This window comes from Fluviicoccus sp. (assembly GCF_030646115.1).
In the GTDB taxonomy this organism is placed as follows: domain Bacteria; phylum Pseudomonadota; class Gammaproteobacteria; order Pseudomonadales; family Moraxellaceae; genus Fluviicoccus.
Genome location: NZ_JAUSMX010000009.1, coordinates 287,365 through 345,035, shown reverse-complemented (window position 1 = coordinate 345,035; position 57,671 = coordinate 287,365). Strand labels below are relative to the sequence as shown.

The window sequence follows — 57,671 nt, the reverse complement described above, 5'->3', positions numbered from 1 at the left end:
TGCCGGGGGCTGCTGATGGTCAGGTTACAAACCGACAATACTGTCATGTTGTAATTCGCCTACCCTGCCCCTACTTTAATCTTCGTGGCATCTTATCTTTCAGGAGTTGACCTACCATGTTTCGCATCATGCTGTTCCTGCTGACCAACCTGGCGATTGTTGTCGTTGCGGGTATTGTCCTGAGTGTCCTGGGTGTGGGCGCCACGCACGGACCCGGCAACACGCTGAACCTGCAAAGCCTGCTGATTGTATGTTTTGTGTTTGGCATGACCGGTTCCTTCATTTCCCTGCTGCTGTCGAAATGGATGGCCAAGCGCACCACCGGCACCGAACTGATCACCAACCCCCGCTCCGCAGAAGAACGCTGGCTGATCGACACCGTGGCTGAACTGTCACAGAAAGCCGGCATCAAGATGCCGGAAGTCGGTGTGTTCCCCAGCTATCAGTCCAATGCCTTCGCCACCGGCTGGAACAAGAATTCCGCGCTGGTGGCCGTGTCCAGCGGCCTGCTGGACCGCATGAGCCGTGATGAAGTGAAGGCGGTGCTGGGCCACGAAATCGGCCACGTCGCCAACGGCGACATGGTGACGCTGAGCCTGATCCAGGGTGTGGTGAACACCTTCGTGATGTTCTTCTCGCGCATCATCGGCAACTTTGTGGATCGCGTGGTGTTCAAGAATGAAAGCGACGGCCCCGGCATCGCTTATTTCGTCACCAGCATCATTGCCGATATCCTGCTGGGCATCCTGGCCTCGACCATCGTCATGTGGTTCTCGCGCCGCCGTGAGTTCCGCGCTGATGAAGCCGGCGCCCGTCTGGCCGGCAAGCAGTCGATGATCAATGCTTTGCTGCGCTTGAAGGCGGAACATGACCTGCCGGATACCATGCCTGCTGAAATGACCGCCCTGGCCATTACCGAAGGCAAGAAGCAGGGTTTCAGTCTGGCGGCGCTGTTTGCCTCGCACCCCAGCATTGATGACCGGGTTGAGGCTTTGCAGAAGCTGCAACTGGCCAATGATGCCGGACAGTCCGGTGCTCCGTTGTGGAATAACATGCGCTAATACCGCGCAATATGAAAAAGGCGACCTTGCAGGTCGCCTTTTTCTTGGGCGCGATTTAACGGGATGGCGCTGTCGGACTAGACCAGCCAGTACAACTGCCGCTGGTCATATCCGGTCACCACCTCGATCAGCCCCTGCCATTCGCTGTCCAGACTTTCGTCCCCGGTATCCAGCCGCAACGGCCGTCCCTCCAGTGTTTGCAATTTATGGGGGGTCGTCAGTACAACCAGTGAGCTCCGTCCCAACTTGCGCAACAGGGCGGGTGTCAGTTGCTGATTACCCCGGCCCAACAGCATGCCCTGCCCGCCGGTCGCGGTCAGCAGTATTTTCACCGGATACAATTCCGCCAGTATGGCAATACGATCACTGTTCAGGTCACTTTCCAGCAAGGAGCCATCCAGGATGGCATCAATGCCCAGCAGAGTGTGGTGATACCCCAGTTGCGCCATGACCGCCGAGGTCGTGGTTCCCGGACAGAACAGGTACAGCACCCCCGGCTCCATGCCCTCCACCACCCCGGCGGCGATTTCGCCTTGCACCATGGCATCGCTTTCCGGCGAGGCGCATTTCATTTGTTGCAGCAGGCGGTTGTCGAACGGCGCCTGCAACTCGCCGTAAAATCGCGGCCGTACCTGGCCCAGACGCAGGGCGTCTTCATCCAGGTCACGCACCTCCACCGTTTCCACCGACACACCGCGCGCATCCAGCAACTTCAGCACCAGTTCGGCGGCGCTTTGCGGGTTGATGGCAAACACCCCGGAATGCATTTTCACACCGGCCGGAACCCCCAGCACCGGTACGGACGGTGAGGACTCGCAAATATTACGGGCCGTGCCGTCACCGCCAGCAAAGACCAGCAGGTCGATACCGGCCTGCTCCAGTCGGCGCACCGCCTCGCAGGTATCTGTTGCCGAGGATGGCACTGCGGGGCTCCACACGTATTCCCCAGACAAGCCCGCCTCTGCCAACGCCTGCTCCCCCATCAAGCCGGTGACCGATTTAAAGAGGATGCGGTCCTGAGCCGCTGAAATGTGTTGCAACATCTGCAGCATGCGTTGGTGCGCATGCGACGCATCTGCCAACAAAGCGGCCGGCGACAAGTCGTCACTTCCCTTGTGCCCCAAGGGTCCGCCCAATCCCGCAATCGGATTTACCAACACTCCGACCCTCAGCAAAGGCAAGCAAGAACGATTCTCAGGTTTCATAGATGGTTACAGATTACGTGTGGTTTAGGCTTACACCCGGCCGATGCTTTCTTATACTGAAAATATAGAAACGCATACAGACGCCTTCAACAGGCAAGTGAGGAATCCCATGCAAGCCCTTCAAACCTCGGTTATTACAAACAACGTGTTCGACATGAGCGCGGTGCATGCTGCCGCCTTGGTTGACGAAAACGGCCGCGAGATTCCCATCACAGAAGAGATGATTCTCTCGGCCTGTGATGAGCTGATGAAGCTGTGGCATTTCCCCACCGCCGCCTGATCACAGACTGCTGAAGTATAGCTTAACTGCTGTTATAGAAACCCCGCTCATGCGGGGTTTTTGCTTTCTGGTCGGACGGATATCGTTTCACGCTTGGCTGCACCTGCGAAAATGATACACTTGTACATTATTTGCCTGCGGACCTGAGACCCATGCTTGCCAAATTCGTTGCCCACGGTTACCTGCGCCTCTCTGGCTGGACCTTCAAGAACCAGCTGCCCCCGGAAATCCGCCAATGCGTATTGATTGCCGCTCCCCACACCAGCAACTGGGATGCACTCTACACCAAGCTGGGCTTCATGGTCATGGGCATCCCCGCCAAGCTCACCATCAAGGACAGCTACATGCGCTTTCCCTATGGTCCGCTGATTCGCGCCATGGGCGGCATTGGCATCAACCGCCGGGAAAAGAAAGAAGGCGAGCACCGTCCCAGCATGGTGCAATCGATGGCCGACCTGTTCAAGCAGCACAAGGAACTGATCATGCTGGTGACCCCGGAAGGCACCCGCTCCAAACGCACGGAATGGAAAACCGGTTTTTATCATGTGGCGCGACTGGCCGGGGTGCCCATTGTGCTGGCCTATGTCGATTATCCCAAAAAGGAAATCGGTGTCACCAAGGTGGTCTACCCCAGCGACAACATGGAAAATGACATGAAGGAAATCATGAATTTCTATCGCGAAATTCAGGGCAAACATCCGGAAAAGTTCAGCGTTGACCTGAAATATCTGGATCAATAAGTTTTCCGGCAAAGCTACGGTGCAGACCGTCGGTTTTAACGCTATAACCTTGAGACTGATAAATACACGAATCCACCATTAAGAAAGCATCCACTTGCTTTCTTAATGGTGCCGGGCTATGTTCCTCACTCTATGATTTGCTGGAGAACGCCGGAATGAGCCTGCCCCCCTACGACATCATCATCAAGAACGGCCTGCATCTGGACGGAACCGGCGCTCCGGGCAAAATCCGCCATTTGGGTATCCGCAACCACCGGCTGGTGACGGTCTCCGGATCCCCCCTGCCGGAACAGGGTTGTTCGCAAGTCATCGATGCCACCGGACAGTGGGTGATGCCCGGCTTTCTCGACACCCATACCCATTATGATGCCGAACTGGTGGCCGCCCCGGCCTTGCGTGAATCGGTGCGCCATGGAGTGACAACCGTCACCGTCGGTTCCTGTTCCATCAGCATGATTCTCTCGGACGCCGAGGACTGTTCGGACTTGTTTACGCGGGTGGAGTCGGTGCCGCGCGAGCAGGTTCTGCCGTTGCTTCAGGACAAGAAGAGCTGGAACACGCCACAGGGTTATGTGAACTTCCTGCGCCGTCATCCGCTGGGACCGAATGTCTGTTCCTTCATCGGGCACTCCGACTTGCGCGCCGCCGTCCTGGGTCTGGGACGCTCGGTGGATGGCGATGTGCGACCCACCGAGACGGAACTCAAGACCATGGAGTCCTGGCTCAACGAGGCGCTGGACGCCGGTTTGCTGGGCCTGTCCACCATGACCACTAAATGGGACAAGCTGGACGGCGACCGCTTCCGCTCCAAATCCCTGCCCTCGACCTACGCCGGCTGGAAGGAATTCGGCCGTTTGAACCGGGTGCTGCGGCAGCGGCGCGCCATTCATCAGGGCGCCCCCAATATCGTCACCAAACTGAACATGTTCCAGTTTCTGGCGGAAAGTGCGGGCGGCGTGTTTCGTCCGTCACTGAAAACCACGTTGATCACGCTGATGGACATCAAGGCCAACCCCTTGCTGCACCGGGTGGTGGGGCCGTTCACCAACCTGTGGAACCGGGTCACCGGAGCGGATTTCCGTTGGCAGGCGCTGCCGGTGCCGTTTGAAGTGTATGCCGATGGCATTGATCTGGTGATCTTTGAAGAGTTCGGGGCCGGTGAAGCCGCCCTGCATCTCACCGAAGAGGCCGAACGCCAACAACTGTTCCAGCAAAGCGGTTACCGCCGCTGGTTCCGCAAGAATTATGAAAACAAGTGGGGACCGAGGGTATGGCATCGCAATTTTCATGATGCTTCCATTGTAGGCTGCCCTGATACCTCACTGGTCGGCAAGAGCTTTGGTGAAATTGCCGACGCCGCCGGTGTGCATCCGGTGGATGTGTTTCTGGATCTGGTGAGCCGCCATGGCAAAGCCCTGCGCTGGCATACCGTGATAGCCAATCACCGGCCGGAAGCGGTCAAACGCATTCTCCAGGAACCGGCCACCATCGTCACCTTCTCCGATGCCGGGGCGCACATCCGCAACATGGCCTTCTACAATTTCCCGTTACGCATGCTGAAGCTGGTTCGGGATGCCGAGCGCGAAGGCAAACCGTTCATGTCGCTGGAGAAAGCAGTGTGGCGGCTGACCGGTGAACTGGGCGACTGGTTTGGTATTGATGCCGGACACTTGCGCGAAGGTGATCGCGCCGATGTGGTGATTATCAATCCGGAAGCGCTGGACAGCCGGCTGGAGGCCTATCACGAGTCTGGCATGGAAGGTCTGGACGATTTGCAGCGCATGGTCAACCGCAGTGACGGAACCGTTAGTGCCGTCTTTATCAATGGACGCACGGCTTTCAGAGATGGTAAGTTTGCTGCCGATCTGGGACAGGAACGACGTTACGGTGATTTTCTCCCGGCACTGAACACCCGGGGTCGAGATGCTTTGGAGGCCTGAATCATGAATACCTTAACCACCCCGCTGGTGCGCCGCACCCAGGCTGAACGTTCGGCGACTACCATTGAAAACCTGATGCACGCGGCGGTGAACAGCCTGGTCGAGGTCGGCTACGCCCGCACCAGCACCCAGGATATCTGTCGGCGCGCCGGAGTTTCTCAGGGGGCGCTGTTCCGGCACTTCCCGACCCGGCTGGCGTTCATGATTGTGGTGGCGGACTATGTGGGATTGCAGATGGTGGAACAGTTCACCAGCCGCTTCCTTCGCGTGGAGCAACAACAACCGACCGATTTGATCGGCCTGGCCTTGAATTTGGCACGGGAGAATACCCGCTCTCCCCTGCAGCATGCCTGGATGGAGCTGGTGGTGGCCGCCCGCACCGATCGAGACCTGCAAGCCGCCATCCAGCCGATTTGGGCCAAAAGCCAGCAGAAAATCCGCGATCAGGCGCGCAACCTGTTGCCGGGTCTGGTGGACCACATCCCTGACTTTGATACGGCAGTGGAAGTGGTGACGATGTTTTATGAAGGTGAAGCCATGAACCATGTGCTGAATCCGCTGACCGATGGCGATGACCGGCGGGCTGCCTGGGTGGGCAACTTCTTGCGGAAGATGGTGGCTTCAGCGCCTTAACATCCTCCCCGCCCACCGCTTGGCATCATCCAGATAGGTAAAAACCACAGGCACCACAATCAGTGTCAGCAAGGTTGACGTCAGGATACCACCGATAATGGCGTGCGCCATCGGCGCCCGCTGTTCTGCGCCGTCGCCCAGCCCCAGGGCCAGCGGCACCATACCCATCACCATCGCCATCGTCGTCATCAGGATCGGCCGCAAGCGGGTGCGCCCCGCCTGCCGCACCGCCTCCGACCGTTCCAGACCTTCGTCGACCTTCACCTTGATGAAATCAATCAGCAGGATGGCATTCTTCGTCACCAGCCCCATCAGCATGATCACGCCAATAATGGAGAAGATGTTGAGGGTGGAACGGAACAGGAACAACGCCAGGAATACCCCGATCAGCGACAATGGCAGCGATGTCATGATCGCTACAGGAAACAGGAAGCTGTTGAACTGCGACCCCAGCACCATGTAGATGAAAATCACCGCCAGCAATAACGCCGTCGCGGCATAACCCACCGATTCCTCCATGTCCTTGTTCTGGCCTTCGGTTTCGAAACGGTAGCCGGGCGGCAGCTTCATGCCCGCCTGCAACTTTTTCAAATCAGCCCCGATGTCCCCGGCCGGACGACCATCCGTATTGGCTTCAATCAGCACCTCCCGGAACAAGTTGCGCCGGTTGATCTTGGCAGCGCCATCGGTCATTTCAAAACGGGCCACCTGTCCCAGTGGAATCATTTCCGGTAAACCGGCGGCATCGTTGCGGCTGCTCGCAAAATACAAGCCCGCCAGATCCTGCACACCCCGGCGCTCGCTGTCCGGCAGGCGCACCCGCACGGCGTAGTTTTCGCCTTGGTCATCCTGCCAGGTGGTGATCTCGTCCCCGGCCAGCAACGGCCGCAGCGCCTGCCCCACCTGCCCCACGCTCAATCCGGCATCACTGGCGGCATCGCGGTCCAGTTCAACGGCCACGGTCGGTTTGGTGGCCTTGAGCGAGGTTTCCACATCCACCAGTCCCGGTATTTTCTGCATCCCGGCCAGCAGTTGGTCGGAAATGCGCTGCAACTCCTTGAGGTCCGCGCCCTGCACACTGAGCATGATCGGCTTCAAGCCGCCGGACACCGCCTCCTTCGACGCCGCCACCGACGTGACGGTAATGCCCGCCACCATGGCCAGCCGCTGCCGGAAGACCCGCGTCAGCGCCTTCTGGCTGAGGGTGCGCTGCTGCTTAGGTTTCAGGGCGACGCGGATAAACGCGGCATTTCGCCCTTGCCCGTGACCATTGATGGTGGCATAGGTAGTGATGACTTCCGGGTAGGAACGAATCAGCTTTTCCACCTGCTGCGCCTTGGCGGTGGTGTATTCCAGTGAAGCATCCACGGCCGTTTCAAACTCGACGCCGATTTCGCTCAGATCGGGCTCCGGTACGAATTCCTTGCCGATCATTCCGGCCAGGCTGAACGCGCCAAACAATGAAGCCACGGCGATGGCCAACGTGATCCGCCGATGGAGCAGCGACCAACCCAGCACCCGCTCATAAACACTGCCCAGACGCTCCAGTTGCCGTCCGAAGGCGTCCAACAGCCCACCGAAGCCCCGCCGGACTTTTCCTGGCTGGTGCTTGTCCGGCCACACTGAAGACAACATCGGGTCCAGCGTGAAACTGACGAACATCGACAACAGCACCGCCGAACTGACCGTGACCCCGAACTGGAAGAAAAACCGGCCGATGATGCCGCCCATGAAGGCCACCGGCACAAACACCGCGACAATGCTCAGCGTCGTCGCCAGCACTGCCAGACCGATTTCCTCGGTGCCTTCCAGCGCCGCCTGCTTGTGGCCCTTGCCCATCGCGGCATGACGCACAATATTTTCCCGCACCACAATCGCGTCATCCACCAGCAAGCCGATGCACAGCGACAGCGCCATCAAGGTCATCAGGTTGACTGTGAAACCGAAAAAATAAATGGCGAAAATGGTGCCCAACAGTGAAATCGGCAGCGTCAGCCCGGTAATCACCGTGCTGCGCCACGAGCCCAGGAACAACAGCACAATCATCACCGCCAGCAGCGCCCCTTCCAGCAGGGTTTTCTGCACATCGGCCAACGACGCACGAATCGATTTCGAACTGTCGGCCACTTCGGTCATCACCACCCCGGCGGGCAGCTCGCGACGCATCTCCGCCAGCACCTTATGGACCTTGTTGACCACCTCGATGGTGTTGGCGCCGGAACTCTTGATCACATCCAGCGACACAGCGGGCAAACCGTTGATCAGCGCCGCCGACTCCCGGTCCGCTTCCCCGTCCACCACCTCCGCCACTTGCTCCAGATACACCGGCACGCCCTGGCGGCGGGCCACAATCAGGCGGCGGAACATCTCCGGTTTCGCCAGCCGCCCCTTGATCTGCACCACCTGCTCGACATTGCCGTTACGCAGGGTGCCGGCAGGGAGTTCAGCGTTTTCCAACTGCAGCACGCGCAGCACTTCATCCACACCAATGCGGTATTCCTGCAACGCCGTCGGTTTCAGGTAAACCCGCACCTCACGCTTGACGCTGCCCAGAATCTCGACCTTGCCCACCCCCGGCACGGTCTGCAGCCGCTTGCTGAACTTCTGTTCCACCCAGGTGCTGAGTTCACGCATTGGCAGGGTGTTAGAGGTAAACGCCAGCGACACCACCGGAATGGAACCGGGGTTATATTTCTCCACCACCGGGTCCTTGATTTCGTCACGGAACTGCGGCTTCAGCACGGCAATCTTGTCGCGCACATCCTGCACGGCGGTGGCCAGCGGAACATTGAGGTAGAACTCGATGGCGACAAAGGCGCGTCCTTCGTAGGACGTGGACATCACTTTCTTGACGCCGGAAATGGTGTTGACCGCATCTTCAATCTTGCGCGTCACATCCGATTCCACCACTTCCGGTGAAGCCCCCGGATACGCGGTGGTGACAATGACAAAGGGAAACTCAACGTTGGGAAATTCCTCGACGCCCACATCCTTGTAGGCGAACAGGCCCACCACCATCAATGCCAGCATCATCATGGCGGCAAAGACGGGGTTGTTGATGCTGATCCGGGTAAGCCACATGGTTTGTTACTCCGTGATCCGCACCGGTAAATCCAGCGCCTGCGGCCCCAGCATCACCGTCACCACCTGTTCCCCGGCCTTCACCCCGGACACGACCGCCTGTTCCTGACCGTCATCCCGAGCCAATACCGTGACCGGCCGCTTTTCCAGTTCCGGACCGGAAACCACCAGCACGAACACAGGCTGGCCCGGCGGCATCCGCAACGCCGCCACCGGAATCACCGTGCCCGCCACGGCGGCAGAGGTCAGCAGCCTGCCCTGTACAAACAGCCCGGCGCGCAGCACCTGGCCGGGGTTGGGCACACGGGCATAGAAGCTGATGGCGCGGGAACCGGATTCCGCCACCGGGTTGATGCGGGTCACCGTTCCTTGAAATTCCTGCGGGTAGCCTGAAACATGGAAGCTGACGCCCTGCCCGGCCTGCAACAGTGCCACCCGGTCAGCGGGAATGGTCGCTTTCAGCTCGAGTTCGCGCAAATCCACGATGTCCAGCAACGGGGCATTTACCCCCACCGATTGCCCCGGCTCCACCCGCCGCCGCGATACCACGCCGTTCATCGGCGAGAGGATGCGGGAATCATCCAGGGCTTTGCGGGCCATGGTCAGCAGTGCGGCCTGGGCCTTGACGTTTTCAGCAGCGGCCTGGGCTTCGGCTATGCCGCGCTTCTGGTCGAGATCGGACAGGTACTGCTGCTGGCGCAGCAGCTCGTTACGCTCACGCACTGACTCCGCCAGCACTGACTGCGCCCTCGCCGAAGCCAGCCCCGCTTCCGCCTGCTTTAACCGGGCGTCCAGGTCTTTAGCCGAAAGCACGACCAGCAATTGCCCGGCCTTCACCGGCTCCCCCTCGCGCACCAGCACCTTGTCCACCGCCGCCGCTACTTCGGACTGCAGGGTGGTGCGCTGCAGCGCATCTATCTGACCGGTTAAGGCGATACCGGGTTGCACGCTGCCGTTCTGCGCCCGGGCGACATCGCGCGCGCCCAACTCCAGAGCCGGTGGAGGCGCGGCCTTCACGGCAACGGCTTTATCACTGCCGGAGTTACCACAGCCCGTCAGGCTCAGCAACAACACAGGCCATGCAGCCGCTCGGATCCGGGAGAAATTCTTCATGAAACCGGCGCTCCGGCTGAGAGGATTGAAGGGGCGATGCCTCGCCAGATGATGGGGATCAGGTCGCGGGCCATGCGATCGACATCGGCGTCGGGATTGGCCATGGCGGCAAAAAACACCCCGTCAAACATGGCGCACCAGAGCATGGCCAGGGTTTCCGGGGCAATATCGGCACGGGTCAGGCCGCCCTCCTGCATCACCCGCACAAACCCGGCGGATACTTGCCAGACATGACGGTACATGGATTGCAGTCGTGCGGCGATTTCAGGGTCGCCAGACTGGCTCATTACCTCCATGTACAGGCGCGGCCACTCGCGATCGGCCGCGCAACGCCCCCATGCCTGGGCAAACAGTTCGGTGACGGCCTCTTCCGGACGGCCTTCGGCCGCTCGCGCCACCGCTTCCCGGATTTCCGCATCCACCGGCGAGATGTCACGTTGCAAACGGGCATCCACCAAGGCAAAAAACAGGTCATTCTTGTTGCGGAAGTGCCAGTAAATGGCCCCTTTGGTCAATCCGGCGGCGGCGGCAATTTCGTCCAGCGTGGTTTTCTGCCAGCCTTTCTGGGCAAAAACCTGCATGGCGGCGCTCAGGATGCGCTCCCGGGTTTCGCCGGGCTGCTCCCAGGCCAGCAGCGCCGGATAGTTCTCCGGATCACCCAGCGTCTGCCTGACCTCTGCCACGCTGACGTCGGCCACCACCGCCAATTGCTCTGGCGAGATGGCAGTCAAGGGATGCTGTTGCACCATTTGCCGCAGGACGGCGATGAGCTTCTCACGCATAAGTCACATACCAGACAGTATGCAACATACCCTAGAGTAGGGCCGGCGCTTTGTCCAGCCGGAAGTCCGGCTTTGCGCTACCGGGCCTCATGGCTTTTCCCAATATTGCTCCAGCACTGAGGAAAGCACCCGCAACCGGATGGGTTTGGCGAGGTAATCGTCCATGCCGCCCTCCAGACATTTCTGCTGGTATTCGGGCAGCACATGGGCGGTCAACGCCACAATCGGCAACGGCTTCAAGCGGCGCTCGGCCTCAAAATGCCTGATATGCCGGGTGGAAGCAAAGCCGTCCATCAACGGCATCTCGCAGTCCATGAGAATCAAATCAATGGCGGCATGATGCTGATACACATATTGCGCGGCCTTTTCGCCATCAGCCGTCTGCACCACCTTGACGCCCAGCTTTTTCAGCATCGCGGTAATGACCGTCAGATTGACTTCATTGTCATCAGCCACCAGCACGGTCTTCCCGGCAAAACCGTCCGCAGCCCCGTGCAGCCTGAACTTGCCATGATCCTGCGCAGCTTGGGACGGTTGCGCCTCAAGCAGCGGATCGGCCGGGTGGTAAGCAATTCGGAACCAGAACTCCGCCCCTTTTCCCGGTTCGCTGACCAGCCCGATATCACCGCCCAGCAACGCACTCAACCGCTTGCTGATGGCCAGCCCCAGACCCGTGCCGCCAAAGCGCCGCGTCGTCGAATGGTCGGCCTGTGCAAAGGACTCGAAGAGACGGTCCTGCTGTTCCGGGGCAATGCCGATACCGGTATCGGTGACGGTAAAGCGGATAAAATCCTGATCGCGATCCTTTTGCATCGACACCTGCAGCACCACCCGCCCGGTGTCGGTAAATTTAAAGGCGTTGCCCAGCAGGTTCAGCAGAATCTGGCGGATGCGCGTCGGGTCGCTGTGAATGAAGACCGGCACATCCTGATCCCGATCAACCCGCAGTTCGATGTGCTTCTTGCCGGCGGTAAAGGTAAAAACGGACTCGCACTCCATGCACAGCTGCTGCAGATCAAAATCCAGGGTTTCAATCTGCATCTTGCCGGCAGTGATCTTGGAATAATCCAGAATATCGTTGATGACCGACAGCAGCGTCTGCCCGGATTGCGCGATGACATCGGTATATGTCCGTTGCTGCGCCTGCAGCTCGGAGCCCTGCAGCAACTCGACCATGCCGAGAATTCCGTTCAGCGGCGTGCGGATTTCATGGCTCATCGTTGCCAGGAAGCGGGTCTTGGCCCGGCTCTCCGCTTCGGCCGCCACCATCTTTTCCCGCGCCAGCATTTCCTGGGCATGGGAACGCTGTAACTCCTCACGAAGCGCCCTCTCCTGTATCAGCATCTGCTCCTGCGCCGCCAGCTTGGATTTGCGTTCCAGACTGATGCGGTCTCCCAGGGCGAATGAAAACAGTGTCGCCTCGATCACGCTGCCCAACTGGATGGCGTATTCCGTAAAGAAATTGACCGGCAGCAGGCCCTGTTTGTTCAGGGACAGAATGGCGATGGTGGGCATCAGGAAGGACCAGCCCAGCGCGTAATACCGGGCATGGGAAACCCCGCGCAGCCATAAATAGAACCCGGCCCAGATGGCGTAAACCGCCATAACCCCGCAAGCCACAACGGCCAGCCGCACCGCCAGTGCGTAAGTGGTCAGCAGCGAGACCGCCATGATCGTCGCGCCGATGGCGGCCGTCACCCTGAAGGTGAGGTCAATACGGGGATGCGCCTTGGCCACGTTCAGGAACCGCAGCGAAAATACCGCCCCGGCAAACAGGCAGCCGGACATGCTGAACGGGATGATGAAACTGTTGACCCACGGCCAGGAGGGCCAGATGAACTGGAAGCCGAAACCCTCAAGGCTGACCTGGAACACCAGGATGGCGAACACGAACAGGCTGTACCAGGAATAACTGCTGTCACGCAGGATCAGGAAGATGAAAAAATTATAAATGACCATGATCATCAGGATGCCGAAGTACACCCCTTCAACCAGCAGGGTGCGCTGCTCACGGTCATAAAAATGCTGGCGGTCAAACCAGCTGACCGGCAATTGCAGGGAGCCGTCCGTCTCAACACGAATCAGGAATATGCGGGATTCACCCGGAACCAAGCGCACCGGTGTCAGGAAATAGCGGTTGGGAAGCAACTGTGAAGTTTCCGGCTGCATATCGCCGAATTGCTGCCGACTGAGCAACTGCTGCTGCCGGTTCAGGGCATAGACCTGAACATCGTCCAGTACCGGATAGGTGATGGCCAGCAATCCGTCCAGGGCGTCAGCGCTTCGAACATCCAGCCGGAACCAATAGGCATCGGAGGTGAAACCCAGATTGGGTACGCCATGGGCAAGCTTCCAGCGCTCCGGAGCCAGCGCCAGTACGTCTGCCGGACGCCAGCCTGGCTCGGCGCGGACATAGGCCAGATACGGAGTGACATCCTGCTTGCCGGTCGCGGCGGACAAGGGCAGCGGCGGCAAGGCACGGGCAAACCCTGCGGACACAGTCCACAGCAGCAACATCATGCGGATTATAATTATTGTGGCCGCCTGGCGCATTTTCCGGATTCTGGTGATCGGCTTATAAAGCGACTATACCTCACCGGAAGACCGAAAAATAACGGTTGAGTCGGCTAGACAGGCTGTCCTGTCGGGTTGTCAGCCGTTACCGGCAGCTTCCAGACGGCGTAAACCGCTTGCTGCACCGCCCCAACGCCCTGTGCATCCCGAATTTCGATGTGGACCGGCAGCTTGCCGCGACCGCGCTCGGCAAAAACCTGCCGGAAACGCGCCAGCGCTTCAGCATCCGGCAACGTGGCGACTGCCGTAAAGTCGCCCAGCAGCGGCCGGGTGTACTGGATGTCGGCGCTGGCAATGGCGGAATGACAGGGCCCCCAGGGATCAGAACTCAGCATCATCAGCCCCCAGCCTGCCAACGAGGCCAGTCCGCCTATGCTGCCAGCAAAGGCAGAGCCCTTGTCATTATGGTTGGCGGCCAGCGGAGCGGACAGATGCAGGCTGCCGCCGTCATAGAGTTCCACCTGCACGCCCATGGCGCGGCTCAGCGGCACATGCCGGTACAGATACTCGGCAAACTCGGCAGCGGTTTTCATGCCTGCGGCCAGGATTGCACAAAATCCTCCACCGCCAGCGACGACGGAATCCGCGAAATACCGGACTCTGTTCCGGCATACACAAACCCGGCGATACGCTCTCCCGGCTGCAAGCCGAGCGCCGACAGCACCCGCGCATGCTCCGCCATCCAGCCTGTGCGCCACATGGACGCAAACCCCTGCGCATGCAGCGCCAGCAACAGGTTCTGCACAGCGGCTCCCGCGCTGAGAATTTGTTCGTACTCCGGAACCTTGTCATCCACTTTCAACGACATGACGGCAACGATGATCAACGGTGCGCGCAGCGGCATGGCCAGCAAACGGTTTCGCTCGGTCTCACCCAGTTCGGGATTTTCCTCCACCCCCGCCGCCAGAAAGGCCTCTCCCAGCCGCACCCGGCCTTCCCCGCGAATCACCAGATAACGCCAGGGACGCAACAGGCGATGGTCCGGCGCCCGCAAGGCGGCCTGAAAAGCCCGCTGCAATATGGCGTCTTCCGGAGCGGGATCGGTCAGGCCACCGATGGAGCGGCGTGAAACCAGGGCTTCAAGGGCCTCCATGTTCAGCTCTCCCGGCTGGCGGCGTGTTTCAACGCCAGCCGCATATAATGTTCGGCGGAATACTTGAACCAGGCCAACTCACTCTCGGTGAGCAGCCGTACCTGCTTTACCGGATTGCCGACATACAACCAGCCGCTTTCCAGACGCTTGCCCGGCGGCACCAGACTGCCCGCTCCCACCATCACCCTCGGCTCAATCACCACCCGGTCCATGACAATGCTGCCGATGCCAACCAGTACTTCGTCACCAATGGTGCAACCGTGCAAGTTGACATGGTGGGCAATGGTGACATGGCGGCCGATCACCAGCGGCGCACCCTCAGGATCGGCCGGGCGCTTGTGGGTGACGTGCAGCATGGCAAAATCCTGGATGTTGCTGCCTTCGCCGATGCGCATGTTATTGACATCGCCGCGAATGACCGCATAGGGCCACACCGAGACATTCTTCTCCAGCACTACATCGCCAATCACCACCGCCGTTTCATCAATGTAGCAGCCGTCCGCCACCACCGGGCGAATACCATCGTAGGTCCGGATGCCCATTCAGGACACCTTCGCCTTGGATGACGGCTCGTCCACCAGACGGGGAAACGACTTGGAACGCAGTTGCAGCCAATCCTTGCTGATGTTCCAGGTAGTATGCACTGCCTTGCTGCCGGTAAACACACCTGCATGTCCGCCGGGCACAATGTGGAAGGCCTTGTCGGCGGAACTGACCACGGACAGGATGGCGCGGGCCCCGGCGATGCTGACAATCTTGTCGTTATCACCGGCAAAAGCCAGCAGGTTGCAGTTTACTGCCGACAGATCGGCGACATGGTTGGCGCCAATCCGGAATTTGCCTTTAGCGAAGCGATTATAGAGACCCATCTTGCGCGTCATTTCCTGCACCGTCGCCCCCGGATAGTCCGGCATGTTGGTGAACCACTCGTTCATCGTCATGTAGCGGGCCACATAATCGTCATCGGCCATGTTGCGGATCAGTTCAACATAGCTGGACACCACCCCCAGCGGGTTGGTCATCTTGAACAGGATGGACAGCGTCTTGCCCGGCACATGGAAGGACTGGTCCGACAGACTGTCCAGCTGGAAACCGGCCTTCTTCACCAGGCTGGCGGGCCAGGACAGGGCGCGCGCCACCGGTCCGGCAAAGGCATTGGCCTTATAGGTATCAATCGGGCTGGCGATGGTGATCAGGTTGGCGACCTTGTCGTCCTTGCTGACGCCCAGGTACAGCAAGGACAACAGACCGCCCATGCAATATCCCAGCAAGGAAAGCTCCTCGCTGCCGCTGTGCTCGCGAATGGCTTTCAGCGCCTTGGGAAACCAGTCCACGGTATAGGTTTCCAGCGACAAACCGGAGTCTTCCGGCCCCGGCTTGCCCCAGTCAATCAGGTACACCTCGAAACCATGGGCCAGAAAATAGCGCACCAGACTGCGATCGGCCAGAAGGTCAAAAATCCAGCCGAACACCCCCAGCGGCGGCACCATCACCAGCGGAATCAGGAAACGGCGCTTGCGCACATAAAAGGTCTGGCCGCCTTCCAGCTCCACGGTGGGGCCTTGCAACGGCTTGTAATGCTTCACCGACATGATGCCGTCGCGCAGAATGACCTCGTTCACGGTCTTGTCAGACAGGATGTAGTGTTCCTTGTTGACCCGGCGCTGCACGACATTCTTGACAAAAGCGGCGCTGGTTTTGGCCAGGCGCGAAGCCCTTTCGATTCTGCTCGTTGTCATTTCACACCTGTGGATTCGGATTCAGCGGGTTGCTGGAAGGATTCTGCCGGATTAGTCAGTTCAGGACAATAACAACCCGCCGGACGCCCTGCCGGGCGCAGCAAAAGAAAGCCCTGCAAGGCAGGGCTTTCAGGGGGTCAGTGACGACTGGCGCGGTCCTTGTCGGCCTCCTCCTCCGTGGCCGCCGGAACCACCGCCGGTAAAGCATCCGGCAGAGGCTCGGGTTGGCGGGTCAGGGCGATGGCCAGAACCTCGTCAATCCACTTGACGGTCTTGATCGTCAGGTCGGCCTTGATGTTATCCGGAATCTCCTTGAGGTCACGCGCATTCTCCTCGGGAATGATCACCGTCTTGATGCCGCCGCGATGCGCTGCCAGCAACTTCTCCTTCAGGCCGCCAATGGGCAGCACCTGACCGCGCAAGGTGATTTCGCCAGTCATGGCGACATCTGCGCGCACCGGAATACCGGTCAGCACCGACACCATGGCCGTGCACATGCCGATACCGGCGCTGGGACCATCCTTCGGCGTTGCGCCTTCCGGCATGTGGATATGCAGATCGTTCTTTTCGTGAAACTCCGGCGAAATGCCCAGCAGCCGCGACCGCGAGCGCACCACGGTCAATGCCGCCTTGATAGACTCCTGCATCACGTCGCCCAGTGAGCCGGTCATGGTGTAGAGTCCCTTGCCGGGCGTCGTTACCGCTTCGATCGTCAGCAACTCGCCACCCACCGACGTCCAGGCCAGCCCCGTCACCTGACCGATTTGATCTTTCTCTTCGGCCTTGCCGTAATTGAACTTGTAGACGCCGCAGTACTTCTCCAGGTTATCGGCATTGACCACTGTCGTAGCCGAACCTTCACCCAGCACCGCCTCCTTGACCACCTTGCGGCAGATCTTGGAGATTTCACGCTCCAGGCTCCGCACCCCGGATTCACGGGTATAACGGCGGATCAACTCGCGCACCGCGGAGTCCTCCACCGCCAGCTCGGTTTTCTTTAATCCAGCCGCCAGAATCTGCTTCGGCACCAGATACTGCCGGGCAATGGCCACTTTTTCGTCTTCGGTGTAACCCGGTAGCCGAATGACTTCCATGCGGTCCAGCAACGGCGCAGGAATGTTCATCGAGTTGGCGGTGCAGATGAACATTACTTCGGAGAGGTCGTAATCGACATCCAGATAATGGTCATTGAAATGGGCATTCTGCTCCGGATCCAGCACTTCCAGCATCGCGGAAGCCGGGTCGCCACGCATGTCCGAACTCATCTTGTCGATTTCATCGAGCAGGAACAGCGGATTCTTGACCCCGACCTTGGCCAGTTTCTGCACCAGCTTACCGGGCATGGAACCGATATAGGTGCGGCGATGGCCACGGATCTCGGCTTCATCACGCACACCGCCCAGCGCCATGCGCACAAACTCGCGCTTGGTGGCCTTGGCGATTGACTGTCCCAGCGAAGTTTTGCCGACGCCGGGAGGCCCGACCAAGCACAACACCGGCCCTTGCAGCTTCTTCACGCGCGACTGTACTGCCAGGAACTCCAGAATGCGTTCCTTGACCTCCTCCAGGCCATAATGATCGGCATCCAGAATCAGCCGGGCCGCCTTGAGATCAATACCGATGCGGCTGCGTTTTTTCCAGGGAACGCTGATCATCCACTCAATGTAACCGCGCACCACCGTGGCTTCGGCGGACATCGGCGGCATCATCTTCAGTTTCTTGACTTCACTATCAACTTTCTTCCGGGCTTCCGCCGGCATGCCGGCCTTGTCGATGCGCATCTCGATTTCGGCGATTTCGTTTTCCGGGCCGCCACCTTCCGCACCCAGCTCACCCAGTTCTTTCTGGATGGCCTTGATCTGTTCGTTAAGGTAATACTCGCGCTGGCTCTTTTCCATCTGCTTTTTGACACGGCCGCGAATCCGCTTTTCCACCTTGAGGATGTCAATTTCCGACTCCATGATCGACATCAGGTGTTCAACACGTTGATGAATGTCAGTGATGTCGAGGATTTCCTGCTTTTCCTCCAGCTTCAGCGCCAGATGCGCGGCAATGGTGTCCGCCAGACGCTCCGGTTCACGGATGGAGTTGACGGAGTTCAATACTTCCGGCGCTACCTTCTTGGTCAGTTTCACATACTGTTCAAATTCGTTCAGCAACGAGCGCGCAAGCACTTCGCCCTCGTTGTCCTGCAAAGTCTTGTGCTGAACCTGGGTGATGGTGGCCAGCCAGTAACTGCCGGTATCGGCCAGCGTGTCCAGCTTGCCGCGATATTGACCTTCAACCAGCACCTTGACCGTGCCGTCGGGCAACTTCAGCAATTGCAGGATTTGGGCTACCGTACCGATGTCGTACAGGCCGTCACGGCCGGGATCATCATCGCCGGCATCGCGCTGGGCGGCCAGAAAAATCTGCTTGTCGCCGTTCATCGCTGTTTCCAGCGCCTGAATCGACTTTTCGCGCCCCACAAACAGCGGGATCACCATGTGGGGAAACACCACCACATCGCGCAGGGGCAATAAAGGAAGGTCGAGCAGATTTGATTCGTACATGTTCATTCAACCTGAATGGGGCGGCAGTCAAACGACCGTTGCAAGAAATTTGCCATCTCAAATACTGTTTTAGGGTGTATTTCAATAATTACAAGGCAATCAGGCTCATTTATTGAAGATTTGTCCCGGGATGACTATCCGCGCAAAAATCTACTGACAGCATTGGAGCCGGAGATTAGACTTTTCGCACTTTTCCGGCCTGCGCCTCTAACGGGAGATCATGCGGGATGAACGCCACCGGCTTCATGGATTTCTTTACCCAAAACGGCTATTTCATTGATCGCGCCGTCTTTCCGGCCGATTTGATCCAGGATCTTAAAGCCGGCCTGGATCGTGCGATTCGGGCAGAAGCTGCATATAAGGCTCCTGAGTCCGACCATGACCCGCTCCAAGTCATGTGCTGCCCGTTTCATGATGACATCTTTCTGGAACTGCTGGCGCGCGATGAAATTATCAACCGGGTCGAGGCCCTACTGGACCGGCACTGTATTGTTTATACCTTCACCAACTCCTCCATGTCGCCGGGGCAGGGCAATTTCTCCAGCCGTATTCATGTTGATCGACATCATATGACCGGCGACTATCAGGAAGGAGTGGGTCTCATGGTGCTGCTTGATGATTTTACAGAGCAAAATGGCGCCACTTGGTATTTACCCGGCTCCCAACATCAGCAGGAAGCACCTTCGGAAGCTGACTTCTACGCTCGAAGCCTCCGCTTGGTTGCTCCTGCCGGTACTGTTTTCTATTTTCATCCACGCTTGTGGCACGCTGGCGGCGAAAATCACACCGGCACGCAGCGCGATGCCGTATTGCTCGGCTTCAGCCGGGCCCATGTCAAGCAAAGGCTGAACCTGCCAAAACTGCTGAAGGGGCATTCCCATCGCTATAATAATCAGCGTGTCCTGCAAAAACTGGGCTTTCAGGCTGAGCCTCCGCAAAGTCTGGAGGAGTTTTACCAGGCATCGGCCCAAAGCTACTCCTTGCGGATGAACCGAACGGATTAAGCACTTTAAAGCATTATACGAAGAGCGTGCTGGGTCAGCACATGCTCACATCCAGCCGCCTCCAGCACCCGCGACATACCCCGATTACCATGCGACACGACAAACTCCATGGGCATGCCTCGCTCAAACCCTTGCCGAAGACAGGCCTCAACCAGCGAACCGGCGCAGCCCACGCCTGCCGGGCCGGTCGCTACAATACTGTTACCCCATAGACAGCCGGAGATACCATACGCAGAAAAGTCAAGACGCTGCACACCGCCGCCCGCTACAAGCCTGCCGTTACGCAGCGCCATCAAAGCCACCCGGTCAGTTGCCGGTTTAACCAGTAAATTGCACATCCACTGCTCGTACATCGTGGAAACTTTCCCTGCATCAAATACGGGATCGCGGGAGTAACGGGAGATAAACCCGGCATCCGCCATGATCGGCAGCAAGGCCGCTGCATCGCCTTCCTCATAGTTGCGCACTTCACAGACCGGCTTGCCGGAACGAATGCTCCTGGCGTGCCGCATGTAGTAGACATGACGCGAATCTACCAGTGAAAAACCGGCACGCATCAGCAAATTGAAGGTATCAAAGTCCCCGGCATCCACAATGGTACTGAGGTGGCGTATGCCCGAGTCACGGGTGACCTGCAACAATCCAGCCACCATGGTTGTTGCGGAAGCAATATCAGCATCAGCTGCCATTGCATAGTCCATGAATCCCAGCTGCAGACCAAAATGGGAGCTTTCCCAAGCCAACGGAGTGCAGACACCGTAGGTCTCAGCCCTCCAGGTTCGGCTCATACAGTGGGCAAAAATGACACCGTCCTGCTCCAGGCGGGTGCGTAACTCCCCCTGTTTCAGGCATTGCAATTCTACCGGGGAAAAAATCCTGTGATGGCGGTAGCGGCTGAATCGCAAATCATGTGCCGCACTGCCCGACAAGACTGCCTCATAGGCTTCGCCCGTCATTTCACCCATTATCACCGACGACCGATCAACCACAGCCTGCTCCCAGTAGTTGCGCTACTCATAACTGAATTCTATGCTTGTAGATTCTGAATCTGATGACTTCCAAAAACCGTTCAACAAAAATCAGCAGCCGGCTTGAACGACTATAGGTCGATTTCCGCCCTGGCAATTCCGCCGTTTCAATCTGAACCTCAGTTACAGCCCCTCCGAGCATGTGCACCAGATAGAGCCTGGCTGAAAAAGCTTCTTCCGGCATGGTTTTCAACATATCTACCGCTTCCCGGGACAACAGAATCATCGAAGTATTGAAATCGTGGAGTGTCACACCGCCAATCAAACGCGCCATGAAATTAAAAACAGCGGTCAGCGCAATGCGGATGCCCGACACTCCCTTCCGAAACACCCGCCATGCAAATACCAAATGGAATCCCCGCAGATACTCCGCGACAAAACGTTCAATATCCGCCACATTCCGGTGCATATCCGAATCCATGGTCACCACCACTTCGCCATCAGCCCTGGCCACACCTTTGACTAACGCTGTCAGTTGTCCCTGCCTCTCGCCCCTGCCGATCAACACCAGATCAAAACTGCTTTGGTAACTACGACACAAGTCCTCATCCAGTCCCCCCAAGTCATCAACGACTACAACCTGCAGCCTCCATGTATCGGGAATAGAAAGCTCCTTCACTGCATCCAGGAATAGACGGACAACATCCGAATCCGCATCGGAGGTAATCACAATTGATACCAGCATTTCGCAACTCCCGGCCCAAGGATCACACAATCATTAACGCTTCGGCGTGGCCGCCTCAATCAGGTTTTCATAAGTTTTCAGATCACCCGGTTCGTACCAGAACATATAAACCTGATATTGCTCATTGAACTTGTACACCGGCTCACACCTTTTGCAACGCAATTGCCCTACATAAAGGGCAGCGCGTTTTTGCTCTCCCGCCCAAGTCCTGAACCGGTAGATGCTGTATTGTTTGCCACCCGGATGCATGGTAAAAAAATAACCCTTGAAATAAATCAATGCCATATAGTCGCGATCATTCGAGAATGACACCGTAACACCTGGCGGTATCCGCCTTGGATCCAGATAATAGAATATATCAGACTTGTTAATAACGAGTGCATCCACTAACGGGTACCTTGCAAGCAAACTGTAAAGGACACGAGTCGTTTCTTTGGGAGCCTGCATTTCCTCCGGAGAAAACCGCCAGAATTGATTAACAATCGGTCGTGGACCATTGACCGGCCAACGCTCCCCACCGGCATACTTGGCGCGAAGTGCATCAACCTGGAAAAAATGCTCTGAAATTACCAATAAAATCAGGACACCCATCAGGAAATTCAACCCAGTACGTGCTTTTATAAAAACAGGCGTTTTACTCAAAGCTGTCATTGCATACGCAAAAGCAACAGATATAACGGGCAAAATTGACAGCAGGTACCGAGCCTCATAATATGTATATTTCTGAGCCAAAGTTACACTGAGCCATATCAGCCATACCATGGCTCCTCCCCAAATAGGCCACATCCTCCTGAAACCTGTGAACCAAAATGCCAGAAGTGCCGGACCAATCCACATCAAATTAAATGAACTTAGTGTATTGTTGACAAAATAAGCCTCATAGAATTCCACGTTCATTGCCTTACGCAAAGTCAAGCGCCAGGTAAAATAATCCGATAGGGAGTCCAATGAAAAAAGCAACCACAAAAAATACAAACCTCCAGGCGAACCCAAGGTAATAAAACACTTCCACTGACGCTCTTTCAGAAAAAAAAGCGCCAGAAAAACAATCAGAAAAAACCCTTCAGCACGAATCAGCGGCATTAAAGATGCGATTGCCGCACAAAGCAAGTAACGCCTGAAGGCAAAGGCGCACATTGCAGCTGAAAAAAAGAAGGCTAGCCAAGACTCCCCATAAAAACTCAGGAAAACCAAGGCATATAACGGCATACAGGCGAGAACCAGCGGTGAAAATACGTTTATCCCTTTGCTCACGCCCAGTTGCTCACCCGTCTTGTAAACAAACCACAAGGTCATGAATGCAGGAACAATGTGAAAACAACGCATCAAAAACAAATTATTTCCGAACAATGTGGCAGCCATGTTATCCAGAAACACACCTACCGGTAAAGCATAGTTCCAACTGAATATCCCGGGCTGAACTCCTGCAGCCTTGGCAATATAGAAGCGATAAGCATCATCCACCCCAAACAACTTGATGGCCTCCAGCATATCAAGCACCAGCCACTGATTATCCAGTGTGGTTACTTTGGCAAGCCAGACATAGACCGCAGCGACCATCGCCAGCAACGTCACGCCAATACATTTAATTAACGTCCCCATCAAGTCTCGAGGGGCTTGCACAATAGTTATCTCATCCAACTTAGGCTGGGACTCCGATTCCGAGCCAGTAACTGTTTCCCCAAGTGCATTCAGGCTCGCTGGCTTTCTTGTTTTCATCGAATTTTCACTCTTAGATCTCAAAAAAATTACACCCCATGCACCCAAGTCCGACAACCGATCGAGGGAGGCATTGGGGCTCTCACTGCAAATAGATCAAAAATTCATAAATCTTTACGCCAGAACCTCATCTCCAAGGAAACCCGCGTAACTCCGGTATTAAAATTCACGCCACCGCCATGTACCAGATACGGCGAAAAAACCATAACTTCATTATCACCAACAACCGGCCGAATCATATCCATACCATGGTCACTACCCACCACTGAAGGCACCGTATAGCTAACCCCATCAATAACAGCCCCAGCGGTGGTGCGAATAATTTCACTTTCCAGCCAGCAGTGACTCCGGGGTATCAGCGGCAACGAAGATAAGGCATTGCTTCCAGCCAAGGGGACATAAATATTAATCGCATGGCGCAAACGATCCAACCAGACATCACGATGAGGGGGATTGTTATCCAAGAATGCACCAGGGCGTACAATTCGCAGAAAGAAACGGCCTGCAGCTTCATTACCCGGCTTGGCGCAACTCACTTCCAGCCCGCAAATTTCGCTGACCCGCTTGTCCAGCAACCGGAAATCCAGGGGAAAAGAGTCCAGGGAAGAATGCTCCTGTAAGTAGCGCACCACATGCATGTGCTGCTGCGAGTCTGCACAATAGCGGTGATATTGATCCAGAGAGAAGTCAGGCTGTCTTTTCCCCTTCACAACCTGCACCGTCGCATGAACCCGTTCAAGCAGTTTTTCCTGCAAACACTGGAAATCATTCGGTGAGAGAAAAGGCCTCACAACAAAACCTTCCGAATGCCATGAGGTCGTCTGAGTAAGGTCATCGTCTTGTAGCAATAGACATGTCGCAGGACCGCGGACTGTTTCACCCGTCAAATTCAGTCCAACCGCCTTACCATCAATTCGGTACTGTGCAAATTGTCGAATGCCACTCATCGACCATCACCTCCTGAATAATCGCTCAACAGCATTGCCCTTCATTCACCAAACGGTTAACCGCAGCAATTCATGCACAAACCGGCTCCAGCATCCTTTATACTCATCAAAACCGTTATTATTAGACACACTCCATCCTCTGAATACTCACCCATGGCCATCATTCCCTTTCACAAACCCTTGTTGACCGGTAATGAATATCCGTACTTAGAGCAAGCTTGTGCCTGTGGCACATTCAGTGACGATGGCCAATTTCAAAGGTCCTGTCGTCAAATCCTGCAGAACATCACTGGATGCTCACAGGTGCTGCTAACGCCCTCATGCACAGCCGCTTTGGAAATGGCCGCATTGTTGGCGGACATTCGCCCAGGTGATGAAGTGATCATGCCCTCCTTCACCTTTCCCTCCAGTGCAAACGCCTTCGTTCTGCGGGGTGCACGACCTGTGTTCATCGATATTCGTCCGGACACTCTGAATATGGATGAACGCCTGATTGAATCCGCCATTTCCTCCCGAACTCGCGCCATTGTACCAGTGCACTATGCCGGTTCGGCCTGCGAAATGGACACTATCATGGAAATTGCCGGGCGGCATCGACTGCTGGTCATTGAAGATGCCGCACAATGTATCGGCGCAACCTACAAAGGGCGACCCCTTGGCACCATCGGCCACTTGGGGACATACTCTTTTCATTCCACCAAAAACATCCATTGCGGCGAAGGCGGCGCATTGCTTATCAATGATGAACGCTTCATGCAGCGTTCACTAATCATCCAGAACAAAGGAACCAACCGTCATGACTTTATCACTGGACAAGTACCGTTCTATCATTGGACAGACATTGGTTCTTCATATGTGCCGAGTGAATTGACCTGCGCATTTTTATTGGCCCAACTTCAGCATCTGACTATGATTACCGAGAGTCGGCTTTCTTCATGGGCGAGATATCATGAGCTATTGATACCGGCAACTTCTACTGGCTTGTTACGTATATCTCAACCTCGAACTGACAGCCTTCACAATGGGCATATTTTCCCGGCTATCTTTGCCTCACCCAAAGACCGCCAAATGGTTCAGGATGCTATGTCGGCCCGTGGCATCCAGACTGCTTCGCACTACCGGCCCTTGCACCAATCCCCTGCAGGGGCACGGTTTGCATTAAGCGCATCACAGGATCTGCGCCATACCCAGAACACTGCAGATACCTTGCTACGGCTTCCAATCTGGCATGGATCACCCGTTGATGAAATTGGCAATGCATTACTGAATATTCTTTTCGATTTGCATGCCAAACGAATGATAAGAACGACTGAATAACTACGTTTGCAAGGCTTCACTAATAGGTGATGCTTCGAACACGACTGGAGCAAACGGGCTTGTCTAACACATACAACCACCGACAGACTTCCTAGGACGTCCATCATGATCTTGTAGCGCAAAAGGGACAAAGAATGGAATTGTAAGTATCTTGAATGACAGGCTGAAGATCAGTTGAGTAATCAAACCACAGGAACCGGCTAAATAAAACTGTTGTGCTCCGTGCGCAACCCATTGCATTGGTGAGAACCAGAATAAATATTCTTGTTTTAATAACAACCAACAAACAGGCGACTTAGTTGTTTTGACCTGTACTCCGTACTGCTGGGGCAATGATATCTGTCGATCGCCCCAGTCAGTAGTCAGTTTCAGGATGCTTTCAGATTGCCATGCTCCATGATGGCATCATCCGGCTTATCTTCATAAACCAGCAGGGGCTCCGAACTTTCGGTAATGGTTTTCTCATCCACCACCACATTGGATACTCCTTCCAGCGAAGGCAAGTCGTACATGGTCTGTAACAGCACGCCTTCCAGAATGGAACGCAGACCCCGTGCCCCGGTTTTCCGCTCCATAGCCTTGAAAGCGACAGCCTTCAGGGCTTCGTCCCGGAATTCCAGGCCAACACCTTCCATGCCGAACAGCTTCTGATACTGCTTGGTCAACGCATTCCGCGGCTCGGTCAGGATTTGCATCAACGCATCCTCACTCAGCTCCTCCAGCGTGGCGATAACCGGCAGACGGCCAATGAACTCAGGAATCAGTCCGTATTTAATCAGATCTTCCGGTTCAACATCGCGGAAGAGTTCACCAACATTACGGTCGTCGTCCTTGCTCTTGACGGTGGCGCTGAAACCAATGCCGCCTGGCTCGGCCCGGCTGCGAATGACCTTGTCCAGACCGGCAAAGGCACCGCCGCAAATGAAGAGGATGTTGGACGTATCCACCTGCAGGAATTCCTGCTGGGGGTGCTTGCGGCCACCCTGCGGCGGAACAGAAGCCAGCGTGCCTTCAATCAACTTCAGCAATGCCTGCTGTACACCTTCACCGGACACATCCCTGGTAATGGATGGGTTGTCAGACTTTCGGGTAATCTTGTCAATTTCGTCTATATAGACAATGCCGTTCTGGGCCTTTTCTACATCATAATCGCATTTCTGCAGTAACTTCTGGATGATGTTTTCAACATCCTCCCCCACATAACCGGCTTCCGTCAGCGTTGTGGCGTCAGCGATGGTGAAGGGGACATTCAACAGACGGGCCAATGTTTCGGCCAGCAGGGTCTTGCCGGAGCCCGTAGGGCCAATCAGCAGGATGTTGCTCTTGGCCAGTTCCACATCCTGGCTTTGTTTACCGCCGGGTGTGGTTTTCTTCATACCGGCGCGCAAACGTTTGTAGTGGTTGTACACCGCCACGGCCAACACTTTTTTGGCCTGTTCCTGGCCAATGACGTATTCATCCAGGGTCAGCTTGATTTCGTGCGGAGTGGGCAGCGAGTCTTTTGCCTTGCCTTGTCCCGGCGCATCCTCCCGTACTTCCTGGCGGATAATGTCATTACAGAGCTCGACACACTCATTACAGATGTAGACCGAGGGTCCGGCAATCAGCTTGGAGACTTCATGCTGGCTCTTGCCGCAGAAAGAACAGAACAGCAACCTTTCATCACGGCCTTTACGATCATCACTCATGTCTTGACCTCGTTATTCGATTCATTCCCACCGATGCGGGAGACAGGCAATGCCATGCGCATCACCTGACTTGCAGGCCCCGGTATCAGGGGCGTTTATCCAGAACGGCGTCAATCAGGCCATATGCCTTGGCTTCTTCCGCGCCCATGAAATTGTCGCGATCTGTATCTTTTTCAATGCGTTCAATAGACTGACCGGTATGAAACGCCAGACTCTGGTTGAGCCGGTCGCGGATTTTCAGGATTTCCTGCGCGTGGATGGCGATATCGGAAGCCTGACCCCGGAAACCACCCAGCGGCTGGTGAATCATGACACGCGAATTCGGCAGGCAGTAACGCTTGCCCTTGGCGCCGGCCGTCAACAGAAAAGACCCCATGGAGCAGGCCTGGCCCACACAAATGGTGCTGACATCCGGCTTGATGAATTGCATGGTGTCATAAATTGCCATACCGGCCGTGACTGAACCACCGGGTGAATTGATATAGAGATGAATGTCCTTGTCAGGATTTTCGGACTCCAGAAACAGCATCTGGGCCACAATCAGATTGGCCATGTGGTCTTCCACTTCACCAACCATGAAGATCACACGTTCTTTCAGCAGGCGCGAAAATATATCAAATGCGCGCTCACCCCGAGCCGACTGCTCGACCACCATCGGCACAAGGCCACTGTTGACTGGATTCATCTGTCTTTACCCGATTTGCATGGTTGAAGGATAGTGTGGATTGCGCTGTAACATTTAGCAAAAAAGGTTACAGCATTCCAGCACTTTAGCAATTCACTGACAGAAAACTATTGGCTGTGTTTGCAGAAGGGCCGGCAATATTGCCGGCCCAGGTGATGCGTGGCGCTTACTGTTGCTGGCGCAACAGGTCACCGTAAGAGACGGCTTTGTCGCTGACTTGCGCTGCTGCCAGCACCAGATCCACCACTTGGTCTTCGAGCACAGCGGACTCGACCTGAGCGCGCTGTTCGCGGTTACCCAGATACCAGGCCACCACTTCAGCGGGATCTTCATAGGACTCGGCAATTTCGCCAACCAAGGTGCGTACGCGGTCAGCATCCACCTTCACATCATTCTTGGCAATAATTTCACTCAACAACAGGCCAAGGGAGACAGCCCGCTTGGCTGCGTCCGTGAAAAGCTCATTAGGCAGCATTTCCGGTTTGATATTTTGTGCATTACCACCAAAACGCTGAATGGCCTGTTCACGCTGGCGTCCGATTTCCTGCTCCAGCAATGCCTGGGGCACATCTACGGGGTTTGCAGCCAGCACCGCATCAAACACGGCGGCCTTGACGCGCGAACGGATGGTGTTGCGCAGCTCACGCTCCATGTTCTTACGCACGTCAGCGCGGAATTTCTCGACACCGCCTTCGGTTACGCCAAAGGCAGACAGGAACTGTTCATCCAGTTCAGGCAGGACCGGGCGCGCCACCTTCTTGACGTTGATCTTGAACTGAGCTTCCTTGCCTGCCAGGTTTTCTGCCTGGTAGTCTGCCGGGAAAGTCACTGAAATGGTTTTCTCTTCGCCGGCCTTCATGCCGGCAACTTGCTCTTCAAAGCCGGGGATCATGCGCTTGGAGCCCAGCACCAGATTGAAATCCTGGGCGCTGTTGCCGGCAAATGCCTCACCGTCTACGGTTCCTTCAAAATCCAAGGTAACGCGATCCTGATCCGCAGCCGGTTCTTCGGTGTCGTTGAACTTGGCGCGCTGGCGACGGAGGTTTTCAATCATTTCGCTGACGTCAGCATCGGTCACTTCCGACGTCGGGCGCTCTACCGCCAACGTCGAGAAGTCATTGAGAGTGACCTCCGGATAGACTTCAACCACAGCGGTGAATTCCAGGACTTCGCCATGAGCGGCATTGAACGGCTCAATGGTGGGGAAGCCGGCGACACGCAGGTTCTGGCTTTCAACAGCGGCCACATAGCTGTCCCGAATCACATCTTCCAGTGCTTCAGCGCGGATGCTTTCACCAAAACGCTTCTTGACCATGCTCAACGGCACTTTACCGGCACGGAAACCGTCCATCTTGATAGTGCGCGCGGTCTGGTTGAGACGGTTGTTGAAAGTCTGCTCGACACGGCTGGCAGGAACGGAAATCTTCAGGCGGCGTCCCAGAGCGGAAACGCTTTCGACAACTACTTGCATGGCATCCTCGGGTTAATGTACGGGCCAGACGGCCGAATTCTAAAAGCGGGGATTATACGGGAGAATGACCGGTTTAAAAGAGTGCGTTGCTAAAAATTGACGCAGTAAAGATGAAGGTGTGGCAGGAACCCTTCAACATGATACGGATTACCTGCGCACCACTCCTGTTACTGACAAAAAGGCGTCTGGCCCATTCAGGCCTGCCGCCAACTCCTGTCATTCCCATGCCGCTTATTGAACCTTGAGATTGACTTCCCCGTAGAAGCGACCGCCGGTTATCACCATTTCACCCAAGGTATAAAAACGACCGGTTGCATCTCCAGCCGCCGTGCCAGCCAAGTTGAATCCGGGCTTCCAGTCCACCCCTTCTTTATAGGTGCTGCCTGCACCCGTAAACACGGCATTTGTTGCTGGCGGACGATAGAGGTTCAATTTACGGATACGAATCACATCGGCATCGGCCTGCGTAGTGCCGGGCGCCAACTCAAACGCTGTGGCGAAGGTCACAAACGGGCGAATTGTCGGTCCTGGCTGAGAGGCTACTGCTTCCACACCAATATCAATACGGCTGGCGTCTTCATAGGTTCCATCGGTGGCAAACGGCACATGCTCTGACAGCATGTTCAGCGTGCCGGTTATGTCAATCCATTCAATCCGGGTTCCATCCACTGGCTCCACCAGATACATGCCGTTTTTCGTCATGTCGGTAGCAACCAACTTGGAACTAAGCCCAATATAGGTACAAGACTGGTTGGGGCATTGCGTGGCCGGTGTCGGAGGCGTCGGTGGCGGCGAGAAAGTGAAACTGAAGTCCCCGCCGAACTTCCAGCGTATGCCAACAACAGAGTCATCGTCCCGCATCTGGCGGCCCACCGTTCCATCCGGCAAGTCGCCGATGGCCAGACCGGCTCGTATATCGAAACTCATATTTCTGGAGGTCAGGCGTATACCTGATGTGTCCAATCCTGAACCTGCCGCATAGTCCATGGCGGTATCCGCTACATAAAACTGGCTCTGAAGTAAGCTGTACCGGGAGTCAATATTGGTGAAGCCGACGTATTTATTGGCGGATGTATCCGCCACAATCAGGTGCGTGCCCTTGGTGCTGGGTGTTCCATAAGCCGTGTTTTTGCCTGTGGTCTCAATCGTCAAATCAAAACCGGTTCCATGCCGGTTGTTCGCAGCCGGAATGCCTGGATGACCGCTGGGGTACATCAACAAGTTGAAGTTTAGACCATAAAAGTTCGGCATCAAGGCCCAAGTTTGCGCTGCACTGATGCTGGCTCCTGATGTAGTATCCGCAAACGTAATAGTCCTGGCTCCGCCTTGTAATTCGAAATTGCGGGCGGCAATGGCAATGGCATTTTCACCCGAAGTGGCAGATACGGGCGTTGCTCCAAAGGTGGTAGATGCTACGCAACCGGTGCCGCTGACGCAAGAGAAGGTATTGGCTGCCGGTGTTGCAAAATTGCTGAGCCCGCCCCCACCCGCCCCTGCCAACAGGTTCAGGTAGATGTCACCCATGTTGAACACGGCGCGGGAAGGCGAGACAGCCGCCCCGTCCGAAAGCGCCGCCCAATTACTGAACCGGACCAGCGAGCCACCGGGCTCACCCATTTCCAGTTCAAACGGGTTTGCCTCACTGGAACGGGCGAACTCAAATTTGGGAGAGAACTTGATGCCGGAAGTGCCGAAGCCGGTGCCGATACCAACTCCGGTATCGCCCTTCAGGCTCATGTCAACCGCCATCAGATTGCCAGAAAACCCGAAGTGCCAGTGGCTGGACGGAACTGCCGCCACATCCGGGAAATTGAAGGTGCTGGTGCCGCCCCCTGAAAAATCAATATTGGTCAGCACACCAATATCCATCTGGAAGCCTGACTTGTTGGCCGCCAACCGGGGAAACGAAAGAATTCCCGTGCCGCCGCCAAAATTGAAACCCTTGACAGCATCAACCGTAAATTGCCCGGTAGCCAGCGCATTGACGGTGAAGTCCTTGAAGGCCAATATGTTGTAGTCACCCACCCCGCCGGCGGTCAGTAAACCATTACCCGAGAAGGTTCCTGCGCCGTGGCTGTCCGCATTGGGGGTACAGGCGGCAGTATACAGACAACGAGCCTGCGCCAGGTACCAGTCTGCGTCTTCCATTTTCATGGCAAAGCGTCCAGCGGTGCCGGTGCCGTCAAACAGACCATTGGTATTGAAATAACTGAGTGTGGTGGGCGTGGTTGTTTTAATTGCAAACAAGCCGAAAGAATTGGTGGAGCCTGCGTTATTGGCCACCCGCATCGCTACGGACTTCAATTCCAGCGGCTGGATGGTGGCGCTGACACCAATGGACGGCACCCCGGCCACGGTATTGGTGCTGGCGCCGATATCAATATCCGCTACCATGCTGACCGGGGAAATATTGAGCTGGTTAACGCGCAAATCCATATCGGTGACAGCATTGCCGTCACGCCAGAAGGCATTCTGCATATTCACGGAGGTGGCTTGCACTTCCACCTGAATACCTTCCTGACCGCTGACTTCGCCAAGGGTTTCGTCGCTCAGGGCGTCAAGACTCCAAGCCGGCGCCATCAAGGCTGACTGGATGCTGAATGCCAATAGGGTGCGCTTGAACATCATTTTTATTATCCTGTTCAGCAAAACGTCAGGGTGCCCCAGCAGTTGTCCGCCGGTCTTTGTTGCAAGTCCACAGGAGCAACGTTAACCGCCGCCCCAAATACACCGCCAATAACAGACGCAAACGGAATATCAATATTCTGGTTGGTTGTTATATTATTGAATTGAACTTGGGGCATATACATCCACCAGCCCTTTTCCGCTGCCGGGTTGCTGCCGCTTGCAAAAGTTCCGTCGCTAACTTTTTGCCACACCACATTCTCCTTTTGCACCGAAATAAAGAAGTCCTTGGTGGGCAGGGTGAGTGCAGCATTTCCCGCCACATCAATCCGGTGAATGGTTCTTAAGGGCTGTCCCAGCAAGTTGGTATTGTTCAAAGACAATCCAATGGCAGACGCCGACATGCCGGTCAAGTCAAAGGTGGTGGATCTACGCAGGGTTAACGCTTGGGAATGGGTGGCAATTGTTGCCGTCAGCCCGCACAACGCCCCCAAACTCAACCAACAGGGGGTTGCATTCACATTGGTCATCTGGGCATTGGTCAGCACTGCACCCATGTAACCGGATATCGTGGTAATCCCGGTGTCATCAGCCATGTTATTGACATCGGGGTTTTCACCGATGGACATGCCGCCCAATGCCTCCAAGGCGCCAATACGCATGCCGGAGACTTCACGGGTGGCGGCTGTTCCCGCATTTTTGATGGCGAACTCCAGATAGGGCCGGCGCATCATGAAGTCCGTGGACGGGCCGGAGTCATTAAAAGCGCCATCCAAGGGCGTGGTGTCCGGTGTGGCGGAAATACCATGCAAACGCACTCGGTTAATATCAATATCGCAGGTGCCGGTTGCGCCAGCGCCGTCGCAACCCAAGGCCAGACGGTTGATATTAAGGTTCATGTTCATTTCGGCATCAATACCGAGCCGATAGTAGGTAAATGCCCCGTTGGTGGCCGTATTGGATGTAAACAACGACTGGCCTACAACGTTATCCAGATTTTCATCGGTCATTTCCATCATGGCCACCGAAGATGTTCCAAAGCACACCATGACCAGCAAGGCCATCAGTCCCCTTTGAACTCCCCGCCAGTCTTTAAACACTGTCAGCATGATTGGTGATCCCCGACACAAGGAAACAATTTAATGGTCCCGTCTATCTGCAAATTGGCGACATTGGAAGGCCCATTGATCTGCAAGCCCATGAAACCGGTATTGACGTTGGCCGGAATGGCTGCACCGGTTGGCTCCAGCGTCGAGTCAGCAAAATAGCCGCGCCGGGCTCCGGTATCTGTTTCAAACGCCAGATTATCAATAGTCAGGTTCTTGATCTGTACTTTGGTGTTGGCGCCGGAACCGGTCGCGATATCACCAAAGCTCAGCAATACCGCAGGAATGGTTTTTGCAGCTGCGGCATCTGTTGTATAGGTCACCGTACTGGCATCTACCCGCAGGTAGGGAATATACAGTGAGCCTGTAAAACCCTTCAGTACAAGCCAGCGCTTATCGACATCATCCGCACCGCGATTGTTGAAAGCCCAACCGATCCGGCACTCTTTATATGTTGCAGCATTCGAACACAACGCCAGCTTGTTGCCCGCCTTGTCCACATTCAGCCGCCAATCAAGACTGACTGCCACCCCTTGCTGTGCTACGACATCTTCCAGTTGATCGTTACTAAGCGGATCCATCTGGGCCTGAGCAAGAGCCGAAACCCCCAGCAAGACCATTATCTTTAGATTAGCCATTATCATAGCCCCAGGGTCTTGATCTTGAGATGCTGGACAAAGATGCCGTCAATCCTGGAGCTGGCGGCTGTACCGGCCGCTCCCCGACTCCCCAGAATGGAGGTGCCGGCGTTATCCTTGAATTCGATCTTGCCGAAATTCACCTGACCATGAGTGGCGTCATCGCAATTCAAGGTTGCATTGGTACACATCTTGGCAGCGACATTAGGCGCAGGGTGATTGGCACCAGCCGCCGCCGGATCAATGCCTGTATAGCCGTAGTTTTGGTAAGCATAGTTGTAGATAGTGTTCAGATTACGAATCCGCACCACCTCGATAATCATGTTACCCGCAGCATCATTATCAAAAAGGATTGGCTGATAGTGCAGGTGCCCCACTGGCATGTTGAAATCCATGTCAGTGACCCAGATGCCTTCATTGGCATTGAACGTTCCTGGCGTAACCTGGGGAATCGTGGTGTTGGACACAGCCCCACCCACCCCGAAACGCATGACTCCGGTGGTGCTGCTGTTGATACGGTTCAACCACACAGCACCGAATGAGCCGTCATCATCGGCGACCGCTCCACCCGCCACCACCGGCATGAATTCAGTGCCGGCATTACCCATGTACTTGCCGTAGTCGGCTGTACTCTGGAAAATGCTGTATTTGCTGCCATGGAAAGACAGACGGTCCCAGACGGAAATACTTTGCAACTTGGCCGCCACACCCAGACCACCGCAAGCCGCGACTGACCCGTAGGTCGGTGTACCGGTATTACATACCCCGATATCGCCGTAAAAAGCGTATTTGAGGTTCATGACATTGACGTTGTCCGCAAAATCACCTGCCGCCGTATATCGGGGAGCGGAATACTGCAGTACGGGATAACCCGGAGAAGTCCCGTCATACAACAGATTATTGGTGCTGATGGCGCGAAACACCCAGGGATTGGAGGCCGTGCCCCAGGAAGGGATACGGTTTGCGCTGCTGACCGCCGTCACCGTCCCGTCCTGACCGGAAAAGGCGAAGCCATACCACAACAGATCGGCGGCGCGGTCCGTAAAGCCACCGCCCGCGCTGTTCACCGGTGCTCCGCGCGGCAAGGTTCGGATATAAGCAGCGGGATCAAAGACAATACGGATATTTTCCGGAAGAATGGCGATACCTTCGCCAGTCACGTCGCCCAGATCATCTTCCAGAACGGGTTCCAGCGCGGCATTGGCGCCTGCGGTCATGCCGGCCAGCAGCACAAACAGGGACAACAGCGTAAAGGAAGGCAACTTCATAAGACTCACCCGGTTTTTGTTATGTTGCTTGCATCAGCCGCTCACGGGCTTCACGCACAGCTTTTCTATACTTATACGGGATTATGAACGTTTTTAGAGGTTTTGCAAAAGGTGTAGCCACCTGTGAGGATGTTTTTTTGTAATGCATGGCTGCAAGATCCGGCAGAGACCCCTTCGGGGTCTCTGCCTTCGCTGACTTCACTCACTCTCAGAATGCATCACCGGGCACTCTCACCCACCCTTCCATCAGAATTCTGGCGCTGCGGCTCATGATGGCCTTGGTCACGGTCCACTCACCATTCACCAGCCTGGCCTCAGCTCCGACACGCAGCGTTCCGGAAGGATGGCCGAAGCGCACCGCCTCACGATCCCCGCCGCCCGCCGCCAGATTCACCAGCGTACCGGGAACCGCCGCCGCCGTGCCAATGGCCACCGCGCAGGTGCCCATCATGGCATGGTGCAGTTTACCCATCGACAGGGCGCGCACCAGCAGATCCACTTCATCTGAAGCAATTGTCTTGCCGCTGGAAGCCTTGTATTCCTTGGGTTTGGCGACAAATGCGATTTTCGGGGTGTGCTGACGGGTCAGGGCTTCTTCCGGGGTCTTGATCAGGCCCATGCGCAGCGCGCCTGCAACGCGGATCTGTTCAAAACGGGCCAGTGCCTTGGGATCAGTGTTGATGGCTTCACGCAGTTCCGTGCCGGTGTAGCCGATGTCCTCGGCGTTGACGAAAACGGTGGGAATGCCGGCGGTGATCATGGTCGCTTTGAAGGTGCCGACACCGGGCACTTCCAGGTCATCCACCAGATTACCGGTGGGGAACATCGAGCCACCATCTTCGCTGTCGTCGGAGGGATCAAGGAATTCCAGTACGATCTCGGCGGCAGGAAAGGTAACACCGTCCAGTTCAAAATCGCCGGTTTCCTGCACTTGGCTGTTGGAGACGGGCACATGGGCGATGATGGTCTTTTTGATATTGGCCTGCCAGATGCGCACCACGCAGACGCCGTTATCCGTAACACGGGACGTATCAATCAGACCGGCATGGATGGCGAAAGCGCCTGCCGCCGTGGACAGGTTGCCGCAGTTGCCGCTCCAGTCGACAAAGGCCTTGTCGATGGAGACCTGGCCGTAGAGGTAGTCGACATCATGGTCGGGCACACTGCTCTTCGACAGGATGACGCATTTGCTGGTGCTGGAGGTAGCGCCGCCCATGCCGTCGATGTGGGCGGCGTAAGGGTCGGGGCTGCCGATGACACGCATGAACAGCTTGTCGCGGGCTTCACCTGGAACCTGGCAGCTTTCTGGCAAGTCGGTCAGTTTGAAGAAGACGCCCTTGCTGGTGCCGCCACGGATATAGGTGGCGGGGATGCGGATTTGGGGAACGTTTGACATGGTTTAAGCCTCACCTTGGAGAGTCCCTTCTCCCCTTGTGGGAGAGGGTTAGGGTGAGGGGTGCTGCGGTTGTGCTTGAGCTGACGTTGTGTTCAGGCGACTTTCCGCACCCCTCTCCCCGGCCCTCTCCCACAATGGGAGAGGGAGTTTATCGGCTGCAAATCAGCCCTTGCTGGACTCCAAAAAGTCCTTCGCAAAGCGCTGCAGCACCCCACCGGCCTCATACACCGACACTTCCTCGTCGGAATCGAGACGGCAGGTCACCGGTACACGCACCTCTTCCCCGTTGCGGCGGTTGATTACCAGTGTCAGGTCTGCGCGCGGGGCCAGCTTGCCTTCCACATCATAAGTTTCAGTGCCGTCGATGCCAAGCGTCAGGCGTGTGGTGCCCGCCTTGAACTCGCAGGGCAGCACGCCCATGCCGATCAGGTTGGTGCGGTGGATGCGCTCGAAGCCTTCTGCCACGATCACTTCCACACCCGCCAGACGTACGCCCTTGGCGGCCCAGTCACGGCTGGAGCCCTGACCGTAGTCGGCCCCGGCGATGATGATCAGCGGTTGCTTGCGGTTCATGTAAGTTTCGATGGCTTCCCACATGCGCATCAACTTGCCTTCCGGCTCAACGCGCGCCAGCGAGCCCTTCTTGACCTGACCGTTAACAACCGCCATTTCATTGACCAACTCCTTGTTGGCGAAGGTGGCGCGCTGGGTGGTCAGGTGGTCGCCGCGGTGGGTGGCGTAGGAGTTGAAGTCCTCTTCCGGCAGGCCCATCTTGTGCAGGTACTCACCCGCCGCCGAGTTCATCATGATCGCGTTGGACGGCGACAGATGGTCGGTGGTGATGTTGTCCGGCAGCACAGCCAGCGGGCGCATGCCCTTCAGCGTACGCTCACCGGCCAGCGCGCCTTCCCAGTACGGCGGACGACGGATGTAGGTGGACATGGGTCGCCAGTCGTACAACGGCGAGGCTGAGCGTTCGCTGTCCTTCTTTTCGAACATCGGGATGTAGATGCGGTTGAACTGTTCCGGCTTGACCGACCTGGCGACGATGGCGTCGATTTCCTCGTCCGACGGCCAGACATCCTTCAGGCGGATTTCCTTGCCATCGACCACGGCCAGCACGTCCTGTTCAATGTCGAAACGGATGGTGCCGGCAATGGCGTAAGCCACAACCAGCGGCGGCGAAGCCAGGAAGGCCTGCTTGGCGTACGGATGGATACGGCCGTCGAAGTTGCGGTTCCCCGACAGCACGGCGGTTGCATACAGGTCGCGGTCGATGATTTCCTGCTGGATCTTCGGATCCAGCGCACCTGACATGCCGTTACAGGTAGTGCAGGCAAAGGCTACGATGCCGAAGCCCAAGGCTTCCAGATCATCCAGCAGACCGGCTTCCTTCAGGTACAGCTCGACCACCTTGGAGCCCGGAGCCAGCGACGACTTCACCCACGGCTTGCGCACCAGACCCAGCTTGCGGGCGTTGCGCGCCAGCAGACCGGCAGCAATGACGTTGCGCGGGTTGGAGGTGTTGGTGCAACTGGTGATGGCGGCGATGATCACTGCGCCGTCCGGCATCAGGCCATCGGCTTCCTGGGCACGCGCCTTGTCGAGGTCGACGGCGATGCCGCGCTCCTTGAGCGCCGAAACCGGCAGACGGCGATGCGGGTTGCTCGGACCGGCCATGTTGCGCACCACGGACGACAGGTCGAACTTGAGCACGCGCTCGAACTCAGCCTTGGCCAGGGAGTCGGACCACAACCCGGCTTCCTTGGCGTAGGTTTCCACCAGCGCGACCTGGGCGTCGGTACGGCCGGTCAGGCGCAGGTAGGTCAGCGTTTGCTCGTCAATGGAGAACATCGCAGCGGTGGCGCCGTATTCCGGGGCCATGTTGGAGATGGTGGCGCGGTCGCCAATGGTCAGGCCGGGCACGCCTTCGCCGTAGAACTCCAGATACGCGCCAACGACCTTTTCCTTGCGCAGGAATTCGGTCAGGGCCAGCACGATGTCGGTGGCGGTGATGCCTGGTTGGCGCTTGCCGGTCAGCTCGACGCCGACCATGTCCGGGGTCCGCATCCACGAGGCGCGACCGAGCATGACGTTTTCGGCTTCCAGACCGCCCACACCCACCGAGATCACGCCCAGCGCATCAACGTGCGGGGTGTGCGAGTCAGTGCCGACACAGGTATCGGGATAAGCGACGCCGTTGTCGTTGTGGATGACCGGCGACATCTTCTCCAGGTTGATCTGGTGCATGATGCCGTTACCGGCCGGGATCACGTCGACGTTGTCAAAGGCGGTCTTGGTCCAGTTGATGAAGTGGAAACGGTCTTCGTTGCGGCGCTCTTCGATGTCGCGGTTCTTCTGGAAGGCGTCGGGGTCGAAACCGCCGCATTCCACGGCCAGCGAGTGGTCAACGATCAGCTGCACCGGCACCACCGGGTTAACCTTGGCGGGATCACCGCCCTGGTCGGCAATTGCGTCACGCAGACCGGCGAGGTCGACCAGCGCGGTCTGGCCGAGGATGTCGTGGCAGACGACGCGGGCCGGGAACCACGGGAAATCGCGCTCGCGCTTGCGTTCGATCAGCTGCGTCAGGCAGTCGTTGATGATGGCCGGATCGGCCTTGCGGACGATGTTCTCGGCATGGATGCGGGCTGTGTACGGCAGGCCGTCCCAGGCGCCCGGCTTGAGGGCGTTGACGGCGGAGCGGGCGTCGAAGTAATCGAGCGACGTGCCGGGCAGGTTTTTGCGGAATTGGCTGTTCATTTACTTGCGATCCTTCAACGGCACAAACACCTGATCTTCCGGACCCGTGTAGTTGGCGCTCGGACGGATGATCTTGCCGTCGATGCGCTGTTCAATCACGTGCGCGGACCAGCCGGAAGTGCGGGCAATCACGAACAACGGGGTGAACATGTCGGTGGGGACACCCATCATGTGATAGCTGACGGCGCTGAACCAGTCGAGGTTCGGGAACATCTTCTTGATTTCCCACATCACCGACTCCAGGCGCTCGGCGATGTTGTACATCTTCATATTGTCCTGCTCGGCGCTCAGGTCTTCCGCCACCTTCTTGATCACGACGTTGCGCGGATCGCTGACTGTGTAGACCGGGTGGCCGAAGCCGATGATAACTTCCTTCTTCTCGACACGGGCACGGATATCGGCTTCGGCTTCGTCCGGGTTGTCGTAGCGTTTCTGGATTTCGAAGGCCACTTCATTCGCGCCGCCATGCTTCGGACCGCGCAGCGCGCCGATGCCGCCGCAGATGGCCGAGTACATGTCGGAACCGGTGCCGGCGACGACGCGGGAGGTGAAGGTGGAGGCGTTGAACTCGTGCTCGGCGTAGAGGATCAGCGAGGTGTGCATGGCACGGACCCAGCTGTCGCGCGGCTTCTGGCCGTGCAGCAGGTGCAGGAAGTGGCCGCCGATGGAATCGTCATCGGTTTCGACGTCAATACGCTTGCCGTTGTAGGCAAAGTGGTACCAGTACAGCAGCATCGAGCCCAGGCAGGCCATCAGCTTGTCGGCGATGTCGCGGGCGCCCGGGTGGTTGTGGTCTTCCTTCTCCGGCTTGACGCAGCCCAGCACGGAGACGCCGGTGCGCATCACGTCCATCGGATGCGAGGACGGTGGCAGTTGTTCCAGCGCGACCTTGACGGCAATGGGCAGGCCGCGCAGCGCCTTCAGCTTGGCCTTGTAACCGGCAAGCTCGGCCACGTTCGGCAGCTTGCCGTGCACCAGCAGGTGGGCTATTTCTTCAAATTCGCAGGTGGTGGCGACATCGAGGATGTCATAGCCGCGATAGGCCAGATCGTTACCGGTGCGGCCGACGGTGCACAGGGCGGTGTTGCCGGCGGCGGTGCCGCTCAGGGCCACGGATTTCTTGGGCTTGAAGCCGGGATTCGGGGTGGTGGTCTCGGTGCTCATGAGGGAGTCTCCTGGGTTTATCCGTTTATCAATTCACCTGTAGGTCGGGCTTCAGCCCGACAACCGCCCCCTTGAACGGAGAGTGTTGTCGGATTGAGACCCGACCTACATTCGTTCGTTATTTCTTGGCAGCGAACAGCGCGTCCAGCTTGCCCTCAAAGGTATGGTAACCAATGCGGTCATACAGTTCTTCACGCGTCTGCATGATATCGATGACTTCACGTTGATGACCGTTGGCGCGCACCGACTGATACACCAGTTCGGCAGCCTTGTTCATGGCGCGGAAGGCGCTCAGCGGGTACAGCACCATGCCGACACCGGTGGGCTGCAGGTCTTCGACACTGAACAGCGGCGTCTTGCCGAACTCGGTGATATTGGCCAGCACCGGCACCTTAACAGCGTCCACGAAACGCTTGTAGGTTTCAAGGTCATAGGCGGCTTCGGCGAAGATGCCGTCGGCACCCGCCTCCACGCACTTGATGGCGCGTTCGATAGCGGCATCGACACCGTGTACCTGAATGGCGTCGGTACGGGCGATCAGGAAGAAGTTGGGATCAGTCTTGGCGTCGGCGGCAGCCTTGACGCGATCCACCATTTCTTCGGTGGTGACAATTTCCTTGCCCGGACGGTGACCGCAACGCTTCGCGCCGACCTGGTCTTCGATATGGCAAGCGGCGGCACCGGCCTTGATCAGGCTCTTGACGGTACGTTCGATGTTGAAGGCGCTGGGGCCGAAGCCGGTGTCGATGTCGACCAGCAGCGGCAGGTCGCAAACGTCGGTGATGCGGCGGGTATCGACCAGCACGTCGTCAAGGGTGTTGATGCCCAGATCGGGCAAACCCAGCGAACCGGCGGCCACGCCTCCGCCCGACAGGTAGATGGCCTTGAATCCGGCGCGCTTGGCCAGCAGGGCATGGTTGGCGTTAATGGCGCCGATCACCTGCAAGGGGTTTTCTTCTGCCAGGGCTTTGCGGAAGCGCGCGCCGGCGCTGTTCAGTGTACTCATGGTAATTGCACCTGTTGGTGTCCGGGGGCGGACTGGTGATGGGCTTCGATGTTCTTGCGGGCGGCGCCGATGTGGCGGCGCATGAGCAACTCGGCCATTTCGCCATCGCGGTTTTCGATGGCGGCGATGATTTGGGAATGTTCGGCAAAAGCCTTGTGCGGGCGTCCGGCGGTGCCGGAGAACTGGTAACGGTACAAGCGGACACGGTGGTACAGCTCGCCCAGCAGCATCTGGCTGAGCACCTTGTTGTGGCTGGCGAGGATCAGGCGGTAATGCAGGTCGAAGTCGCCCTCCTCCTGATAATAACCGGTGCCTGCTTGCAGTTCGGATTGTTCTTGATGGAAGGCAAGCAGGGATTTCATGCCGGCGATTTCTTCCGGGGTGGCGTTCTCGGCGGCCAGGCGGGCAGCCAGACCTTCGAGGGATTCGCGGACACGATAGATTTCCAGCAGTTCTTCCACCGACAGCGAGGCGACGCGCATGCCGACATGCGGGGTGCGGACAAGCAACTGGCGGGATTCGAGACGATTGAGGGCTTCGCGCAGCGGGCCGCGCGAGACGCCGTAGCGGGCGGCGAGTTCGGATTCGGAGATTTTGCTGCCAGCGCGGAGTTCGCCTTTGACGATGGCGTTCTGAATCTGGCCGAATACCCGGTCGGCCAGCGTGAGGGTGGCTTCTTCGGGGAGGTTCAGGGCAGGTTCATTCATCGTGGCTTGATCCAGATTGTCGACAATCTTGGTGATGTGGTGGGGATTTTAGGCTTTGGGTGGATTAATGCAAGTATTTTGGTTTGGTTTTGTCGACAAAATGGGGGTGACTTTAGTCTTAGGGTGTCCGCCTGCCGCGGGCCCTACTTTTCTCTTGGGAAAAGTAGGCAAAACCGTGTCCTTCGCCATAACTCGCGGGAGGCCGGGGCGCTGTTGAACGATTATTGATATCCACGACCTTGTTGTACGGCATGTGGCTCGGACAAATGGCTGCGGACGGCGTGGGGGATTTTATGGGGGATAAGTGTGGAGTGGCGTTTATTGTGTTTTGGTTTCGTCGCTGCCGCGAAGGCATGAATCCACCGGCGGTTGAGCATCAGGGTTGGGCTGATAGTGATGCAGGGTTGGCGGCACGTTGAATGTCGAGCAGGGAGAACGGCCAGTTGAGTTCATGGTTGTGGATGATGAGGACGGGGATGCGGGTGCCGTAGCGTTCGACCAGTTCGTGGTCGAGAGCAATGTCGATGTATTCCCAGTCGAGCCGGAGGGCGGCGCTGGCGTGGGCCAGCAGCCGCTCGGCGTCGTCGCAGAGATGGCACCCGGAGGTGCCATACAGCTTAACGGTCATTCATCGTCACGTTTGCGGTCGCGGCTGGCCGGGCGATCCGAGAACTCGCGGCGCGGGGCCGGTCGGTCGCCGTCCTGACGGAATGACGGGCGGCCGCCATCCGGACGTGCGGGGCGGCCGCCGTCGCCACCCGAGCGGGGACGGAACTCGCCGCCGCCGGTGCGCGGGCGGTCGTCACGACGGAAGTCACCACCGGAACGCGGGGGACGGTTGTCGCCGCCACGGCTGTCGCCTTCGCGGAACGGGCGTTGCGGGCGGTCGCCGCCGGTGCGGTTACGGTCGAAACCACCGGAACCTTCGGGACGCGGGCTGCGCGGACGGTCATCACGCTGGAAGCTGCGGCCTACGCCGCCTTCACGCGGGGGACGGCTGTCGCCGCCGCGATCAAAACGGGGACGGTCGTCACGGCGGAAATCGCTGCCGCCGGTGCGGGGGCGGTCACCTTGGGGACGGCCTTCGCCGCCGAAACGCGGACGGTCCTGATTGAAGCCGCCTTCACGCGGAGGACGGTTGCCGTCGCGTTCGCCTTCATGGCGGGGACGTTGCGGGCGGTCGCCGCCGCCAAAACGGGGACGATCAGCGCCACCTTCCGGACGGTACGGACGCGGTCGGTCGTCACGCTGGAAGCTGCGGCCTTCGCCGCCTTCACGCGGGGGACGATTGCCTTCCGGACGGCCTTCTCCACCAAAACGGGGACGGTCATCGCGACGGAACTCGCCACCACCGGTGCGCGGCGGACGGTTGGCATCGGGACGTCCTTCGCCGCCAAAGCGGGAACGGTCATCACGACGGAACTCGCCTGTCCCGGTACGCGGGGGACGGCTTTCGCCACCAAAGCGGGGACGGTCCGCGCCGCCTTCCGGACGGTACGGACGCGGACGGTCGTCACGCTGGAAGCTGCGGCCTTCGCCGCCGTCACGCGGGGGGCGATTGCCATCCGGACGACCTTCGCCGCCAAAACGGGGACGGTCATCGCGACGGAACTCACCGCCGCCGGTACGCGGGCGGTCACCGTAAGGGCGGCCTTCACCACCGGAACGCGGGCGATCCTGATTGAAACCACCTTCACGCGGGGCGCGATTGCCGTCGCGCTCGCCACCAGAATACGGACGTTGCGGGCGGTCGCCGCCGCCAAAACGCGGACGGTCAGAGCCACCTTCCGGACGCGGGCTGCGCGGACGGAACTCGCCGCCTTCAGCGCGCGGCGGACGCGCACCTTCGGGACGGTCGCTGGCAAAACGACGCGGCGGGCGGCCTTCTCCATCACGGCGCGGACCATCATCCCGCTGGAACCGGGGCTTTCTGTCTTCAAAATCACTCATGTCCCGATCCCCTCGTTGGTTCTGGGCGTGGTAGCCGCCAAAGGCGCGGCCTGGGGTATAACCGGAGTCCTGGCGGTCGCCATACCCCCGGTTATCTGCATTGTTGGGGTTGAAACGTCCGGCCGGTTCCGGCTTGAGGATGGTCACAACGCTTTCCGGGGTGTGCTTGAGACGCCAGCAGCGATGAATACGGTCGTTGCGACGGAAATCGAAGCCCAGGGTTTCCGGGGATATCTCTTCAAAACCGTAGGTCTGCAACGCGGTTTCGTCCAGCTCAAAGCGACGGAAGTTGTTGGAGAAGTAGCAAACACCGTCTTCCTTGAGATGGCGCATGGCCAGCGTCAGCAATTCCACATGGTCGCGCTGCACATCAAAGACATCGCGCATCTTCTTGGAATTGGAGAAGGTGGGCGGATCAATGAAGATCACGTCAAAGGTTTCACGGCAACGGTGCAGCCACTCCATGACATCGGCTTCCTCGAAGCGATGGTTGGTGGGGCTGATGCCGTTGACGGCAAAATTCTTGCGCGCCCAATCCAGATAGGTGTTGGACAGGTCAACCGTCACCGTCTGCTTCGCCCCGCCCAGCGCGGCATGGACGCTGACGCTGCCGGTATAGGCAAACAGGTTGAGGAAGCTCTTGCCCTGCACTTCGGCGGCAATCTTCTGGCGCATCGGGCGATGATCCAGGAACAAGCCGGTATCGAGATAATCCGTCAGGTTGACCAGCAAATGCGCCTTGCCTTCTCGGACATCCTGCAGCTTGCCGCGATCCGACTGCTTCTCGTACTGGCTGCTGCCCTTCTGCTGGGTGCGGACCTTGATGAAGACTTTTTCCTTATGCAGGCCAAAAACCTGACGAATGATGTTCAGCGCCAGCTTGAAGCGGTTGGAGGCCTTCTCGGGATCGATTTCCTTGGGCGCGGCGTATTCCTGCACATGCAGACAGTCGCCGTAAACGTCGATCGCCAGGTTGTAGTCCGGCAGGTCGGCGTCGTAAACGCGGTAGCAGCTGACGCCTTCGCGCTGCGCCTGCTTCTGGCAATGCGCCAGGTTTTTCTGCACGCGGTTGGCGAAGGCTTCGCCCTCTTCCGGGATTTCGTTGATTTGCGGCGTGAAAACGTGCGCGATTTCTTCATCGGCCGGCACCACGTCACCGTGACGGACAAAGACCGTCATGTCGCCATTGCGGAGGCGCTGGGTATCACGGTGCTGCAGACCCAAGGCGTCGGCATGCTGGATGTCGGCGGCAAGCACGGCGGCCTGCCAGCCGGGGAGGCGCTCGCGCGCCAGGCGACCCACGGCCTTGTACAACCACAGCGTGGTTTCGGAATCACCGATCCGTTCGCCGTAAGGCGGGTTGGTCACCAGCAGGCCATGTTTGGCCGGAGCAACAGGCAACTTCCACAACTCGCGGTTTTCCAGCACGATTCGCTGGCCGATACCGGCGGCGTGCGCGTTCTTCATGGCCGCTTGCAGAGCATCGCGGCTGGCGTCATAACCGAAAAATTGCGGCCAGGGCTTTTGCGCGGCGGCGGCTTCACGCTGGCGCGCTTCCTCCAGCAATGTCGCCCAGAGTTCTGCGTTGTGCCCCTGCCAGCCGAGGAAACCGTAATAATTGCGGTGCAGGCCCGGCGCTACGTCACCAAACATCAGCGCCGCTTCGGTGAGGAAGGTGCCGGAACCGCACATGGGATCAATCAACGCTTCAAAGCGTTCGTTCGGCCAACCGGCCTGGCGCAAAATGGCCGAGGCCAGTGTTTCCTTCAGCGGCGCCTCACCGATCTGGGTGCGGTAGCCGCGGCGGTGCAGGCTTTCACCGGACATGTCGAGGCTGATGGTCAACCGTTCTTCCTGAATGAAAATATGCAGGGAAGCATCCGGTTCCTGCACGCGCACATCCGGGCGTTGGCCGGTGCTGTTGCGGAAGAAGTCGGCAATGGCATCCTTCAGCTTCAACGCCATGTATTGGGTGTGGGTGACCACGCCCTTGCTGGCGACGGCATGAATGGCGAAGGTCTTGTTGACGGCGAAAACCTCGTTCCATGGGAAGGCCGCAGCAGCTTCATACAGGGCTTCAGGGGTAATGCCTTCCACCGTCAACAGTGGTTTGAACACGCGTGACGCGAGGCGCGACCACAGGCAGATGCGGTAGGCCTGCTCCTGTGTGGCTTTCACCAGGATAGCGCCGGCAGTGCGGGTGCATTCGGTGACGCCCAGCTCCTTCAATTCTTCAATCAGCAGGAGTTCAAGGCCGTCAGCGCAGGAAACCACCCAGTCAGTCAATGTCATGTTTCTCTCGGAATGTCGTCCGCCGTGTGCGGACGGTTTAACGTCGTTTGGAAAATCCCTGCAGGAATTCGCGGCGGATACGGTCGGGCTGCGGCATGTCATGCACGGGCCAGCGAATGATGCGAATACCGGCTTCGGCGAGCGCCCGGTCCTTCTTGGCATCAGCCTTGATGCGGTCGGCGCGGTTATGGGTGGAATCGTCGAGTTCGATGGCGGCCAGGATGGTGGCCCCGTCGGGGGCGCAGACCACGAAGTCCACGCTCATGCGGTTGATGCGGTTGATCCAGCCGTGGTAATCGACTTCAACATCCACATCCAGCATGCGCGACAATTGCACCTGGGTAAAAACAAGGTAATCCGGCAGCGCCTGGCGCAGGCGGCCGAACAGGATACGTTCGGGAGCTGTCATCAGCTCCCGGGGAATATAGGGCCAGTCCATCTCGTCGATGGTCAGCTCGCGCTTTTTGCCGCCCAACAGCAACAGCAGCAGGATCAGTACCAGCACGACGCCGATAATCAGCAATCCTTGCCCGCCAAACAGGTGAATCAGGGTTTCCAAGGCGCGACCCAGGCTCCCGATACCCCGGCTTCCCCATTCAGGCGGCCACTGAGCGCCTTGGCGGCGTTCTTGTCCAGTTCAGGCCCCACCACCACTTTCCAGGAGTCGCCGCTCTTGACGACCTGGGAACGAAAACCCTTGCCCTTCAACTTGCCGGACAGCTCGGAGGCCTTGGCCTTGTCACTGAAACTGCCGGCCTGCACCACCCAAGCCTGGCTGCCGCCCACCGGGTTGCTATCGGCTTTGACTTCCGTTTTGGCCTTGCCTTCCAGCGCCACCTTGGCTTTTTGTTCTTCCAGCTTTTTGGCCTTGGCCTTCTCTTCAGCCAGTTTTTCCGCTTTGGCTTTTTCCTCAGCCGCCGACTTGTCGGACTTCAGTTTCTCAGCCTTGGCCTTCTCGTCGGCCAACCGCTTGTCTGCGGCCTGCTTGTCGGCCTTCAGCTTGTCTTCCGCCAGCTTCTTGTCAGCAGCTGCCTTTTCCGCCCGGGCCTTGTCTTCTTGCACCTTGCGGTCCGGCACCGGCTTGTCGCTATGCAGTTTGTCTGCCGCCAGTTGTTCGGCGCGGGCCTTCTCAGCAGCCGTCTTGTCCTGGGCCAGTTTAAGCTCACGAGCCTTGGCCGCATCTGCGTCGGACTTCAGGCGGTCAGCCTTCGCTTTTTCTTCCGCCAGTTTCTGTTCGGCGCTGGTCCTCGCTTCCAGAATGGCGCGGGCGCGGTCTTCATCCGCCTTGCGGGCGGTTACATCCGGGGTCAGGGCGGCGGTGGAAGCCGCACCGTCTGCCTTGACGGCCAACTCACGACTAAGCTTGTCGGCTGAACGCTGTTGGAGTGCGGCTTCTTCCGGGGAAATTTCATCGACGCTGTTCAGCAAGTCCATGGCGCGCTTGCGGGCAGCTTCTTCAGCCGCCTGCTGCTCGGGAGTCTTGGCCAGCCCTGCGGGCGGCAAGGAGCCTTCCGCTCCGGAAGCGGGGTCACCGGCCACAGGCTCACCTACCGGATAAAATTCGGTAGAGTCTTCGTGGGCGGCATCCACCGCCTGTTCCGCCGACTGCGACTGGGCGTCCAGATTGGGACCTGCCTTTTCAGCATTGGGCATGGCCGGTTGCGCGGGAATGGTTTCCAGTCGGCTCAGCAGTTTGGCGCCGGTGCCGTCCAGCATCAGCGGCAGGAATATGGCGGCGCCGGCCAACAGGACCACGCCACCGAGAATGCGTTGTTTAATAGCTGTATCCATGATTCTTTTCCAGCCACTCACGGGCGGCCGATACTGTATGAAATGATCCGAAAACCAGAATCCTGTCCCCCGGTCGGGACTCGCGCAGGGCTGTCGCCAGTGCGGATCCGACAGTGCCGAAGCTACCGCCGGTGCACATGCCGCGCTCAGTAAACAGCGGCATCAGCGCTTGAGAGGGCCGGCCGCGCGGCACGTTCAGGCCGGCCGGATACCACAAGTCAACCTTGCCCAGACAGGCATCCAGCGTCGAACCGGCATCCTTGTCCGCCAGCATGGCAAAGACCGCGCGTTGCCGACCGCTGACGGGCTGCAATTGTTGCATAAAAAAGGACGCACCGTGCGGGTTATGCGCAACATCCAGCACTATTTCGACGCCTTGCCATTCAAGTCGCTCCAGTCTGCCCGGCACAAAGGCCTGAAACAGGCCTTCACGCAAGGCGGATTCACTCACCGGCAACCCTGCGGGCTCTATCGCCGCCAGGGCGGTGGTGACGTTATCCAGGGCCAGCTTTGGCATGGGAAGGTTCTCATGGCGCGAGTCGCCCCCCCACCAGCTCCACGATGACGGCAATCGTTCAAAACCAAAGTCCCGCCCCTTGCGCAACACAGGACAGCCCAACACTTGTGCATGTTCCAGCATGGTTTCGGGAGGATCGGTCTCCCCGCATACCACCACCCGGCCGGCGCGAAAGATACCCGCCTTTTCAAAGGCGATAGCCTCACGGGTGTCGCCCAGCCAGTCGGTGTGATCAATACCGATGCTGGTGATGACGGCTACTGTCGCGTCAACCAGGTTGACCGCATCCAGCCTGCCGCCCAAACCTACTTCAAGAATGACAATATCCGGATTGGCTTCACGAAAAACGACAAAGGCCGCGAGGGTGGTAAATTCAAAATAGCTGAGGGAAGTCCCGGCTTGATGTCGAGCGCTCTCGACCACTGTGAAGGCGCGGATCAGGGGTTCATCCGGCACCGGACTGCCGTCCAGGCAGATCCGCTCGTTGAAATGGAGCAAGTGCGGCGAGGTATAGGTGGCGACACGATACCCTGCCGCGAGATACACCGCCGTCAGCGTAGCGACCGTGGAGCCTTTGCCGTTGGTGCCGCCCACCGTAATGACCGGACAGGCAAAAACATCGGCCGCCAGCACCTTGGCCACCCGGCGGACACGATCCAGACCCAGATCAATGGCGCGGACATGCGCTTGTTCCAGATGACCCAGCCATTCGGACAACGTGGTAAACATGTCTCAGTCCCGCAGTCGGTTGGCGAAAACCATCACAACGGACGATGGGTCAGCTTGGCCAGAACACGGAACAGGGTGTCACGCATTTCATGGCGATGCACAATCATGTCCACAGTGCCATGGGCCAGCAGGAATTCCGAGCGCTGGAAACCTTCCGGCAGTTTCTGGCGCACCGTCTGTTCAATGACACGCGGCCCTGCAAATCCGATCAGGGCATTGGGCTCGGCCACATTCAGATCACCCAGCATGGCAAGGCTGGCGGAAACACCGCCATAAACCGGGTCGGTCAGCACCGAAATAAAGGGAATGCCATTCACTTTCAGCTGTTCAATGACGGCGGCGGTTCGGGCCATCTGCATCAGCGAGAACAGGGCTTCCTGCATGCGTGCGCCACCGGAGGCTGCGAAACAGACCAGCGGAATCCGCTCCTCAAGGCAGATCTGTGCTGCACGGACAAAGCGGGAGCCGACCACGCTGCCCATGGAGCCGCCCATAAAACTGAATTCAAAAGCCACCGCGACCAAAGGCATGCCGTTCAGCGCCCCTTTCATCGCGATCAGCGCGTCGGTTTCGCCAGTTTCATTGCGGGCGGCGTCCAGCCGGTCGGTATAACGCTTGCTGTCACGAAAACGCAGACGGTCTTCCGGAAGCAGATCAGAGCCCAACTCTTCCAGTTCCTCGGCATCCAGAAAAATACCTAGACGCTCACGGGCATTGATGCGCAGGTGATGGTCACATTTGGGACAGACGTTGAGGTTACGGTCCAACTCCGCCTTGTACAGCACACCGTCACATTTGGGGCACCTGCGCCACAAGCCTTCCGGTACCGATACCCGCTTCTCTTCGGCGTTTTTGCCGGCGTTCGGCAGGATTTTTCCGATCCAACTCATTTGCTCTATACCCCTATGTACAACAATCAGGCCGCATCCATTGCCTGTCGCAGGTCGCGGAGGATTCCGCGGAGGACGCCGGGAATGGCCTCCGGAACCTGCTGCAACTCGGCAATGCGACTGACCAGCGCCGATCCGACAACGACTCCATCGGCATGGCGGGCCACCGCTGCGGCGGTTTCGGCATCCTTAATACCAAAACCGACGCCAATGGGCAAATCGCTGACTGCACGAATGGCTGCCAAACGTGTCGCGACTTCGTCCACATCCAGCGTATTGGAACCGGTAACGCCTTTCAGGGAAACGTAATAAACATAGCCGCTGGCCACCGATGTGACGTGACGGATACGCTCCGGTGTTGTGGTCGGCGCAAGCAGGAAGATGGGGTCTAGGCCGTGCTGTTTCAGGCAGGCCGTCAGGCACTCCGACTCCTCGGGCGGTAGGTCGACGGTGAGAACACCATCAACGCCGGCATCAGCTGCCGCCTTGGCAAAGACTTCATAGCCCATGATTTCAAGCGGGTTCAGGTACCCCATCAGCACCATCGGGGTTTGTGTGTCTTTCTGCCGGAATTCCTTGACCATGGCCAATACCCGGGTCAAGGATGTGTGATGGACCAGCGCCCGCTCATGCGCCTTGGTGATGGTGGGGCCGTCCGCCATGGGGTCGGAGAACGGGATGCCCAGTTCGATGATGTCAGCGCCGCCTTCCACGAGGGCATGCAGCATGCCCACGGTATGGTCGGGGTGAGGGTCGCCGGCCGTGATATAGGGAATGAGCGCCTTGCGGTTATGTTGCTTCAACGTGGCGAAGCAGGCCTTGATACGGGACATGTTCTTTCCTGAATGAGTTGACCGGGGCTTCACGCCACAATGATGCCATCGAGCTTGGCGACCGTGAGCAGATCCTTGTCACCGCGACCAGACAGGTTGCAGATGATGATCTGGTCCTTGCCCATGGTCGGGGCGAGCTTACTGATGTAAGCCAGGGCATGGCTGGATTCCAGCGCCGGAATGATGCCTTCCACCAGGGTCAGACCCCGGAAACCGGCCAGTGCCTCGTCATCAGTAATCGAAACATAGTTGACGCGGCCGATATCCTTCAACCAGCTGTGTTCCGGGCCGACACCCGGATAATCCAGACCGGCGGAAATCGAATGCGTTTCAATGATCTGGCCGTCATTGTCCGTCATCAGGTAGGTGCGGTTGCCATGCAGCACACCAATGCGCCCTGCCGTCAGCGGCGCGGAATGACGACCGGTCTCAACACCGTCACCGGCGGCCTCAACGCCATACATCTTCACTGACTCGTCGGTCAGGAACGGATGAAACAGGCCGATGGCGTTGGAGCCGCCGCCGACACAGGCCACCAGGGCGTCAGGCAGGCGACCGGCCTGCTCCAGGCACTGGCGGCGGGCTTCGCGGCCAATGACGGACTGGAAGTCACGCACCAGCATCGGGTACGGATGCGGACCGGCTACGGTGCCGATCACATAGTAGGTGTTGTCGACATTGGTCACCCAGTCGCGCATGGCTTCGTTCATGGCGTCCTTGAGGGTCTTGGAGCCGGAGGTCACCGGCACCACCGTGGCGCCCAGCAGCTTCATGCGATAGACGTTCATGGCCTGCCGCTTTACATCTTCAGCGCCCATGTACACCACGCACTCCATGCCCAGACGGGCGGCGATGGTCGCCGTGGCGACTCCGTGCTGCCCGGCGCCGGTTTCGGCAATCACACGGGTCTTACCGGCATGCTTGGCCAGCAACGCCTGACCGATGGTGTTGTTGACCTTGTGCGCGCCGGTATGGTTCAGGTCTTCACGCTTCAGATAGATCTGAGCTCCGCCCAGTTCACGGCTCCAGCGCTCGGCATGGTACAGCGGCGAGGGGCGGCCGACATAATGCGCCAGATCGCGGTCAAACTCGGCCAGGAATGCCGGATCGTCTTTCAGGCTGGCGTACAGCGCTTCAAGTTCCTGCAAGGCAGCCATGAGGGTTTCGGAGACGAAACGGCCGCCGTGAACGCCGAAATGGCCGCGGTTATCGGGAAAATCCTGGTATTTGATGGCAGTCATGCTGCGTTTACTCCCGCCATAAAGGCTTGCATCAGCGTAAAATCTTTAAGGCCCTTGCCCTGCTCCACCCCGCCGCTGACATCAACGGCATAGGGTTTGGTCAGGTGGATGGCTTCGGCCACGTTTTCCGGGGTCAGCCCTCCGGCCAGTATCAGTGGCGTCTGGAGGTGTCGTGGCCAGTGCCGCCAATCGAAGGTTTCACCGGTACCGCCCTTGAGTTGGGGATGCCAGGCGTCCAGCAGCACGCCTGCGGCTTTGGCGTAGTCGCTGATTTGTGCGACCACATCCAGACCGGGCTGCATGCGCAAAGCCTTTATCCACGGACGCTGGAAACTTTCGCAGTACGCCGGGGTTTCGTCGCCGTGAAACTGCAATAGCCCTAAGGGCGCCAGCGCCAGCACATCACGAACCGCTTGTTTCTCCGCATCCACAAACAAGCCGGTGGTCGTGACAAAGGGGGGCAGCCGGGCGATGATTTCAGCCGCCCGGTCCGGGGCAATATAGCGCGGGCTGGGCGGATAAAAGACAAAACCCAAGGCATCAGCTCCCAGCTTCACAGCATCGAGCGCATCCTCCAGACGGGTTATGCCACAGATCTTGACTCGGGTTCGATACGACAAGGGCTGTTCTGCCTTGGAAAAAAGCGAGCCCCCGATTCTAGCAGCGATTCAGCCCTGCAACCACACCGGCCCTGCCGGTTCGCGCGGCAATTCAAACTCCGGCGGGTAAAGCGCATCCACGAAGTACAACCCACCGGGGTTGGCGGTCACTGCCGCCTTGGTGCGATCCCTCACCAACAGCAACTCTTTTACCCATTCCGGCTCAGCCTTGCCCTCCCCGATCCGCATCAATACCCCGGCAATGTTGCGCACCATATGATGCAGGAAACCATCGGCCTGGATATCAAGCACGATCAACGGCCCCTGACGCCACACCTTCAGGAAATGCACATCCCGCACCGGCTGGTTTGACTGGCACTCCACAGCACGAAAGGAGGTGAAGTCATGCCGCCCCACCATAAAGGCGGCAGCCTGCTGCATGCGCTCCACGTCCAGCGCATGGTAATGCCAGGTGACTTTGCCGGCCAGCAGGCTGGTGCGTTGGGTGCTGTTGAAAATCACGAAGCGATAACGACGCGCAATCGCCTTGAACCGCGCATGAAAATCATCACTGACCGGTTGAATCCAGCGCAGGGCGATGTCGGGCGGCAACTTGGAGTTGGTGCCCAACAGCCAGTTGAAAGGCTTGCGGCTGGCAGGGCTGTCAAAATGGGCGATCATCCCGGACGCATGCACACCGGCGTCCGTACGCCCGGCTGCATGAACCATGACCGGGTGCGCGGCGATCTGCGACAAGGCGATTTCCAGGGTCAGTTGGACGCTGGGAACCCCGTCTTGCTGGGTTTGCCAGCCACGGTAGTTGTTTCCGTCGTAATCAATGCCGATGGCATAGCGCATGTTGCACTGCCCCAATGAAAGAGGCCGCTATAGTTAGCGGCCTCTTTGGCGACGTCAAGTAGCAATCAGATCAGGCGATCCGCATCAGCATGCCTTGAGCTTCGTTTTTCTGGTTTTCATCACCGTCGGCAACCACTTCTTCCAGCAAGTCACGGGCAGCGGCCTTGTCACCCATTTCAGCGTAGGCGCGGGCGAGTTCCAGACGGGTGGTGTTTTCATTGGTTGTGGCCAGAAAACCGAATTCCCTGTCGAGTGAGGACAATGCGTCATCACCTGCGGCCAGCCCCATCTCTTCCACTGCGGCTTCTTCTGCCGCAGGCTGATCCGCGCCATGACCGGCCAGTTCAGCATCAAAGGCGGCGGCGGCGGAACCCAAGTCCATGCCGCCATCCAGCGCAGCCAGATTCGGTTCAGGCTCAACAGCAGGTGCCGGCGTCTGGGCAAATTCGTCCAGGCTGAAATCACCTTCAAAGGCATCCAGGTCAGTCTGGGTTTCGCTGCGCAAGGCAACATCTGCTACCGGCAGGTTGATCTGGCTGACGTTAAACTCTTCCAGCTCAAAACCTTCGGCCAGATTGACTTCAGGTTCTGCTGCCGGCTCACCGGCCTCTCCCTTGTAATCTGCCAGCGCTTTTTCAAAATCAAACGCAGCCTCTTCCACCACCGGCTCGATGACTTCAGGCTTGGCTTCCGGAATGGCCTTCTGCTCTTCAAGGAAGGCATCCAGACTATCCAGGGACAACTCTTCTACTACTACAGGAGCAGGCTTGGACGGCTCAGGCTCGGTAAAGCTGAAATCCAGTTCAAACGGTGTTTCGTCGACAGGGGCCGCAGCCGGCTCAGCAGGCTTGGGGGTGAACGAAAACTCAAGTTCTTGTTCCAGCAGGGAATCAATCTCGTCGACCTTGGCTTGCTCCGCAGCTGCCGCGACCGAAGGCGTTTCCCGGATTTCGAGATCCAGAGCCTTCAGGTTGGGCTGGGACAAGCTCAGTGCAAAATCTTTTTCCAGATCTTCAAGACTGGGACCGGCGTCATGATGCACCTCTTCAGTCTTGATGTCCGCACGTACAAATTCGATGCCATCTTCCTTGGACGGCGCGGGTGCAACCGGCTTGGGCAGCAGTGACTTTAGCTCATCCGCACGCATGATCGCTTCGAGCTCACCCAGGGACTCAAGGCGGACATACTGCTCCTCGAAGCTCTGGCGATCCTGCTGCTTGACATAAATTTCCAGCAGCATCAGGTGCAGGTCAGCGCGATCCGGGGTATGGGCCAAGGCCTTGTTCAGCACCCCGACCGCCTGCGGATAACGCTCCATGCTGATGTAGCCCTGAGCTTCCTCAGCGGCATCAAGGGGCTTTTTCGGCTCGGGCGCGGCAGGCTTGGCCGCCACGGGCTCCTGAGGCTTTGGCGCAACCGGTTTCGGCGCAGGTGCAGGTGCAGGCGGAGCGGAAGGACGCTGGGCAGGCTTGGACTTGCCCTTCATGGCGATAATGGCGCCAATCACCAGCAACAGCACCACAACCCCGGCAATGATCGGCATCATGGAAGAGCCGCCCGTGGCGGCAGCCGGGGCATCGGCCGCCTTGGCTTCGGTGGACAGGAATGACTGCGTGGCCACGCCGCAGGCCAGAGTGGCCAGCGCCTTGCCGGTCAGCCCCTTGTCACTTTTCTCGCCGGACTTCTGCCGGGACTGCTGTTCCTGTGCGGCGCGAGCCTTGAGTTGGGCCTCCAAACGGGCCAGTGTGGCATTCTGCATAGCGATCGTCTTGTCGTTGGATTTCAGCTGATTTTCAAGTGCGGCAACTTCACTGGCCAGCACTGAGGGAGACTTGCGTTTTCCGGGATGACCCTTGCCGGACACAGCCACACCGGCTTGTCCGCCGGAGACTGAAGATTCAGAGGCGTGTTTCGGCGACTTGTCATGGCGACCGGCTGCGGGCGTGGAGCCGCCGGCCGGAGCCACCAACCGCATTTCCACGCGGGAAGAAGTCGTTGCCTGAACCTTGCGGTTGGCGGAAGCGGTTGCATTGATCTGCTGACGCGACGGCTTGTCCTTGGCGGCGGCGCTCAGTGTCTGGGCCTTCGCGGGGGGAACTGCGGCGGTCGCACGATCAGCGGCGGACTGCGCTTCGTTCAGGGTGGGCACGCGCAAGACTTCACCGTTACGCAGCATGTTGATGTTATTGGCGACAAAGGCACCGGGATTGGCTTTGAACAAAGCCTGCATCATCCGGTGCACACTGACGTTGTTACCCGGACGGACACGCTGGGCAATGGCCCAAAGGTTGTCATGGCGGCGCACGCGGTAAACCGACTCCGGATTAGCCTCGTCCTCAACGGCCTGGACTGGGGTCGGCGGCTCCACCCTGGCAACTTCGGGAGCCGCCACGACCGGAGCGGCCACGATGACCGGCGCCTCGATGACAGCCGGACGCGCGGAGGCGGACATGGGCGGATCCAGCAGGATTGGCAGTTCTTGCAAACGGGTATTACCCGGCCAGGTGATGCGGATGACGAAATCCAGGAAAGGCTCTGAAACCCGTTTCGCGCTGGTGATTTTGATGTAGGAGCGGGAACCGGCATTCACGACAACCTCGAACCGGAGTTCGGCGAGGAAGAATGAACGTTCAATGCCAAGCCGGTCAAAGTCTTCCTGGGTGGCGAGCCCGATCTTGATGTCCTCACTGCTGAGGTCTCCGAGATCGCTGAGTTCCACTTCAACCCGCAAAGGCTGGCCCAGAGAGGACTTGGTCTGTATGTCGCGAACGGCCAGGGCATGGGTGAAACCCGGCAGCATTACCCCTATTCCCAGTAATGCCATTGTCAGCTTGCGCAAAACCATTGTGTGTTTCCTTTGCTGGTTATTCTTGAAGTTGGCAGGGATTGTCCCTGCGACACTGTCGGCGGCTTGCCCGTCAATGTCTGCAAATTTTTACTGTTTTTTATCACAAGGCTTCTGTAACCCGCAATCACTAAAGGACTTTCGGCCCTTTTTTATTGAAGAATGCCAAAAGCTGGACATTTGTCCGGCGAATGCGGGGATATCAACGGGCTTTGTCCTTCCGTCCGGAGCCATCCAAACAAAAACGGGCTGTTCAAAAACAGCCCGTTTTTATCGACCGCAGGGCGTCAGCCGACGTTGATGACAATCTTGCCGAACTGAGCGCCGTTGGCCATGTGTTCAAAGGCTGCCTTGCCGTTTTCCAGTGTATAAACGCTGTCGACGACCGGCGTAATCCGGTGCTTCTCCACAAAATCCACCATGTCCGAGAATTCCCGGTCGCTGCCCATGGTGGAACCCAGGATACTGGCCTGTTTCCAGAACAGCTTTTGCGGATTCAGGTTGTTGATGTTGCCCTGTCCGCCGCCGTAAAAGGCAATGCGTCCGCCGAAGGCCACCAGATCCACCAGCGCGGCAAAGCCATTACCGCCGGCGCTGTCGATGATCACATCCATTTCCCCGTGAGCCTTGGCAAACGCCTTTTGCCAACCTTCTTCCTTGTAATTGGCCCCGGCATTGGCGCCCATGGCGATGGCGCGGGATATCTTGTCCTCGCTGCCGGAAGTGACATAGACCTGCGCACCGCAGGCCACGGCAAACTGCAGGGCGTACAGCGCCACACCGCCGCCAACACCGTTGATCAGCACTTTCTCGTGCGGTTGCAGACCGGCGCGGCCAAACAGGGCGCGATAAGCGGTCATACCTGCCAGCGGCAGCGCGGCAGCCTGTTCAATCAGCAGATGGGCGGGTTTGGCGCGGACGCGGTCAGCTCCGACGACGACAAACTCGGCCAGCGTGCCGTCCTTCGGCAGACCTAGGATGCTGTAAGAGCGAAGCTGGTGACGGGGATTGTCGCCCCAGCCGACGTTCGGGTTGATGATGACGTCCTGGCCGACCAAAGCGTCGTCCACGCCCTCGCCCACCGCTGCCACCTCGCCAACGCCATCGGAACCCAGA

General features: G+C 58.0%; 45 protein-coding genes (1 of these 45 running past the window's edge). 7 read left to right on the top strand and 38 right to left on the bottom strand.

Going from position 1 to position 57,671, the window contains the following annotated elements; all coding sequences use genetic code 11:
- The first annotated feature begins 116 nt into the window (after positions 1–116).
- On the top strand, positions 117–1,061 hold the full coding sequence (gene htpX, locus Q7T36_RS07315; protein WP_304845877.1) for a protease HtpX: 945 nt from the start codon (positions 117–119) through the stop codon (positions 1,059–1,061).
- A 77-nt stretch (positions 1,062–1,138) separates the two neighbouring features.
- Here htpX and Q7T36_RS07310 read toward each other — a convergent pair whose 3' ends face one another.
- Positions 1,139–2,266: an ATP-NAD kinase family protein gene (locus tag Q7T36_RS07310; protein WP_304845874.1), complete on the bottom strand. Its 1,128-nt coding sequence runs from the start codon at positions 2,264–2,266 to the stop codon at positions 1,139–1,141.
- A gap of 109 nt (positions 2,267–2,375) precedes the next feature.
- On the opposite strand from Q7T36_RS07310, the gene Q7T36_RS07305 reads away from it, so the two are divergent.
- From Q7T36_RS07305 to Q7T36_RS07290, 4 genes are all read left to right on the top strand, one after another.
- Positions 2,376–2,546 (top strand): PA1571 family protein, encoded by a 171-nt coding sequence (locus Q7T36_RS07305; RefSeq protein WP_304845871.1) that lies wholly within the window; start codon positions 2,376–2,378, stop codon positions 2,544–2,546.
- Positions 2,547–2,698: 152 nt separating this feature from the next.
- Complete coding sequence (locus Q7T36_RS07300) at positions 2,699–3,286, top strand: 1-acyl-sn-glycerol-3-phosphate acyltransferase (protein WP_304845868.1); 588 nt, start codon at positions 2,699–2,701, stop codon at positions 3,284–3,286.
- A 155-nt stretch (positions 3,287–3,441) separates the two neighbouring features.
- Positions 3,442–5,226 (top strand): amidohydrolase family protein, encoded by a 1,785-nt coding sequence (locus Q7T36_RS07295; RefSeq protein ID WP_304845865.1) that lies wholly within the window; start codon positions 3,442–3,444, stop codon positions 5,224–5,226.
- A gap of 3 nt (positions 5,227–5,229) precedes the next feature.
- Positions 5,230–5,859, top strand: a complete 630-nt coding sequence (locus Q7T36_RS07290) for a TetR/AcrR family transcriptional regulator (protein ID WP_304845862.1) — start codon at positions 5,230–5,232, stop codon at positions 5,857–5,859.
- Here Q7T36_RS07290 and Q7T36_RS07285 read toward each other — a convergent pair.
- From Q7T36_RS07285 to lon, 9 genes are all read right to left on the bottom strand, one after another.
- A complete protein-coding gene (locus tag Q7T36_RS07285) occupies positions 5,848–8,940 on the bottom strand; it encodes an efflux RND transporter permease subunit (RefSeq protein ID WP_304845859.1) in 3,093 nt (1,030 codons plus the stop codon). The two genes, Q7T36_RS07290 and Q7T36_RS07285, sit on opposite strands and share 12 nt — an antisense overlap.
- Before the next feature lie 6 nt (positions 8,941–8,946).
- Positions 8,947–10,053, bottom strand: a complete 1,107-nt coding sequence (locus Q7T36_RS07280; protein WP_304845856.1) for an efflux RND transporter periplasmic adaptor subunit — start codon at positions 10,051–10,053, stop codon at positions 8,947–8,949.
- The gene (locus Q7T36_RS07275; RefSeq protein WP_304845853.1) at positions 10,050–10,835 is read right to left on the bottom strand and encodes a TetR family transcriptional regulator; all 786 of its coding nucleotides are present in this window, start codon (positions 10,833–10,835) and stop codon (positions 10,050–10,052) included. The genes Q7T36_RS07280 and Q7T36_RS07275 overlap by 4 nt, the downstream gene beginning before the upstream one ends.
- An 87-nt stretch (positions 10,836–10,922) precedes the next feature.
- The gene (locus Q7T36_RS07270) at positions 10,923–13,355 is read right to left on the bottom strand and encodes a hybrid sensor histidine kinase/response regulator (RefSeq protein ID WP_304845850.1); all 2,433 of its coding nucleotides are present in this window, start codon (positions 13,353–13,355) and stop codon (positions 10,923–10,925) included.
- Positions 13,356–13,462: 107 nt separating this feature from the next.
- Positions 13,463–13,942, bottom strand: a complete 480-nt coding sequence (locus Q7T36_RS07265; protein WP_304845847.1) for a YiiD C-terminal domain-containing protein — start codon at positions 13,940–13,942, stop codon at positions 13,463–13,465.
- Entirely contained in the window at positions 13,939–14,502 is a 564-nt protein-coding gene (locus tag Q7T36_RS07260; RefSeq protein ID WP_304845844.1) for a nitroreductase, read from the bottom strand. The genes Q7T36_RS07265 and Q7T36_RS07260 overlap by 4 nt, the downstream gene beginning before the upstream one ends.
- A gap of 2 nt (positions 14,503–14,504) precedes the next feature.
- Positions 14,505–15,044, bottom strand: a complete 540-nt coding sequence (locus Q7T36_RS07255) for a gamma carbonic anhydrase family protein (protein ID WP_304845841.1) — start codon at positions 15,042–15,044, stop codon at positions 14,505–14,507.
- Positions 15,045–16,241, bottom strand: coding sequence for an alpha/beta fold hydrolase (locus Q7T36_RS07250; RefSeq protein ID WP_304845838.1), 1,197 nt, complete (start codon positions 16,239–16,241; stop codon positions 15,045–15,047).
- A 137-nt stretch (positions 16,242–16,378) separates the two neighbouring features.
- On the bottom strand, positions 16,379–18,793 hold the full coding sequence (gene lon, locus Q7T36_RS07245; RefSeq protein WP_304845835.1) for an endopeptidase La: 2,415 nt from the start codon (positions 18,791–18,793) through the stop codon (positions 16,379–16,381).
- Positions 18,794–19,020: 227 nt separating this feature from the next.
- On the opposite strand from lon, the gene Q7T36_RS07240 reads away from it, so the two are divergent.
- Entirely contained in the window at positions 19,021–19,797 is a 777-nt protein-coding gene (locus Q7T36_RS07240; protein WP_304845832.1) for a phytanoyl-CoA dioxygenase family protein, read from the top strand.
- Positions 19,798–19,802: 5 nt separating this feature from the next.
- Here Q7T36_RS07240 and Q7T36_RS07235 read toward each other — a convergent pair whose 3' ends face one another.
- The 4 genes from Q7T36_RS07235 to Q7T36_RS07220 form a co-directional block, all read right to left on the bottom strand.
- Positions 19,803–20,762 (bottom strand): hypothetical protein, encoded by a 960-nt coding sequence (locus tag Q7T36_RS07235; protein WP_304845829.1) that lies wholly within the window; start codon positions 20,760–20,762, stop codon positions 19,803–19,805.
- A gap of 49 nt (positions 20,763–20,811) precedes the next feature.
- On the bottom strand, positions 20,812–21,510 hold the full coding sequence (locus Q7T36_RS07230) for a glycosyltransferase (protein ID WP_304845826.1): 699 nt from the start codon (positions 21,508–21,510) through the stop codon (positions 20,812–20,814).
- Between the two features lie 33 nt (positions 21,511–21,543).
- Positions 21,544–23,229, bottom strand: coding sequence for a glycosyltransferase family 39 protein (locus Q7T36_RS07225; RefSeq protein WP_304845824.1), 1,686 nt, complete (start codon positions 23,227–23,229; stop codon positions 21,544–21,546).
- 104 nt (positions 23,230–23,333) lie between these two features.
- A complete protein-coding gene (locus Q7T36_RS07220; RefSeq protein ID WP_304845821.1) occupies positions 23,334–24,176 on the bottom strand; it encodes a hypothetical protein in 843 nt (280 codons plus the stop codon).
- A gap of 153 nt (positions 24,177–24,329) precedes the next feature.
- On the opposite strand from Q7T36_RS07220, the gene rffA reads away from it, so the two are divergent.
- Positions 24,330–25,493, top strand: a complete 1,164-nt coding sequence (rffA, locus tag Q7T36_RS07215) for a dTDP-4-amino-4,6-dideoxygalactose transaminase (protein WP_304845818.1) — start codon at positions 24,330–24,332, stop codon at positions 25,491–25,493.
- Positions 25,494–25,861: 368 nt separating this feature from the next.
- Here rffA and clpX read toward each other — a convergent pair whose 3' ends face one another.
- The 24 genes from clpX to Q7T36_RS07095 form a co-directional block, all read right to left on the bottom strand.
- On the bottom strand, positions 25,862–27,181 hold the full coding sequence (gene clpX, locus Q7T36_RS07210; protein ID WP_304845815.1) for an ATP-dependent Clp protease ATP-binding subunit ClpX: 1,320 nt from the start codon (positions 27,179–27,181) through the stop codon (positions 25,862–25,864).
- Positions 27,182–27,266: 85 nt separating this feature from the next.
- A complete protein-coding gene (gene clpP / locus Q7T36_RS07205) occupies positions 27,267–27,866 on the bottom strand; it encodes an ATP-dependent Clp endopeptidase proteolytic subunit ClpP (RefSeq protein ID WP_304845812.1) in 600 nt (199 codons plus the stop codon).
- A gap of 166 nt (positions 27,867–28,032) precedes the next feature.
- Positions 28,033–29,337 (bottom strand): trigger factor, encoded by a 1,305-nt coding sequence (gene tig, locus Q7T36_RS07200; protein ID WP_304845809.1) that lies wholly within the window; start codon positions 29,335–29,337, stop codon positions 28,033–28,035.
- A gap of 231 nt (positions 29,338–29,568) precedes the next feature.
- The gene (locus Q7T36_RS07195) at positions 29,569–31,965 is read right to left on the bottom strand and encodes a DUF6160 family protein (protein ID WP_304845805.1); all 2,397 of its coding nucleotides are present in this window, start codon (positions 31,963–31,965) and stop codon (positions 29,569–29,571) included.
- Between the two features lie 14 nt (positions 31,966–31,979).
- On the bottom strand, positions 31,980–33,071 hold the full coding sequence (locus Q7T36_RS07190; protein ID WP_304845802.1) for a hypothetical protein: 1,092 nt from the start codon (positions 33,069–33,071) through the stop codon (positions 31,980–31,982).
- The gene (locus Q7T36_RS07185; RefSeq protein WP_304845799.1) at positions 33,065–33,706 is read right to left on the bottom strand and encodes a DUF6160 family protein; all 642 of its coding nucleotides are present in this window, start codon (positions 33,704–33,706) and stop codon (positions 33,065–33,067) included. Before Q7T36_RS07185 ends, Q7T36_RS07190 begins: the two co-directional genes overlap by 7 nt.
- Positions 33,707–33,708: 2 nt before the next feature.
- Positions 33,709–34,974, bottom strand: coding sequence for a hypothetical protein (locus Q7T36_RS07180; RefSeq protein ID WP_304845796.1), 1,266 nt, complete (start codon positions 34,972–34,974; stop codon positions 33,709–33,711).
- Positions 34,975–35,182: 208 nt separating this feature from the next.
- Positions 35,183–36,370 (bottom strand): 2-methylaconitate cis-trans isomerase PrpF, encoded by a 1,188-nt coding sequence (prpF, locus tag Q7T36_RS07175; protein WP_304845793.1) that lies wholly within the window; start codon positions 36,368–36,370, stop codon positions 35,183–35,185.
- Between the two features lie 162 nt (positions 36,371–36,532).
- Positions 36,533–39,133: a Fe/S-dependent 2-methylisocitrate dehydratase AcnD gene (gene acnD, locus Q7T36_RS07170; protein WP_304845791.1), complete on the bottom strand. Its 2,601-nt coding sequence runs from the start codon at positions 39,131–39,133 to the stop codon at positions 36,533–36,535.
- Positions 39,134–40,297, bottom strand: coding sequence for a 2-methylcitrate synthase (prpC, locus tag Q7T36_RS07165; protein ID WP_304845787.1), 1,164 nt, complete (start codon positions 40,295–40,297; stop codon positions 39,134–39,136).
- Positions 40,298–40,415: 118 nt separating this feature from the next.
- Positions 40,416–41,303, bottom strand: coding sequence for a methylisocitrate lyase (gene prpB / locus Q7T36_RS07160; protein WP_304845784.1), 888 nt, complete (start codon positions 41,301–41,303; stop codon positions 40,416–40,418).
- On the bottom strand, positions 41,300–42,010 hold the full coding sequence (locus Q7T36_RS07155; protein WP_304845781.1) for a GntR family transcriptional regulator: 711 nt from the start codon (positions 42,008–42,010) through the stop codon (positions 41,300–41,302). The genes prpB and Q7T36_RS07155 overlap by 4 nt, the downstream gene beginning before the upstream one ends.
- Before the next feature lie 376 nt (positions 42,011–42,386).
- Entirely contained in the window at positions 42,387–42,638 is a 252-nt protein-coding gene (locus Q7T36_RS07150) for a glutaredoxin family protein (RefSeq protein ID WP_304845778.1), read from the bottom strand.
- Positions 42,635–46,252 (bottom strand): bifunctional 23S rRNA (guanine(2069)-N(7))-methyltransferase RlmK/23S rRNA (guanine(2445)-N(2))-methyltransferase RlmL, encoded by a 3,618-nt coding sequence (rlmKL, locus tag Q7T36_RS07145; RefSeq protein WP_304845776.1) that lies wholly within the window; start codon positions 46,250–46,252, stop codon positions 42,635–42,637. The genes Q7T36_RS07150 and rlmKL overlap by 4 nt, the downstream gene beginning before the upstream one ends.
- A 37-nt stretch (positions 46,253–46,289) precedes the next feature.
- On the bottom strand, positions 46,290–46,811 hold the full coding sequence (locus tag Q7T36_RS07140; protein ID WP_304845773.1) for a DUF2726 domain-containing protein: 522 nt from the start codon (positions 46,809–46,811) through the stop codon (positions 46,290–46,292).
- On the bottom strand, positions 46,799–48,043 hold the full coding sequence (locus Q7T36_RS07135; protein WP_304845770.1) for an SPOR domain-containing protein: 1,245 nt from the start codon (positions 48,041–48,043) through the stop codon (positions 46,799–46,801). Before Q7T36_RS07135 ends, Q7T36_RS07140 begins: the two co-directional genes overlap by 13 nt.
- Positions 48,027–49,289 (bottom strand): bifunctional tetrahydrofolate synthase/dihydrofolate synthase, encoded by a 1,263-nt coding sequence (folC, locus tag Q7T36_RS07130; protein WP_304845767.1) that lies wholly within the window; start codon positions 49,287–49,289, stop codon positions 48,027–48,029. The genes Q7T36_RS07135 and folC overlap by 17 nt, the downstream gene beginning before the upstream one ends.
- Positions 49,290–49,321: 32 nt before the next feature.
- Positions 49,322–50,179, bottom strand: coding sequence for an acetyl-CoA carboxylase, carboxyltransferase subunit beta (gene accD, locus Q7T36_RS07125; protein WP_304845764.1), 858 nt, complete (start codon positions 50,177–50,179; stop codon positions 49,322–49,324).
- A 26-nt stretch (positions 50,180–50,205) separates the two neighbouring features.
- The gene (gene trpA, locus Q7T36_RS07120) at positions 50,206–51,012 is read right to left on the bottom strand and encodes a tryptophan synthase subunit alpha (protein ID WP_304845760.1); all 807 of its coding nucleotides are present in this window, start codon (positions 51,010–51,012) and stop codon (positions 50,206–50,208) included.
- 29 nt (positions 51,013–51,041) lie between these two features.
- Complete coding sequence (gene trpB / locus Q7T36_RS07115; protein WP_304845757.1) at positions 51,042–52,253, bottom strand: tryptophan synthase subunit beta; 1,212 nt, start codon at positions 52,251–52,253, stop codon at positions 51,042–51,044.
- Positions 52,250–52,873: a phosphoribosylanthranilate isomerase gene (locus Q7T36_RS07110; RefSeq protein WP_304845754.1), complete on the bottom strand. Its 624-nt coding sequence runs from the start codon at positions 52,871–52,873 to the stop codon at positions 52,250–52,252. Before Q7T36_RS07110 ends, trpB begins: the two co-directional genes overlap by 4 nt.
- A 48-nt stretch (positions 52,874–52,921) precedes the next feature.
- Positions 52,922–53,710 (bottom strand): tRNA pseudouridine(38-40) synthase TruA, encoded by a 789-nt coding sequence (gene truA, locus Q7T36_RS07105; protein ID WP_304845751.1) that lies wholly within the window; start codon positions 53,708–53,710, stop codon positions 52,922–52,924.
- A 70-nt stretch (positions 53,711–53,780) separates the two neighbouring features.
- A complete protein-coding gene (locus Q7T36_RS07100; protein ID WP_304845748.1) occupies positions 53,781–56,510 on the bottom strand; it encodes a FimV/HubP family polar landmark protein in 2,730 nt (909 codons plus the stop codon).
- Between the two features lie 332 nt (positions 56,511–56,842).
- Positions 56,843–57,671 carry the 3' portion of a zinc-binding dehydrogenase gene (locus Q7T36_RS07095; protein WP_304845745.1) on the bottom strand. The gene runs 173 nt beyond the window's last position, so 829 of the gene's 1,002 nt are visible here — the last part of the coding sequence; its start codon lies off the right edge, out of view; it ends in the stop codon at positions 56,843–56,845.

Bases quoted from the DNA above. Each gene is read 5' to 3' on its own strand.
- htpX (WP_304845877.1), top strand. From the start codon at position 117: ATGTTTCGCATCATGCTGTTCCTGCTGACCAACCTGGCGATTGTTGTC.
- Q7T36_RS07310 (WP_304845874.1), bottom strand. From the start codon at position 2,266: ATGAAACCTGAGAATCGTTCTTGCTTGCCTTTGCTGAGGGTCGGAGTG.
- Q7T36_RS07305 (WP_304845871.1), top strand. From the start codon at position 2,376: ATGCAAGCCCTTCAAACCTCGGTTATTACAAACAACGTGTTCGACATG.
- Q7T36_RS07300 (WP_304845868.1), top strand. From the start codon at position 2,699: ATGCTTGCCAAATTCGTTGCCCACGGTTACCTGCGCCTCTCTGGCTGG.
- Q7T36_RS07295 (WP_304845865.1), top strand. From the start codon at position 3,442: ATGAGCCTGCCCCCCTACGACATCATCATCAAGAACGGCCTGCATCTG.
- Q7T36_RS07290 (WP_304845862.1), top strand. From the start codon at position 5,230: ATGAATACCTTAACCACCCCGCTGGTGCGCCGCACCCAGGCTGAACGT.
- Q7T36_RS07285 (WP_304845859.1), bottom strand. From the start codon at position 8,940: ATGTGGCTTACCCGGATCAGCATCAACAACCCCGTCTTTGCCGCCATG.
- Q7T36_RS07280 (WP_304845856.1), bottom strand. From the start codon at position 10,053: ATGAAGAATTTCTCCCGGATCCGAGCGGCTGCATGGCCTGTGTTGTTG.
- Q7T36_RS07275 (WP_304845853.1), bottom strand. From the start codon at position 10,835: ATGCGTGAGAAGCTCATCGCCGTCCTGCGGCAAATGGTGCAACAGCAT.
- Q7T36_RS07270 (WP_304845850.1), bottom strand. From the start codon at position 13,355: ATGATGTTGCTGCTGTGGACTGTGTCCGCAGGGTTTGCCCGTGCCTTG.
- Q7T36_RS07265 (WP_304845847.1), bottom strand. From the start codon at position 13,942: ATGAAAACCGCTGCCGAGTTTGCCGAGTATCTGTACCGGCATGTGCCG.
- Q7T36_RS07260 (WP_304845844.1), bottom strand. From the start codon at position 14,502: ATGGAGGCCCTTGAAGCCCTGGTTTCACGCCGCTCCATCGGTGGCCTG.
- Q7T36_RS07255 (WP_304845841.1), bottom strand. From the start codon at position 15,044: ATGGGCATCCGGACCTACGATGGTATTCGCCCGGTGGTGGCGGACGGC.
- Q7T36_RS07250 (WP_304845838.1), bottom strand. From the start codon at position 16,241: ATGACAACGAGCAGAATCGAAAGGGCTTCGCGCCTGGCCAAAACCAGC.
- lon (WP_304845835.1), bottom strand. From the start codon at position 18,793: ATGTACGAATCAAATCTGCTCGACCTTCCTTTATTGCCCCTGCGCGAT.
- Q7T36_RS07240 (WP_304845832.1), top strand. From the start codon at position 19,021: ATGAACGCCACCGGCTTCATGGATTTCTTTACCCAAAACGGCTATTTC.
- Q7T36_RS07235 (WP_304845829.1), bottom strand. From the start codon at position 20,762: ATGGGTGAAATGACGGGCGAAGCCTATGAGGCAGTCTTGTCGGGCAGT.
- Q7T36_RS07230 (WP_304845826.1), bottom strand. From the start codon at position 21,510: ATGCTGGTATCAATTGTGATTACCTCCGATGCGGATTCGGATGTTGTC.
- Q7T36_RS07225 (WP_304845824.1), bottom strand. From the start codon at position 23,229: ATGAAAACAAGAAAGCCAGCGAGCCTGAATGCACTTGGGGAAACAGTT.
- Q7T36_RS07220 (WP_304845821.1), bottom strand. From the start codon at position 24,176: ATGAGTGGCATTCGACAATTTGCACAGTACCGAATTGATGGTAAGGCG.
- rffA (WP_304845818.1), top strand. From the start codon at position 24,330: ATGGCCATCATTCCCTTTCACAAACCCTTGTTGACCGGTAATGAATAT.
- clpX (WP_304845815.1), bottom strand. From the start codon at position 27,181: ATGAGTGATGATCGTAAAGGCCGTGATGAAAGGTTGCTGTTCTGTTCT.
- clpP (WP_304845812.1), bottom strand. From the start codon at position 27,866: ATGAATCCAGTCAACAGTGGCCTTGTGCCGATGGTGGTCGAGCAGTCG.
- tig (WP_304845809.1), bottom strand. From the start codon at position 29,337: ATGCAAGTAGTTGTCGAAAGCGTTTCCGCTCTGGGACGCCGCCTGAAG.
- Q7T36_RS07195 (WP_304845805.1), bottom strand. From the start codon at position 31,965: ATGATGTTCAAGCGCACCCTATTGGCATTCAGCATCCAGTCAGCCTTG.
- Q7T36_RS07190 (WP_304845802.1), bottom strand. From the start codon at position 33,071: ATGCTGACAGTGTTTAAAGACTGGCGGGGAGTTCAAAGGGGACTGATG.
- Q7T36_RS07185 (WP_304845799.1), bottom strand. From the start codon at position 33,706: ATGGCTAATCTAAAGATAATGGTCTTGCTGGGGGTTTCGGCTCTTGCT.
- Q7T36_RS07180 (WP_304845796.1), bottom strand. From the start codon at position 34,974: ATGAAGTTGCCTTCCTTTACGCTGTTGTCCCTGTTTGTGCTGCTGGCC.
- prpF (WP_304845793.1), bottom strand. From the start codon at position 36,370: ATGTCAAACGTTCCCCAAATCCGCATCCCCGCCACCTATATCCGTGGC.
- acnD (WP_304845791.1), bottom strand. From the start codon at position 39,133: ATGAACAGCCAATTCCGCAAAAACCTGCCCGGCACGTCGCTCGATTAC.
- prpC (WP_304845787.1), bottom strand. From the start codon at position 40,297: ATGAGCACCGAGACCACCACCCCGAATCCCGGCTTCAAGCCCAAGAAA.
- prpB (WP_304845784.1), bottom strand. From the start codon at position 41,303: ATGAGTACACTGAACAGCGCCGGCGCGCGCTTCCGCAAAGCCCTGGCA.
- Q7T36_RS07155 (WP_304845781.1), bottom strand. From the start codon at position 42,010: ATGAATGAACCTGCCCTGAACCTCCCCGAAGAAGCCACCCTCACGCTG.
- Q7T36_RS07150 (WP_304845778.1), bottom strand. From the start codon at position 42,638: ATGACCGTTAAGCTGTATGGCACCTCCGGGTGCCATCTCTGCGACGAC.
- rlmKL (WP_304845776.1), bottom strand. From the start codon at position 46,252: ATGACATTGACTGACTGGGTGGTTTCCTGCGCTGACGGCCTTGAACTC.
- Q7T36_RS07135 (WP_304845770.1), bottom strand. From the start codon at position 48,043: ATGGATACAGCTATTAAACAACGCATTCTCGGTGGCGTGGTCCTGTTG.
- folC (WP_304845767.1), bottom strand. From the start codon at position 49,289: ATGTTTACCACGTTGTCCGAATGGCTGGGTCATCTGGAACAAGCGCAT.
- accD (WP_304845764.1), bottom strand. From the start codon at position 50,179: ATGAGTTGGATCGGAAAAATCCTGCCGAACGCCGGCAAAAACGCCGAA.
- trpA (WP_304845760.1), bottom strand. From the start codon at position 51,012: ATGTCCCGTATCAAGGCCTGCTTCGCCACGTTGAAGCAACATAACCGC.
- trpB (WP_304845757.1), bottom strand. From the start codon at position 52,253: ATGACTGCCATCAAATACCAGGATTTTCCCGATAACCGCGGCCATTTC.
- truA (WP_304845751.1), bottom strand. From the start codon at position 53,710: ATGCGCTATGCCATCGGCATTGATTACGACGGAAACAACTACCGTGGC.
- Q7T36_RS07100 (WP_304845748.1), bottom strand. From the start codon at position 56,510: ATGCTGCCGGGTTTCACCCATGCCCTGGCCGTTCGCGACATACAGACC.